General features: G+C 58.4%; 41 protein-coding genes, 2 tRNA genes and 5 pseudogenes (1 of these 48 running past the window's edge). 17 read left to right on the top strand and 31 right to left on the bottom strand.

The window, feature by feature from the left end:
- Positions 1–300: 300 nt before the first annotated feature.
- Entirely contained in the window at positions 301–2310 is a 2010-nt protein-coding gene (locus ASD95_RS22475) for an AAA family ATPase (RefSeq protein WP_056725849.1), read from the bottom strand.
- Positions 2311–2650: 340 nt separating this feature from the next.
- Between ASD95_RS22475 and ASD95_RS22470 the strand changes: the two genes are divergently transcribed.
- Both ASD95_RS22470 and ASD95_RS29245 read left to right on the top strand, forming a co-directional pair.
- Complete coding sequence (locus tag ASD95_RS22470; protein WP_056725846.1) at positions 2651–3235, top strand: hypothetical protein; 585 nt, start codon at positions 2651–2653, stop codon at positions 3233–3235.
- Positions 3232–3798: a hypothetical protein gene (locus tag ASD95_RS29245; protein WP_156385795.1), complete on the top strand. Its 567-nt coding sequence runs from the start codon at positions 3232–3234 to the stop codon at positions 3796–3798. The genes ASD95_RS22470 and ASD95_RS29245 overlap by 4 nt, the downstream gene beginning before the upstream one ends.
- 247 nt (positions 3799–4045) lie before the next feature.
- Here ASD95_RS29245 and ASD95_RS22465 read toward each other — a convergent pair whose 3' ends face one another.
- Positions 4046–4816: a nuclease-related domain-containing protein gene (locus ASD95_RS22465; RefSeq protein WP_056725845.1), complete on the bottom strand. Its 771-nt coding sequence runs from the start codon at positions 4814–4816 to the stop codon at positions 4046–4048.
- A 336-nt stretch (positions 4817–5152) separates the two neighbouring features.
- Between ASD95_RS22465 and ASD95_RS22460 the strand changes: the two genes are divergently transcribed.
- Complete coding sequence (locus ASD95_RS22460; protein WP_056725843.1) at positions 5153–5647, top strand: hypothetical protein; 495 nt, start codon at positions 5153–5155, stop codon at positions 5645–5647.
- Between the two features lie 263 nt (positions 5648–5910).
- On the opposite strand, the gene ASD95_RS22455 is transcribed toward ASD95_RS22460, so the two are convergent.
- The 7 genes from ASD95_RS22455 to ASD95_RS22425 form a co-directional block, all read right to left on the bottom strand.
- Positions 5911–5986 (bottom strand) — tRNA-Thr (locus tag ASD95_RS22455).
- A gap of 78 nt (positions 5987–6064) precedes the next feature.
- Positions 6065–6889, bottom strand: coding sequence for an FkbM family methyltransferase (locus ASD95_RS22450; protein ID WP_056725841.1), 825 nt, complete (start codon positions 6887–6889; stop codon positions 6065–6067).
- Positions 6890–7232: 343 nt separating this feature from the next.
- Complete coding sequence (locus tag ASD95_RS22445; protein ID WP_056725839.1) at positions 7233–8462, bottom strand: methyltransferase; 1230 nt, start codon at positions 8460–8462, stop codon at positions 7233–7235.
- Complete coding sequence (locus tag ASD95_RS22440) at positions 8443–9132, bottom strand: ABC transporter permease (RefSeq protein ID WP_056725836.1); 690 nt, start codon at positions 9130–9132, stop codon at positions 8443–8445. Before ASD95_RS22440 ends, ASD95_RS22445 begins: the two co-directional genes overlap by 20 nt.
- Positions 9129–9824, bottom strand: a complete 696-nt coding sequence (locus tag ASD95_RS22435) for an ABC transporter permease (RefSeq protein ID WP_056725834.1) — start codon at positions 9822–9824, stop codon at positions 9129–9131. The genes ASD95_RS22440 and ASD95_RS22435 overlap by 4 nt, the downstream gene beginning before the upstream one ends.
- A 72-nt stretch (positions 9825–9896) precedes the next feature.
- On the bottom strand, positions 9897–10646 hold the full coding sequence (locus ASD95_RS22430) for an ABC transporter substrate-binding protein (protein ID WP_015093061.1): 750 nt from the start codon (positions 10644–10646) through the stop codon (positions 9897–9899).
- Between the two features lie 13 nt (positions 10647–10659).
- Complete coding sequence (locus ASD95_RS22425; protein ID WP_007972784.1) at positions 10660–11433, bottom strand: ABC transporter ATP-binding protein; 774 nt, start codon at positions 11431–11433, stop codon at positions 10660–10662.
- Between the two features lie 564 nt (positions 11434–11997).
- Here ASD95_RS22425 and gabP point away from each other — a divergent pair.
- The gene (gabP, locus tag ASD95_RS22420) at positions 11998–13389 is read left to right on the top strand and encodes a GABA permease (protein ID WP_056725832.1); all 1392 of its coding nucleotides are present in this window, start codon (positions 11998–12000) and stop codon (positions 13387–13389) included.
- A gap of 77 nt (positions 13390–13466) precedes the next feature.
- On the opposite strand, the gene vapC is transcribed toward gabP, so the two are convergent.
- The 6 genes from vapC to ASD95_RS22390 all read right to left on the bottom strand — a co-directional run bounded on the left by vapC (position 13467) and on the right by ASD95_RS22390 (position 17046).
- Positions 13467–13874, bottom strand: a complete 408-nt coding sequence (gene vapC / locus ASD95_RS22415; RefSeq protein ID WP_056725829.1) for a type II toxin-antitoxin system tRNA(fMet)-specific endonuclease VapC — start codon at positions 13872–13874, stop codon at positions 13467–13469.
- Complete coding sequence (gene vapB / locus ASD95_RS22410; protein WP_056725827.1) at positions 13874–14104, bottom strand: type II toxin-antitoxin system VapB family antitoxin; 231 nt, start codon at positions 14102–14104, stop codon at positions 13874–13876. Before vapB ends, vapC begins: the two co-directional genes overlap by 1 nt.
- A 168-nt stretch (positions 14105–14272) precedes the next feature.
- Positions 14273–14722 (bottom strand): hypothetical protein, encoded by a 450-nt coding sequence (locus tag ASD95_RS22405; RefSeq protein WP_056725825.1) that lies wholly within the window; start codon positions 14720–14722, stop codon positions 14273–14275.
- A gap of 6 nt (positions 14723–14728) precedes the next feature.
- Positions 14729–15145 (bottom strand): hypothetical protein, encoded by a 417-nt coding sequence (locus tag ASD95_RS22400; protein WP_056725823.1) that lies wholly within the window; start codon positions 15143–15145, stop codon positions 14729–14731.
- A gap of 108 nt (positions 15146–15253) precedes the next feature.
- Positions 15254–16228: an alpha/beta hydrolase family protein gene (locus ASD95_RS22395; protein WP_056725822.1), complete on the bottom strand. Its 975-nt coding sequence runs from the start codon at positions 16226–16228 to the stop codon at positions 15254–15256.
- A 68-nt stretch (positions 16229–16296) separates the two neighbouring features.
- A complete protein-coding gene (locus ASD95_RS22390) occupies positions 16297–17046 on the bottom strand; it encodes a DUF1016 N-terminal domain-containing protein (RefSeq protein WP_056725819.1) in 750 nt (249 codons plus the stop codon).
- Positions 17047–17299: 253 nt separating this feature from the next.
- On the opposite strand from ASD95_RS22390, the gene ASD95_RS22385 reads away from it, so the two are divergent.
- Positions 17300–17725 (top strand): hypothetical protein, encoded by a 426-nt coding sequence (locus tag ASD95_RS22385; RefSeq protein ID WP_056848070.1) that lies wholly within the window; start codon positions 17300–17302, stop codon positions 17723–17725.
- 123 nt (positions 17726–17848) lie between these two features.
- On the opposite strand, the gene ASD95_RS22380 is transcribed toward ASD95_RS22385, so the two are convergent.
- Positions 17849–18640, bottom strand: a complete 792-nt coding sequence (locus ASD95_RS22380) for a TSUP family transporter (RefSeq protein ID WP_056725818.1) — start codon at positions 18638–18640, stop codon at positions 17849–17851.
- 41 nt (positions 18641–18681) lie between these two features.
- Positions 18682–19761 (bottom strand): hypothetical protein, encoded by a 1080-nt coding sequence (locus ASD95_RS22375; RefSeq protein ID WP_056725816.1) that lies wholly within the window; start codon positions 19759–19761, stop codon positions 18682–18684.
- Positions 19762–19905: 144 nt separating this feature from the next.
- On the opposite strand from ASD95_RS22375, the pseudogene ASD95_RS29240 reads away from it, so the two are divergent.
- Together ASD95_RS29240 and ASD95_RS22370 are read left to right on the top strand one after the other, a co-directional pair.
- Positions 19906–20013: pseudogene (locus tag ASD95_RS29240) on the top strand (carboxypeptidase regulatory-like domain-containing protein); the annotation flags it as partial.
- Positions 20014–20039: 26 nt separating this feature from the next.
- Positions 20040–20267, top strand: a pseudogene (locus tag ASD95_RS22370) (carboxypeptidase regulatory-like domain-containing protein); the annotation flags it as partial.
- 65 nt (positions 20268–20332) lie between these two features.
- Here the strand turns inward: ASD95_RS22370 and ASD95_RS22365 are convergent.
- From ASD95_RS22365 to ASD95_RS22325, 9 genes and pseudogenes are all read right to left on the bottom strand, one after another.
- Positions 20333–21599, bottom strand: a pseudogene (locus tag ASD95_RS22365) (beta strand repeat-containing protein); the annotation flags it as partial.
- A 31-nt stretch (positions 21600–21630) separates the two neighbouring features.
- Positions 21631–23379: pseudogene (locus ASD95_RS22360) on the bottom strand (nidogen-like domain-containing protein); the annotation flags it as partial.
- An 88-nt stretch (positions 23380–23467) separates the two neighbouring features.
- On the bottom strand, positions 23468–24109 hold the full coding sequence (locus ASD95_RS22355; protein WP_056848067.1) for a type I secretion C-terminal target domain-containing protein: 642 nt from the start codon (positions 24107–24109) through the stop codon (positions 23468–23470).
- An 8-nt stretch (positions 24110–24117) separates the two neighbouring features.
- Positions 24118–24909 (bottom strand): annotated as a pseudogene (locus ASD95_RS30435) (calcium-binding protein); the annotation flags it as partial.
- A gap of 1401 nt (positions 24910–26310) precedes the next feature.
- Positions 26311–26386 (bottom strand) — tRNA-Phe (locus tag ASD95_RS22345).
- A 103-nt stretch (positions 26387–26489) separates the two neighbouring features.
- Positions 26490–26762: an oxidative damage protection protein gene (locus ASD95_RS22340; RefSeq protein WP_007989188.1), complete on the bottom strand. Its 273-nt coding sequence runs from the start codon at positions 26760–26762 to the stop codon at positions 26490–26492.
- Complete coding sequence (gene mutY, locus ASD95_RS22335) at positions 26759–27826, bottom strand: A/G-specific adenine glycosylase (protein WP_056725809.1); 1068 nt, start codon at positions 27824–27826, stop codon at positions 26759–26761. Before mutY ends, ASD95_RS22340 begins: the two co-directional genes overlap by 4 nt.
- Positions 27823–30054, bottom strand: coding sequence for an AsmA family protein (locus tag ASD95_RS22330; protein WP_056725806.1), 2232 nt, complete (start codon positions 30052–30054; stop codon positions 27823–27825). The genes mutY and ASD95_RS22330 overlap by 4 nt, the downstream gene beginning before the upstream one ends.
- A gap of 78 nt (positions 30055–30132) precedes the next feature.
- Entirely contained in the window at positions 30133–30537 is a 405-nt protein-coding gene (locus tag ASD95_RS22325) for an acetyl-CoA sensor PanZ family protein (protein ID WP_056725804.1), read from the bottom strand.
- A gap of 231 nt (positions 30538–30768) precedes the next feature.
- On the opposite strand from ASD95_RS22325, the gene ASD95_RS22320 reads away from it, so the two are divergent.
- From ASD95_RS22320 to ASD95_RS22290, 7 genes are all read left to right on the top strand, one after another.
- Positions 30769–32433 (top strand): OFA family MFS transporter, encoded by a 1665-nt coding sequence (locus ASD95_RS22320; RefSeq protein ID WP_056725802.1) that lies wholly within the window; start codon positions 30769–30771, stop codon positions 32431–32433.
- Positions 32434–32680: 247 nt separating this feature from the next.
- Positions 32681–33274, top strand: coding sequence for an imidazoleglycerol-phosphate dehydratase HisB (gene hisB / locus ASD95_RS22315; RefSeq protein WP_003218037.1), 594 nt, complete (start codon positions 32681–32683; stop codon positions 33272–33274).
- Positions 33274–33912, top strand: coding sequence for an imidazole glycerol phosphate synthase subunit HisH (gene hisH, locus ASD95_RS22310; RefSeq protein ID WP_056725801.1), 639 nt, complete (start codon positions 33274–33276; stop codon positions 33910–33912). Before hisB ends, hisH begins: the two co-directional genes overlap by 1 nt.
- On the top strand, positions 33913–34170 hold the full coding sequence (locus ASD95_RS22305) for a DUF2164 domain-containing protein (protein WP_007989200.1): 258 nt from the start codon (positions 33913–33915) through the stop codon (positions 34168–34170).
- Between the two features lie 42 nt (positions 34171–34212).
- Positions 34213–34950: a 1-(5-phosphoribosyl)-5-[(5-phosphoribosylamino)methylideneamino]imidazole-4-carboxamide isomerase gene (gene hisA / locus ASD95_RS22300; protein WP_056725799.1), complete on the top strand. Its 738-nt coding sequence runs from the start codon at positions 34213–34215 to the stop codon at positions 34948–34950.
- A 9-nt stretch (positions 34951–34959) separates the two neighbouring features.
- Positions 34960–35730 (top strand): imidazole glycerol phosphate synthase subunit HisF, encoded by a 771-nt coding sequence (hisF, locus tag ASD95_RS22295; RefSeq protein ID WP_007972752.1) that lies wholly within the window; start codon positions 34960–34962, stop codon positions 35728–35730.
- Positions 35731–35808: 78 nt separating this feature from the next.
- On the top strand, positions 35809–36564 hold the full coding sequence (locus tag ASD95_RS22290; protein WP_056725798.1) for a substrate-binding periplasmic protein: 756 nt from the start codon (positions 35809–35811) through the stop codon (positions 36562–36564).
- 145 nt (positions 36565–36709) lie between these two features.
- On the opposite strand, the gene ASD95_RS22285 is transcribed toward ASD95_RS22290, so the two are convergent.
- From ASD95_RS22285 to gpmI, 4 genes are all read right to left on the bottom strand, one after another.
- Positions 36710–37486: a divergent polysaccharide deacetylase family protein gene (locus tag ASD95_RS22285; protein WP_056725796.1), complete on the bottom strand. Its 777-nt coding sequence runs from the start codon at positions 37484–37486 to the stop codon at positions 36710–36712.
- 1 nt (position 37487) lies between these two features.
- Positions 37488–38807 (bottom strand): S41 family peptidase, encoded by a 1320-nt coding sequence (locus tag ASD95_RS22280; protein WP_056725795.1) that lies wholly within the window; start codon positions 38805–38807, stop codon positions 37488–37490.
- A gap of 31 nt (positions 38808–38838) precedes the next feature.
- Positions 38839–40134 carry a murein hydrolase activator EnvC family protein gene (locus ASD95_RS22275; protein WP_056725794.1) on the bottom strand — a complete coding sequence of 432 codons (1296 nt, stop codon included), beginning with the start codon at positions 40132–40134 and terminating at the stop codon, positions 38839–38841.
- Positions 40135–40385: 251 nt separating this feature from the next.
- A complete protein-coding gene (gpmI, locus tag ASD95_RS22270; RefSeq protein ID WP_056725792.1) occupies positions 40386–41915 on the bottom strand; it encodes a 2,3-bisphosphoglycerate-independent phosphoglycerate mutase in 1530 nt (509 codons plus the stop codon).
- 153 nt (positions 41916–42068) lie between these two features.
- On the opposite strand from gpmI, the gene ASD95_RS22265 reads away from it, so the two are divergent.
- Genes ASD95_RS22265 through secB form a run of 3 tightly spaced genes read left to right on the top strand, consistent with a single transcriptional unit; the run spans position 42069 to position 43280 of the window.
- Positions 42069–42482, top strand: a complete 414-nt coding sequence (locus ASD95_RS22265; RefSeq protein ID WP_008047735.1) for a rhodanese-like domain-containing protein — start codon at positions 42069–42071, stop codon at positions 42480–42482.
- Position 42483: 1 nt separating this feature from the next.
- Positions 42484–42738 carry a glutaredoxin 3 gene (gene grxC, locus ASD95_RS22260; protein ID WP_008047737.1) on the top strand — a complete coding sequence of 85 codons (255 nt, stop codon included), beginning with the start codon at positions 42484–42486 and terminating at the stop codon, positions 42736–42738.
- A 56-nt stretch (positions 42739–42794) separates the two neighbouring features.
- Positions 42795–43280 (top strand): protein-export chaperone SecB, encoded by a 486-nt coding sequence (gene secB / locus ASD95_RS22255; protein WP_008047739.1) that lies wholly within the window; start codon positions 42795–42797, stop codon positions 43278–43280.
- 161 nt (positions 43281–43441) lie between these two features.
- On the opposite strand, the gene trmL is transcribed toward secB, so the two are convergent.
- Positions 43442–43797 carry the 3' portion of a tRNA (uridine(34)/cytosine(34)/5-carboxymethylaminomethyluridine(34)-2'-O)-methyltransferase TrmL gene (trmL, locus tag ASD95_RS22250; protein ID WP_056725791.1) on the bottom strand. 100 nt of this gene lie beyond the right edge of the window, so 356 of the gene's 456 nt are visible here — the last part of the coding sequence; the start codon falls outside the window, past its right edge; it ends in the stop codon at positions 43442–43444.

Below are 43797 nucleotides of genomic sequence, written 5' to 3'. Positions count from 1 at the left end.
AGGTTGAACGAGTAAAACAGCCGCTCCTGCCCACTCGATAACTGTCCCATCATGCTGCGTGCTTCCCTGCTGGCCAATGCAGAGATTTTGCCGCAGGCCAGACAGGGGAGCTACTTTTTCAACAGAATCGACCCAAGGCTGACATCTGATTTCCCTCGTTTATCGCTATGATGAGCCAAAGCTTCGCTACCGGAGTTAATGAGCTTTGGGCAACCTACTGCAAGTGACCATGGCCTGATAACTCACATGACATGAGGCCAGAACAGCAAAGTTTATGCTTTAGGTTGGCGACCAAAAAAATCAGCGCAATGCTTGGTTGATCGTCTCGAAAAGCTTCGAGAATCGCTGAATTACGTCTTTACTGATCTTCTTAGGCGGTACCGCCACATAAGCAGCAGCCACTGCAAAATGATTGTATCCAGGAGTTGGTCGAACGCTGACCTGACTGCTTATCAGCTGCTTCTCAATCCTTTGTACGATCCGATCTGCTTGCGGCAGATCCTCCAGTTTTAAGACTATTCCAGCAAGAGCTTTGGAATAGACCTCGTTGAAATGTTCGAGATACGCTTTGGGGTCTAGGAGATCCTCGAGGTCGGTGGCAACAGCGTCCGCTTCGTCCGCTCCTAGGTTTTTGAATTGTGAGAAATTAAAGACTTGTTTTTGATTTAGCAATTTCTGCTGCACCATGGCGTCGAGCTTCTGATCACTCTTGCCGCTGTAGTCATGCAGAACAGCAAATGCTAACCCATTACCTCCCAAGAGTGACACGAAGGTAGCTACGTTGCTCAAGCCCCCAACGGGGACGATTGTGATTTGGGGATCAAGTCCTACTCCTCCAGTCTCTTCAGCGGCTCTAGACATCGCTTGGAGTACAGTGAGTTCCGAAATGCCCTCGACCAGCAAGTTTCGCTCGGCGATGAATAGGTTTTGAGCAATATTCCAACCTAGGGCGGCCTGTAGTGGGAAAATTGTCTTGGAATCCGACCCGGAAAGGTTAGAAGAGATCACTGTCCCTTGGCGTGGCTTGTCTTCCACTACCCTAACTTGGTGCAGGCGATCTGAGTTCACCATGAACGGTGAGTGAGTCGTGTAGATGACCTGGTGGGTCTCAGCAAGATCGTCGATGTAACGCAAAAAATCAGACTGGGCGAGGGCATGCAGAGCCAGGGCCGGTTCGTCCAGAAGCAGCACAAGATTGTTACTGGTTGTACTGCCGACCACGCTGAGTTGCTGCTGGACGCTGTCAAACCACACCAAAAAGCTAAAGAACCAGATGAAGCCTCGGCTGCGCTGATCGAATGGGGTGGTAACACCACGATGTCTTTTGTTTTTGATCCGCAGGTAGAGGTTAGGCCCGTCGTTAAATGGGGCGGCATCTGACGCATCAGGCCGAATATCGATCTCGACTTCGAGGTCTTCGTTCTGCTTCCAGAATTCCAGAATCTGATCAGTTAGGTTGATCGATACCGATTCGATCTGTGCCTTCAGTTCTTCATAGGAGGTGCCATTCGAGAAGTCGTCCAGTTCAACTCCCGCCATGCGCAGTAGGGCGATCACTGCTTGATGCTTTGCCTCGATCTGCTTGTGGGCATTAGCCGGATCTTTGCTTGCGGCGGCTAAGCGATTCGCAAGATCTTTGAGATTGAGTTTTCCAGGCAGGAGGTCGTAGTCGCTGAAATAAAGAAAGCTAGGAATCTGCGGTGATAGCAACTGCCAAGCTTCGTAGGTACATACCGACGACCAGTCCGCATGTGCACCACTCACACGAGTTTCGAGCCCTTGGACGAATTCTGTGTCAGCCTCGTTCGTCAGGCTGATGCCTTTCAGGCCTGATAGTGCTTCTCTCAGCGAAGTGGCTTTGCTGAGGACGGCTACTGCACCTTCGCTCAGCCCTACGGTAGTTGCGAGGTTTTTGAGTACTGGCGCTTCGGGAATACTCAACCCAATTAAACTAGCATTTTTGTAGTTACGTGACACTGTGAATCTGAATCCGGCCTTTATGTCACAACCGATTTTGGCGTTGATTTCAGATGCCTCAGCGTCGTCGATTACGTAGGTTAGGGTGACGGCATTTTCAGGCGACTCCTCATGGCGTCGCTTATATGTCAGCAGGTCTTTGCGTGGATAGTCTTCGGTGATGTCGAATTTCTCTTTGTCCAGCGCATCCTTGGCTTTATGCAAAGCTCTGAGAAAGACCGTCTTTCCGGCTTCATTCATCCCCACCAAGACAGTGACCTGGGGGTCGATCTCAGTTGTCTGCTGCTCATTGATTGAGCGGAAAGGGCCAACCTTTACAGATGTCAACAGCATGTCCATTTGTCCTTGTTGATCGAACGCGAATGGGCACGAAGGTAAGCGAAAAGCCATCACGTCGTCTACGTAGACGTGGCTACTCTTAACGGCAGTCCGCTTTTGGCTGATTGTTGACTGTCACGAAGGGCTGAAAACGACCCAAACGATCGGTGGCTAGAGGCAGCAATTGGCTTTGGCCATTGGACATCTGTGATCTCAGGATCTATTAAAGCAAACGGGTGCCAACTTATGCGATTACGATGGTCGCCAATGTCTACCGCCTCTCCAATGGCGGTCAAGAGCACCGGTTTACACTAGACCTCACTACCAACTAACACTCTGGCTCAACGGAGGCACATTGGCTCGCATCGCTTCTCTTGGTTGGGGCTCCCTGATTTGGGAGCCAAAAGGTTTTCCGATTCAGGGGTGGTTCGAGGACGGCCCACTGATACCAGCTGAATTCGCCAGGCAATCGCAAGATGGGCGAATTACTCTTGTGTTAGTCGACACCGAACGGCTGGTTCCCTCCATGTGGGCCGTAATGGATTCAGTGGATCTCGCTTCTGCTGTCGAGGCTTTGCGCAGCCGCGAAAACATTCCGAGGAAAAATGTAGAAAAGCATGTTTGCAGATGGTCTGCCGGCCAGCCTTCTCCAAGGCTGATTCCAGATTTATCCGAATGGGCTAACGTCCACGACCTGGCCCACGTGGTATGGACCGGTCTGCCCCCCAAATTCAACGATGCAGAAATCACACCCACTGCCGAGCAGGTCGTGGAGTACTTGGAGAAGCTCACAGGCGAAAAGCGTGAGAAAGCCGAACGATATGTTCGCCTAGCTCCGCGGCAGATTGACACCCAGTACCGGCGCTGCATTGAAGCGTCGCTCCACTGGCATGCCTTGGGAGGTGGAACTGAGGAAAGGCAAGGAGAAGCAATCCGATGAAAAGAGCTATCTGTCCATCCTGTGAGAAAATCAATGGCGTCCAGTTGCTATGGGGAATGCCGGATACCGCTGATTTGACATTGGCCGAAAAAGGAGAAGTAGAGCTTGGCGGCTGTGTCATTACTGATATGGAAGTAGACCGCCATTGTCGTAGTTGTGCGCATCAGTGGAAATCATCAATGTTTCCCAATAATGAGCGTGAAGGAAAAAGTGACTTACAAAAAAAACACAGTAAGCGGAACAGGTCAAAACCTAACCTGTCAGCAATATCTTCGCCGACGGAAGCGGTATCACCAATTGCAGTGACCCACAAAAATCAAGGTTCAGTATCCCCAAAAAAGCCCCCACCATTCATCCCGACTGTGATCGTTTTTATTCTCGCTTGGATCGTAGCCTCGCTTTTAGCGGGATCTTTGGTTTGCGGAGATGGCTGGGCCTCTGGGTCAATTGGTAGGCAGGGAGCGTGTTCAAGCCACGGAGGGGTTAATAAACTACCTCAGACGCTTGCGTTTTTGATTAGCGCGGCCTTAGCGTTTGTTTTCCATATCCGTCGAAAGGGTTGACGTTGGCCTTCATCGGAATCGCCTACCTTTTTTCAGAGTCAGACGTGCGTCCGGGCATCACGCCTTGCATGATTAGACCGGCTGCCACCTATGCGACAGCAATTGATCCATTTCACTCAATCTAGACATTACTGTCGCCTACCAGAGCGCTTGCAGCAGCCACATCACTTCACTCAGGTCGGACGCTAGGCGGGGTGCGCTTGGGATTGTTTGCGGCCATGCCTGCCGCCCCATTCTCATGCATCCATTAGAGCCTCTGCGTCACTCGGCACTTGGGAAACGCCGAACAGCCCCAGAACCGTTTCCCCGCATTCGGGCCGGACTTCACGGTGCGAATGAGTAATGCACTGCCGCATTTTGGGCACTTGCGCTCGACTGTTGGATCATTGCGGCGCTTGAGGTTTTGCACGTGTTCACGGTGGGTGGCCAGACCTGGCGGGCGCCGGCCGCTTCGCAGAGCTTGCACAAGCGCTTCAACTTCAGCCTCAGTGAATACCGGCTGCTTGAATGACTTTATGTAACGAATGAAGCCACTACCCTGGGAGACATTGGCGGGCATCTCGGATTTGAAGGTGCTTGCGCCAACAAAAGTGACAACCGAGTGCAGATGTTCCGGTTCTACGCCGAGAGTGGTCTGCAGAGCCTTGAGATGTTTGTAGTTCTGCCGCAGTGGGTTCTGGAACGTGTATGTATTTTTATATAACTTCTGTGTCCACTGCGATTGCCTTTCGCTACCGAATATCCAGCCACTTTTGTTCTTTGTCTCCACAACGAAGATGCCGTAGGGAGACAGGAATACATGGTCAATTTGGGTGGTGCCATCGATAGTATTCAGCGTGATGTTGTGCATGCGACGGTAAGTCCGCTTGTCCAGCCGACATCTGGCAACCAGCCGTACCAAGAGCTCGCCCATGTGACCTTTGGCCCAGCGTGATTGCAGTAGACCGATTAGCAGCAAAGGCGGGATAAACCAGTGAAGAGCATCCCAAACCTGCATGAAGCTATGAGTGAAGTCCATTCCTCTGACTCAATGTGTAGCCGAATCGAGCATCAATGGACGATAGCGCGACACGAGAGTTTGTCCATTTCGAATTTACTCTCGAAATTTGTGATTCGACCCTGCATTTGTAGGTGCACGGCGTGGCTGCTTTTGGCCGATTTTCTGCCTCTCGCGATGGGCAGAAAGCAGTCTTGAGCAGACGTTCCGTGATGACTGCTTACGCCCAATTGCTGGCTCTCACGAAGGGGTGGCAGTCGTCACCAACTGCGCGGTGACGCTCTGTAATAGATTGCATGAGCCATCCTTTTGCTATCATTTGGTGATAATTGGGTACCAGAGTAGAGGCTTAGAAGTATGGCTTTACCATTAATTCCGATCATCTCCGCCCTGGCAGCAGGCGGCTCCCTTGTGCCCCATGCCGCTGGTGGCCTGATCGTCTCCAGCGCGGGCGGATACGTTGCTGGTACCTATCTGAGCTCCGCCGCTATCTCGTCGTTGCTGCTCGGATCAGGAGCTCTTTTGGGCGTTGGCGCCTTGTCTGCTTCTGGCATAGCGACAGCGATCATCGGTAGCGCCGGCTATTTTGGTACCACTGTAGGCGCTACTGGCATCACTGGTTGGTTGATGTCTGCAGGCATCATTTCTGCAATCCCGATTATGTACCCGGTTGGAGTCGGCTTGGCTGGCTTGGCTGGTGTTGCTCTAACCGGCGTTATCCTTCGTCTTCGCCACAAGTTGAAGCTGGCCAGCAAGGGGCAAGAAGTGATCTTCAATGCCATTGAGGCGAAAATCATCGAAGTGCTGCTGGTTTTCTTTGCTAAGAAAAGTGGCCTCAAACCTGAAGTTTAAATACCGGAAGCAAAGCCCTTTAGCCCTGTCTGAAGGGCTCTAACAGGCAGTTCCTCCGCCCCATCCAATCGGTTTGCCTGTGTTCAGAAGCTGTTGGAGTCGCTGCATAACCCGCGTGCGACTGACTATGGCCTTTCGAATCCATGTCTCCCGTCAGCTTCAATAAACGGAGAAGCTGTGACCAAAGCTGTGACCAAATCAGAAGCTAAACACAGAAAACAAAAAAGGCCCACCTTTCGGTGAGCCTAAGTTGTTGATCTATATGGTGCCGGCACCAGGAATCGAACCCGGGACCTACTGATTACAAGTCAGTTGCTCTACCATCTGAGCTATACCGGCGTGTCAGGGCGACGATTATAGCGATTGGCTGGCTTCTGTAAACCCCTGAATTCTGACTATTTTTGCGCGAGCTTCAGGTCAGGTGCGCAGCAGGGTTTTCTTGAGTTTCTGGATGGCTTGCCAGGCTCGACTGTTTTGCATCGCGCGCAGCTGTGCTTCGGCCTGTTCGGCGCGTTGCAGGGCGGCGGCGAGTTGGTGTTCGGCGTCGCTGACGGGGTGGCTGAAGTTGTGGCCTTTGCAGAACTGGAACTCGTCCAGGTTGCAAGGCGGGATGTCGAAGGCGGGTTTGAGGTTCAGGTGTTCTTCGGCGAGGTAGTAGGTGTTGATGCCGTCGAACAGGATGGAGTGGTAGCCGGCGTCGGTGACCAGGTTTTCCCAGGTCTGGTCGCGGGCCCAGGGGGTTTCGATGAGGATCACCCATGGCCGCCATTGGCTGAAGTCCATGCCGCGCAGGACGGTTTCTTCGTGGCCTTCGACGTCGATTTTCAGGAAGTGGATGGCGCGGCCCTGGGCGTGTTCTTCGCAGATGGAGCTCAGGGTGCGGGACTTGATCGTTTGGCTGCGCACGTCCATGCCGGCGTCTTTGTGCAATTTCGCCATGGCCGGATCGAGGGTCGAGAGGCCGGTGCCGGCGATGCCGTAGAAGGTCAGGTCGTCAGCACTTTCCCCGGCCGCGCATTGCAGGTTGGTGTCTTTGGGACGTTGCTGGCACAGGGCTTCGTAGTAGTTGGGCATCGGTTCGACGTTGATGCCGGTCCAGCCATGGTCATAGAACGCCTTGGTGACTGAGTCATGGGTGGGGTGGTTTGCCCCGACGTCGATGTAGAAGCCGTTCTCAACGGTTTTGAGGGCGCGCCACAGGCGTATGTCTTCGAAATTCTGTGCGTAGGAAATGAACGTCACTGGGGCATCCTGTCGGAGGAATGTTCTTGTTTGTGGCCGCGCTGCCGGCGCCCTTGCGTGTGTGTATATCAAGAGTAATGAAAGGGTGCAATTTCCCCTGTCTACGGTCCGGGATTAGGCGTTTATGTCGTTTTGATTAAATGCTTATGCACAATGCGATTGGCAGCGCACCGGGTTTAGGCCGAATTTGTGGATCTGTTCTCATTTGTCCGCAAATACCTGTTTTTTCGATTTTTTATTCGGGTGTACAAAAAATGAACAGTGTGGATTTAGTCCTGAAACCTGCATGGATATTGGATCCACGATAATTCCATCAACAGAGTTATCCACAGGTCGGATGCGTTTAGGCGCGTTCGGCCAGGAGCAGGAAATTACGCGGCGTGAGCGGGGTTTCGCAGAAGGTGCCGACGCGGACGCTGTAGCCCCGCTCGGCGAGGAAAAGTGCCCGATCAAGGACCAGCCAAAGCTCCAGCGGGCGTCGGAAAAGTCCGCGCAGTAGTTCAAGGTTGCGCACTTCGGCCAGTCGTTGCCAACCGGCGGCTTCGAGGGCTGGCCAATTTTGCGGGCCGATTGTGGATAACTCTTTGAGTGCGGCCAGGTGATGGCAGTAATCGGCGAAGGGTTTGTCCAGCCAGGTGCTGGGCAGGGAAGGGGTTGGCAGGTACTCGTCCAGGCCGCGCAGTTGCCGTTGCAGCAAGTCGAAGCCCAGGCGCCGGGCCATGGAGGTGTCGCGTTGACGTCGCACGCGGGTACCGGCGGTAACGGTTTCGCTCATGGGCAGCGCGAGGTCGTCGAGGGAAAGCTTTAGGCCGGAGCCATTGGCGGCCGAGGAAATCGGCGAATATTGGGCAAGACTGATTCGGTTGTAGCAGCACGGTGCAATGGCGAGCTGTTTGCAGCCTGTGGCGCTGGCGAGTTGAATCAACCGCACATGCAAATCACCACAGGCGTGAAGCGCGACGGGCGTGTGATACGCACGCAGTAGACAAGCGGCGTCTGCCGCGAGCACATCCTGTTCGATATGCAGCGCATGCAGGTGATGGCGCTGGCTGAGTGCCTGGCCGCTGGTGACCAGTGCCGGGTCGTATTCCAGGCATGTCAGTTGTTGCCCCGGTTGCAGCAGGCGGCGGCCCAGGTGTCCCTTGCCTGAGCACCAGTCCAGCCAATGCTGCGGTGCCTCGGAAAACTGCAAGCGACTGGCGAAGGCTTCGATCTGCTGCCATTTGCGCCCCGGTACATCGACGTTCAATCGATGGCCGGCCGCTTCGAGCATGCGCGCGGGCAATTCATCCACGGCACTCAAGGCAACGGACATTGTTGCCAAGAAAGCAAAGGGTTCGGGTGCATTCAGGAGGGCGGGTTGGTTGTGAGCGTTTTCCGCGTCTTCCAGCGTTCGCTCGCGTAGCCATGCGGCCAGCTCCGGGTAGGACGCTTCCCAAGGCAGCTGTAGATGAGTGAACGGCCGAGGTTTCCACAGTGCCTGATGCTCTGTCAGAAAAGCATCCAGCGCGGTGAAACGGGCGAGCAGGGCCTCGCCCGTCAACACGCCGGTATCAACGCCCTTGGCAGGCATCGACGCGCAACCAGCGCTCCAGCAGCTTGAAGCCACGCACCAGCACGTAAGCCATTACCAGGTAGAACATGCCCGCGGCGAAGAAGATCTCCACCGGCAGGTAGGTCCGGGCAATGATGGTGCGGGCCATGCCGGTCAGTTCCAGCAGGGTCACGGTGCTGGCCAGGGCGCTGGCCTTGAGCATCAGGATCACTTCGTTGCTGTAGGCCGGCAGGCCGATGCGCGCGGCGCGCGGCAGGATGATGTAGAACAGTGCCTTGGGCCTGGACATGCCCAGCGCCCGTGCCGCTTCGATCTCGCCCGGTGGAATCGCCTGGATGGCGCCCCGCAGGATTTCCGCAATGTAGGCCGCGGTGTGCAGGGTCATGGTTGCCGTGGCGCACCAGAACGGATCGCGCAGGTACGGCCACATCGAACTGTTACGGACCGCGTCGAACTGCGCCAGGCCGTAGTAGACCAGGAACAGCTGGACCAGCAACGGCGTGCCACGGAAAAAGAAAATGTAGCCGTAGGGAAATGCCCGCACCCACCACAGGCGCGACGAGCGGGCGATGCCCAGTGGGATGGCCAGCAGCAAACCGGCGATCACGGCGATGGCCACCAGTTCGAGGGTCAGGGTTGCGCCTTGGGCCAGTTTCGGCAGCCACTTGATGATGACTTCCCAGTTCATTGGGTGCTCCTCGCGAAGCCGCGAGCGGCACGTTTTTCCAGCAAGTGCATGCCGGTCATCGCCAGCACCGTCAGGCTCAGGTACATGAACGCGGCCACCATATAGAAGGTGAACGGCTGTTTGGAGACGGTCACGCCGATTTGCGCGTGACGCATGATTTCTTCCAGGCCGATCACCGACACCAGCGCGGTGTCCTTCATCAGGATCATGAACAGATTGCCCAGGCCGGGCAGGGCGATGCGCCACATCTGCGGCATGATCAGCTTGGTGAAGATGCGCCACTTCGACAGGCCTAGGGCCACGCCGGCTTCACGATGGCCTTTGGGAATGGCAAGGATCGCACCGCGAAACACTTCCGTGGCGTAGGCGCCGAAGCACAGGCCCAGCGCAATCACGCCGGCGGCGAAGGCGTTGAGTTCAAGGTCGGGGTTGCCGAAGAACTCGCCCAAGGCACGCATCAGGTTGACCGTGCCGAAGTAGATCAACAGCACCCAGAGCAATTCCGGGATGCCGCGAACCAGGGTCGAGTAAGTGCCGCCAAGCCATTGCAGCGGCTTGTACGGGGAGGTCTTGGCCAAGGCGCCGAGCAGACCGAGTACCAGCCCCAGGCACAGGGCCGAGAGTGCCAGTTTCACAGTCATCAGCGCGCCAGCGGCGAGCGCCGGGCCGAATCCGTAGAGGTCGATAATCATGGATTTCTTTTCAAATCGCGGCAGGCAAGGCCGAGAACCGGCGCCATCAGGCGCCGGTCAGGCAGGTCAGTATCAATAGATGCTGAACGGGAAGTACTTGTCGTTGATCTTCTTGTAGGTGCCGTCAGCGACGATTTCTTTGAGCGCGGTGTTCAGCTTCTCGCGGATCGGGTCCTTCTTGCGCACGGCAATACCGATCTTGTCGCTTTCTTCCACCGGGTCGCCCTTGAACTCGTAGCTACGGCCAGCGTCGCTTTTCAGCCATTCGTAGTTGACGTACTTGTCGGCCAGGATGCCGTCCAGGCGGCCGGAAGTCAGGTCGAGGTAGGCGTTTTCCTGGGTGTCGTAGAGCTTGATGGTGATGTCGTCACCATAGTTGTCTTCCAGGAAGGTGCCGGCCAGGGTCGCGCGCTGGGCGCCGATGATCTTGCCTTTGAGCGCCGCCTTGTCGGTTTTGAAGTCGATGTCTTTCTTGGCGATGAACTGCAGCTTGTTGGAGTAGTACGGGTCGGTGAAGTCCACCGCTTGCTTGCGCTCGTCGGTGATCGACATCGAGGAGATCAGGAAGTCGAACTTCTTGGCGTTCAGGGCCGGGATGATGCCGTCCCAGTCGGAGGTCACGACGGTGCACTCGACTTTCATCTTGGCGCACAGGGCGTCGCCGATCTCTTTGTCGAAGCCGACGACATTGCCACTGGCATCTTTATTGTTGAACGGCGGGTAAGCCGCTTCGATGCCCATCTTCAGGGTTTCGGCCATGGCACCGGCGCTGAACGCCAGGGTGACGGCGGCAGCCAGGAAGACCTTTTTGTAGTTCTGCATGTGGGTAGCTCCGTTAGCGGTTGCTGGACATGAATTGTTTGCAGCGCGCCGAAAGCGGGTTTTCGAACACCTGCTGTGGCGATCCTTGCTCTTCTACCAGGCCCTGGTGGAGGAACACCACTTCGCTGGAGACCTGACGGGCGAAGCCCATTTCGTGGGTTACGAGCAGCATGGTGCGGCCTTCTTCGGCCAGCGCGCGGATGACATTAAGTACTTCCTGGACCATTTCCGGGTCAAGCGCCGAGGTCGGCTCGTCGAACAGGATGACCTTGGGCTGCATGGCCAGGGTGCGGGCGATGGCCGCCCGTTGTTGCTGGCCGCCGGACAACTGCGCCGGGTACGCGTGGCGCTTGTCGGCGATACCGACCTTGGCCAGCAGGGCTTCGGCCACTTCGATGGCTTCGGCCTTGCTCTGGCCGAGTACGCGGCGCGGGGCTTCGATGATGTTGTCGAGCACGCTCATGTGCGGCCACAGATTAAAGTTTTGAAACACAAAACCGATTTCGCTGCGCAGGCGATTGATCTGCTTGCCATCGGCGGCCACCAGTTCACCGTTCTTCGCGGCCTTGAGCTTGAGTTCTTCGCCGGCGACCAGGATCTGGCCTTGGTGCGGATTTTCCAGCAGGTTGATGCACCGCAGGAACGTGGACTTGCCGGAGCCGGAGGAACCCAGGATCGAGATCACGTCGCCGTCGCGGGCGGTCAGCGAGATGCCTTTGAGCACCTCCAGCGAACCATAGCGTTTGTGCAAGTTGCGGATTTCAAGCGCGGGCGTGGCCTCAGCCATGTGCGTTCCTCATATATGTTGCGCTCCTGCTGTTGGCGGCCTTCCTGGCGAGGCGGCCAACCTAGCATAGCGTTTCAATGGCAGCCAACAGCGCTACGGACGGTAAACGGCTGGTGCGTGGCAGGTTGTCGCATCGGCGCAGCAGACTGTCGCCCCATCAACAACCGAACAGCCGTTTGAACCTTGCCTGTCGATAAAAAGCGCGGTGGCTGCCGCAAAAAAAGGCGCGATGTTGCCAGCTTTGGCAGGGTGTTGGAAGCGCTATCCGGCCAAATGCACCGCTTGTGCACTTTTAATGTGCGCGGAGCCATTTTCAGGTGTGTTTCCGGTGCGCTGATTCACCCCACAAAGTGGGTGGCAGGGTAACGTTCTGGCAAAGTGCCATTGAATTCAATGGGTTGCGATGACTGTCCGGTCGGGGTGAGATCGCCGGGTTAGAGGGTTTTGAAATATTTTGGCGCAATTATTGCGTGCAGAATCCAGAACGCCCTGTTGGCTTCTTTTTACGAGAAGGTTCGCCGAACGGGATGCACGCATTCGCTTCTCCTTACAAAGGTAGTTTTAATGAGCAGTACCCAAAGCTCTAGTGGCCTCGAACAGGGGCTCAAACCGCGCCACGTGACCATGCTGTCGATTGCCGGTGTTATCGGCGCCGGCTTGTTCGTTGGCTCGGGTCACGCCATCGCCGCTGCAGGTCCGGCTGTTCTGTTGGCTTACGCCGCCGCCGGCATGTTGGTGGTGCTGGTGATGCGCATGCTCGGCGAAATGGCCGTTGCCTCGCCGGACACCGGTTCGTTTTCGACTTACGCCGACCGTGCGATCGGTCACTGGGCCGGTTTCACCATCGGCTGGCTCTACTGGTGGTTCTGGGTGCTGGTAATTCCGCTGGAAGCCAACGCCGCTGCGACCATCCTGCATGCCTGGTTCCCTGGCGTGGACATCTGGGCCTTCGCCCTGGTCATCACGATGTTGCTGACCGTGACCAACCTGTTCAGCGTAAAGAACTACGGTGAGTTCGAGTTCTGGTTCGCCCTGATCAAAGTGCTGGCCATCATTGGTTTCATTGTTCTGGGCCTCATGGCGATCTTCGGCTTCCTGCCGGGCAGCCAGGTCAGCGGTGTTTCGCACCTGTTCGACACCCAGGGCTTCCTGCCAAACGGCATGGGCGCAGTGTTGGGTGCGATCCTGACCACCATGTTCTCCTTCATGGGCACCGAGATCGTGACCATCGCGGCCGCCGAATCGAAAGATCCGGGCAAGCAAATCTCCAAGGCCACCAACTCGGTGATCTGGCGGATCGGCTTGTTCTACCTCGTGTCGATCTTCATCGTTGTGGCCCTGGTGCCATGGAACGACCCGATCCTGGCCAGCGTTGGTTCTTACCAGACTGTGCTTGAACGCATGGGCATCCCGAACGCCAAGATGATCGTCGACATTGTGGTACTGGTTGCCGTGACCAGCTGCCTGAACTCGGCGCTCTACACGTCGTCGCGCATGATGTTTTCCCTGGGCAAGCGCGGCGATGCGCCGGCGATGTCCACGCGCACCAACAAAAGTGGCACGCCTTACTGGGCGGTGATGCTGTCCACCGGTGCCGCGTTCCTGGCAACATTCGCCAACTACGTGGCTCCGGCTGCGGTGTTCGAATTCCTGCTGGCCAGCTCCGGTGCCATCGCACTGCTGGTGTACCTGGTGATTGCGATTTCGCAACTGCGCATGCGTAAGCAGCGTATCGCGCGCGGCGAGAAAATCGCCTTCAGCATGTGGTTGTTCCCGGGCCTGACCTACGCGGTAATCGTCTTCATTGTCGCGGCCCTGACCATCATGCTGTTCCAGGATGCCCATCGCGTGGAAATTCTTGCGACCGGCTTGCTCAGTGCCCTGGTGGTAGCGACCGGCTTGCTGGTGGCTCGCCGCCGCAAGCTGGAAAAACGCGGCGCGGTAGTGCTGAACTGATCCATACCGCGTAATGCAAAACGGCCGCTGTCAGTGATGACAAGCGGCCGTTTTTGTTTCTGTTGATTGTCATGTGTTCAGTCGACATGAGCCCAGTCTTCTACGCGTAACCCTGGAACTCGCTCAAACTCCCGCAGGTTGTTGGTGACCACGATAAACCCGCGTGAGCGTGCGTGCCCCGCGATCATCTGGTCGTACGGGTCTATGGGTTTGCCTGCCTTTGCCAGCTCGGATCGAATCATTCCGGTGTGTGCTGCTGCTTCGTTGTCGAAGGGCAGGACTTCAAGTCGGGCGGCGAAGCCCTCGATGACCGCCAGGTTTTTTTCGGGCGCTGCTGATTTTTCCGCGCCGTAGATCAGCTCCATCAGCGTAACCGCACTGATGCACAGTTGGCCGTGATGACGGTTGAACGCCTCCCGTACCACCTGTGGTTTGTTCTTGATGGTGAAGATGCAGATGTTGGTATCGAGCATGTACTTGATCATCAGAACGACTCACGCTCCTGATCGGCGGGTTGCTCGCGATCGGTCATGAAGTCTGCCGTGATGCTTTCGCCATCGAACCAACTGTCCCAGGTTTCACCGGCGGGCGTGATGATTCGGCTTCGACCTACGGCGACGACGTCGACTCGTTTCACGTCGCTTGGCATGGCTACAGCTTTCGGCAGGCGAACGGCCTGGCTTCGATTGCTCATGAAAAGGGTTGTCTGTTCCATTTGGACCTCCTGCGCTTTTGCTGGTGCGATGAGTCCAAAGGATAGGTTTTGTGTTGGATATGTCAACGGGATATACGTGGTGCCTGACGGAAGGAATGCGCTCGATCAGAGCCAAAAAGGCCGCTGTCAGTGATGACAAAAGCGGCCTTTTTTGTTTGGGCGTAACCCTTACTCGGCTTTTTCTTCCGGCGCTTCCAGCGACTCGCGGTAGACATCCAGTGCAGCGCCGAAATCGGCGATGAACTGTGGCTCGCTCAGCCATGCCTGGGCGGCGTCGCGGTCCATGCCGTCGGCCCACATGCGGTAGTCGATCAGCATGTCGGCGGCCAGGTGGGTGGCGGCCATGCCTTCGTCGTCGGCGTTTTCCATGTCCAGCAGTTCTGGATGGTCGATGATGATAAAGGCGAGGTCCGTCAGCAATACCGAGAGCATTTCGCTGCGGCTGACCGCTTCGGCGTCACGCATTTTGCTGAACATCGCCAGGGTGTATTCCGGGATTGGCTCGCCGAAATCGGGCAGGTCCTGATCCACGATGGATTTTCTGCCGACCATGCGGATCTGCTTGGCTTTGGCTTTTGCGCGCTTGGCGCGTTTCTGTTGCTTGTTCAGGGAGGCCATGGGAACTCAGTTCGGTTTCTGTTGGGTTTGCGCGGCAATGGCGTCGGACGCCGCCACGTAGTCAGCCTGGAAGGCTGGTGATTCGATCCATGCCAGGGCGCCGGCTTCGTCGGTTTCAGCGGACCATTGGCGATATTCGATCAGTGCGGCGAGGATGAAGTCTGTCGCTGTTTCCTCACCTTCCTGTTCCAGTACCAGTGCGATAAGCGGATGTTCCAGAAAGGCCGCGCACATGGCCTGCTGGCTGATCTTTTGTGCGTCGATCATCTCTTTGAACATGTCGGTCAGGTCCACCGATTCGAAGTCGATGCGATCATCGTTCGGGTCCAGTTCCACCGGCGCGGCAGCCCGCTGGGTGCGGTTCTGCTTGGCCTTGGCCTTGGCGCGGGTGGCGCGTTTTTGCTGCTTGTTGGCGGAGGCCATGGGCGTCGTTCCGTATTCGTTGAAGGGGCAAAGGGCCTAGGGGGCGTTCTCAATTAGTTTTCCCGTCAGCAAACCCGGCGCGGCGTGAAAACTAATTGAGAACGCCCCCTAACTGCGTGGCACTCGCCGCCCGGGGGTATCGGGGGCCAGTTCGCCGTTTTGCAGCCAGGCCAATGCAATGGGCCATAGTGTGGCTTGGTATGCGCTACGAAAAAAGGCGAAATGTCCGACTTCTTCTTCGCCGATGTCTTCGGGATGGATGCGCAGGTGAGAGTTTGAGCTGCCGGTGAAGTAGCCAAGCAGGCGCTCGATGGCAGGGACCGTGCCGTATGGATCGTCGCTGATGCTGATGGCCAGGGTTTGCGCGGTGACGTTGGCAAAGGGCAACTGCCCGGTGGTTTTGCTGATTGTGCGGCCGCTGGCGCGTTTCTCGTAACGGGCAGTGGAGAGACTCCAGTCACGGACCACGCCAGCAGGTGTGTCTTCCAGCCAGCCAAGGCGTTTGCCCGGAAAGTAACCGTAGATCATCGTCACCAGTGGCATCAGCACATGCCACTTGCCGAACATGCGCCAGCGATGGGCCGGCGCATAGTCGCGCCAGTAGGCGAATTGCGCACCGACCGTCACCAGGCGGCGGATCAGGTGCCCGGACGCCCCCAGGCCCGCTGCACAGCCGCCAAAGCTGTGGCCGACCACATCGACAGGCTGCCCCGGGAACTCACGCTGTGCGCGCTTGAGCATCGCTTCGAAATCCAGCGCTCCCCAATCGGTCCACGAGGCTTGAAGCCCCTTGAGCGATGCCGGACGCGACTCGCCGATGCCGCGGTAGTCATAGGTGATGACATCGAAGCCGTGGGCGAACAGGTAGTCGGCAAAACGTGAGTAATGCCGGCAACGGACTGACGTGGCGGCATTGATGATCACTACCGGACGAGCGGCGTCTTGAGAGGCGTGTCGCCAGGTGAAGCCACCGAGGATGAAGCCATCCGCGGCGGTTTCCTTGAACGGCTTGCCAGGGATGGTATCCGGCCGCGACAACTCGATGCGCGTGGGGGCCAGTGGAGGCGTGTCCTGCAAATTCATCGGCGTCAGTCCTTTGCGGGTAGCTGCCAACGATAGTCTTGATGCCGTTGATGGACAATCCGTTCGATTCAACGCGGTTGTTGATTGGTCAAGCGCTCTTCAAGTGCTGCTCGCTCCCGATCCAGTGCATCACGCAGTTCCTCTTCACTCGGCAGGACAAGCTTGTACTTGCTGGCCAGCAATTGTTCGATCAGCGCTTGTTCGATCTCGCTTTCCTGAAGCTTGCCGGCATTGGGTAAACCAAGAAACTCCAGTACCACCGGATCACGGATGAAATCCCGAGGGCTGGCCTTCATGTTTTGAATGTGGGTGGCGGCCTCCTGCTTGACGCTGCCGCGATCGCGACTCGCCAACAGGCGTTCGTAGTACAGCGTATTGATCTGGCGCTCCAGCGCTCGGCTTGACCAGTTTTGGGTGGCTGATTCGTTCATGTACCAGAGACGAGCGCTGTCGTTGTCGACCCGAAGCAGGTGGCGGTAGTGGGGCCAGCTCAATTCGTGACGCAGTGCGTCACGAATTGGAAAGGCTTGATAGAACAGACGCATATACCGAAGGTTGGACGCGTCAAATCCCTTTCCGAACTCCGCAGTTAGCACTTTGGCCAAGGTTGACAGTAACTCTTTGCCATACCTGGCCCGTCGCGCGCCGTTCTGTTCGAACTCAACAATGTGCCGGCCAATCTGCCAGCAGGTTTGCACTTGCACGGTATCGGCCGCCCGAAGCACTTTCTGACGTGCCTGATGGATCAATTTACCAAGGTTGCCAAGCAGTGATGCCAGATGTGGGTCGTGAGTGTCGTTGGGGGTGGGGGTTGTCATGAGGTCTTCCGCAGCAGGTTGAACAGCGAAAGAGAATGACAAGTGTGCAACTTTCGAAGATGCCGGGGATTACTGAAAAACAGACAGGAAATACCGGGTTGTCCGGCAGGACGGGTCTGATGGCAAGCGAGGGTTGAGGAGCAAATGGCGTAGTACGTTTCGTACTCAGGCCAAATCAATCTAAACCCCTCCCTCCGGCTGGAAATCCAAAGAGTGTAACGATTGGGTTCTGCAGAACCCGGGAGTCGTCATCATGAAATACCTCCATACACTCCTGTTGCCCCTCACCGCTGTAGGCATACTGATGTATCCAGAGCCCATCGACAGCCAGGGGGTGCAGGTGCAAAGCCAGGAACAAAACGGCATCACCTACCTGTCGGGCGGTATCGGCGAGGATGAGTCCAAGGCCATCCAGCAGACCACCGGCTATAACCTGCACATGACATTCTCTGTCGGGACGGGAAATGAATACACTCCAGACGTGAATGTGGTTATTCAGAAAGCCCCGGGGCAGACCGTGTTGACGCTCAATGGCGCCGGCCCGCTGGTCTACGTGAAACTGCCGGCCGGTAAATACACGGTCATTGCGACGCATAACGGCGAAACACGGCAGGACGTTGCCGATGTTGGCAGTGGTGCAGCCCGTAATCTGGTTTTCCACTGGAATGATGCGAGTTAGCGAGAGTCTGTAAATCAAGAAGCGCAATCAGACCCTGGATCCTGTAATTCAGGGTTTCTTGTATGTGGTGTCATGAACGGCGTACAGACCCGTCTTGGGCGCCGATCATTTTCGATGTGATGATCATAACGACGCCAATGTCTGGATGAGTGCAACGCGTAAAGGGTTGGTTTCTACGCTCAGCAGTTTGATGGCCAACGCGCAGCAGACCACGATCAACATAGGTTTGATCAACCGTGGTCCAACCCGGACAGCGGCCCGTGCACCCAATTGAGCACCGACGAAGGCCGCCAAAGCCATGGCTATGGCTACCGGCCAGATAATCACACCTTTGGTGATAAAGACCGACAGAGAACCGAGATTACATGAGGCGTTGGCAAGTTTGGTAAAGCTCATGGCCCGCATCATGCCCAGGCCGCAGAGCAGTACGAATCCGACGATAAAGAAAGAGCCTACACCGGGGCCAAATATACCGTCGTAGAAGCCCAGAATCGGCGCAACGCTAAACGAAAAAAGCAGAATGCCAATTCTCTTGCGTCGATCTTCATTGGCCAGCTTTGGAGAAAGCGCAAAATAGATGGCTACCAGAATCAGCATGATAGGTACGCAAACTTCCAGGTAGCGCTTATCAATAGAGCTGACCAGCAAGGCTCCACTGGCGCCGCCAATAAATCCGCAGACAACCAGGAAGCGACCTTCGCGCCACTCGATCATTCCTTTGCGAGCAAAGGCTACCGTTGCCGAAACGGTTGCCGAAGCGGCCTGGAACTTGTTCGTGGCAATCGCACTGATGGGATCCACCCCAGCCAGAAACAGTGCAGGCAAGGTTATTAATCCTCCGCCACCTGCTATTGCATCAAAAAAGCCGGCGCAAAATGCGACGAGCGCTAATAGGCTAATTACATCCCAAGACATTCCGATTCCTCTTTTACAGTTACTGGCAAGTCATCCAAAAGTCAGCCCTGCAGCCTCAGCGGGTCTTCTGAAATAACGATAGGAGACGAAAATTTCGACAGGCCAAAAATGCGAACTAGCACCCGTCTGTTGTCTTGGATGATGTCCCGTCCGTGCAGCGCCCGAACGTTATTGATGAGCAAGGCGGACTCTTGCGACAGCGTGTATTCGATTGGCGTTGCTTCGCGCACACCCTGGCATAGGGCGGCATAGGCCGTTTTGACGAAACGTGAGGCATTGCCGTTTACCGAAAATCGGTATGAGTTGAAACGGGCCGCGAACCCGACGTTGTCATCGAATTCCAGAATTGAAACATTGTGACCATCCTCTCCCTTGCCTCTGACAAAGGAGTCACTGCGGGTGAACTGAAAGCTCCCCGTAGTCAGCGCGAGGCAGTTGGTTATGCCGATTTTTTCGAGTATGGGAGGCAGTGGAATGACTCGTGTCGGTTCCAGGCTCGGGTTCCACAAAGCTGAGAGTATCAGCGACGACGGCGAGGGTGAGTGTCCGTCTTTCGCGTTTATGGCGCACCGGTAGGGCGCCTCTGTGTGTGGGCCTAGCGCCAGGCCGGAGTGGGAGCTCAATTCTTTGATGTCCGGCTCTGCAGGGATTCTGGTCAGTCCGCCGCCCTTGAAGTTGGCCACCAGTCGAACCAGTTTTCCGTCATTGTCCATGTCGTAGGCAAAGGCCCTGTTATCTACCAGTTTCAATAGGATCTGATTGCGGGCGGCCAGGCAAAGGACGTCGCTTCGGTTTTCCAGGGAAGTCTGATCTGGTAATTCATCTGGAGGGCTGGCGTCTGAGATTTTTTGCAACCCATCAAAGATCAATACGGAAATAAGGCCATCGGAATAGGCACTCAACAGTTCGCATTGGTCTTTCGAGAACGAGAACTTCAATTCAATAGCCGCCAAAGCGGCTTTGGACTTGGCTCCCGGTGCCTGTGGCCCACCGATGGCGGCCAGTTCTTCGGCGAATGTGTGAAGCAACGTTGACTGCGGAATATCAAAGCTGAAAGTTCTGATTTCTTGTTCGGTAAAAAGCTCTGCGGTTTCGACGTCTGGTTGAGCGGCGTCAGTCATTTTCTACATCCCTGCTGTGTATCTGTTGCTGGTTATGCGGCAGCTCCTCCTTTAATTCTGCACAAACTGTTAATCGTCGTATGTCATCCATTTCCGTTAAAGCAGACGGAGCGTTCTGACAGGCCGGGGGGGCAACCAGGAATGGCCAGCCTTGAGCCCATCGACAGCCAGGGGGTGCAGGTGCAAAGCCAGGAACAAAACGGCATCACCTACCTGTCGGGCGGTATCGGCGAGGATGAGTCCAAGGCCATTATCTGCAGAACCCGGGAGTCGTCATCATGAAATACCTCCATACACTCCTGTTGCCCCTCACCGCTGTAGGCATACTGATGTATCCAGCGATGACACCTGCCCTGAGCCTTGAGCCCATCGACAGCCAGGGGGTGCAGGTGCAAAGCCAGGAACAAAACGGCATCACCTACCTGTCGGGCGGTATCGGCGAGGATGAGTCCAAGGCCATTCAGCAGACCACCGGCTATAACCTGCACATTCACTTTCCCGCGGGCATATAAAACCCTGAATCCTGCGATTCAGGGTTTCTTGGTACTTTGGTGTCAGAGACGACCCTCTATCAGGCAATCAGGTCGGCAGTTTGCAAGTTGCTCACCCCCACCAACTGAATTTCGAACTCCGCTGCCGTGTCGGCGTCGGTGCTGCCGTAGAGAATGCCGCCGGCGAACCGCAACTGCCCTGCGGCATTGCTGCTGAAGGCGCTGGAGCCGATGAAGCTGAACGCATCGTTGGCCACCGTCGCCAGGTTGGCGTCCAGGGTCGACAGGTCGATCATACAGCTTGTCCAGGCCCGTGCCGCCGATCAGCAGGTCGTTGCCGGCGCCACCGGTGAGCGTGTCGTTGCCGGCACCGCCGATGAGGGTGTTGGCGGCTGCGTTGCCGGTCAGCTTGTCGTTGTAGTTGCTGCCCGTGAGGTTTTCAAAGTTCAACAGGGTGTCTGAACCGGAACCACCGGTGGCTTGCGCGGTGGTCAATCCCAGGTTGACCGTCACCGCCGCCGTGGCATAGGCATAGGACGCGGTATCGATACCGGCGCCGCCATTTAGGATGTTGTTGCCGGCCGCTGCATCGATGACGTTATTGAGGCTGTTACCGGTGCCGTTGGCAGCGCCGGTCGCCAGCAGGCGCAGGTTCTCGACATTGTCAGTCAGAGTGTAGGCACCGAGGGAGCTATAAACGGTATCGATGCCACCGGTGCTGGCGGCAGCATTGGTTTCGCTGACGATATCGCCGGCGTTATCGACGTAGTAGAGGTCGGAGCCGTCACCGCCGATCAGGCGGTCGGCACCGGCAGCGCCGTTGAGTTGGTCGCTGCCCAGGCCACCGCTGAGGGTGTTGGCGGCCGCATTGCCGGTCAGCCTGTCGTGATAGTTGCTGCCCGTGAGGTTTTCGAAGTTCAACAGGGTGTCGGAACCGGAACCACCGGTGGCTTGCGCAGTGGTCAGTCCCAGGTTGACCGTCACCGCCGCCGTGGCATAGGCATAGGACGCGGTATCGATACCGGCGCCGCCATTGAGGATGTTGTTGCCGGCACCTGCATCGATGACGTTATTGAGGCTGTTACCGGTGCCGTTGGCAGCGCCGGTCGCCAGCAGGCGCAGGTTCTCGACATTGTCAGTCAGGGTGTAGGCACCGAGGTAGCTATAAACGGTATCGATGCCACCGGTGCTGGCGACAGCATTGGTTTCACTGACGATATCGCCAGCATTGTCGACGTAGTAGAGGTCGGAGCCGTCGCCGCCGATCAGGCGGTCGGCACCGGCAGCGCCGTTGAGTTGGTCGCTGCCCAGGCCACCGCTGAGGGTGTTGGCGGCCGCATTGCCGGTCAGCCTGTCGGCCGCCGATCAGGCGGTCGGCACCGGCAGCGCCGTTGAGTTGGTCGCTGCCCAGGCCACCGCTGAGGGTGTTGGCGGCCGCATTGCCGGTCAGCCTGTCGTGATAGTTGCTGCCCGTGAGGTTTTCGAAGTTCAACAGGGTGTCGGAACCGGAGCCACCGGTGGCTTGCGCAGTGGTCAGTCCCAGGTTGGCCGTGACCGCCGCGGTGGCGTAGGCATAGGACGCGGTATCGATACCGGCGGCGCCATTGAGGATGTTGTTGCCGGCCCCGGCGTCGATGACGTTGTTGAGGCTGTTACCGGCGCCGTGGACAGTGCCGGTCGACAACAAGCGCAGGTTCTCGACATTGGCGCCCAGGGTGTAGGTCCCGAGATAGCTGTTAACGGTATCGGTACCACCGGTGCTGGCGACAGCATTGGTCTCGCTGACGATATCGCCGACATTGTCGACGTAGTAACCGTCAGAGCCATCGCCGCCAGTCATCTGGTCGGCGCCACTGCCGCCATCGAGGGTGTCGTTGCCGGCCCCGCCATTGAGGGTGTCGTTATCTGCGCCGCCGATAAGGATATTGGCCAGGGCATTGCCGGTCAGCGTGTCGGAGTCATCGGTACCGATGATGCCTTCGATAGACACGAATGTATCGTAGCCTTGGGACGTATATTGTGAGTTGGTGTTGGACAGATCGACGCTGACGCCATAGTTGGAGTAGGCATATGAAACAAAGTCGGTGCCCGCCGCGCCATTGAATACATTGTTTGATGTGTTGCCGACAAAGGTGTTGTTCAGGGCGTTACCTGTGCCGTTGATACTGCTGCTACCAGTCAGTATCAGGTTCTCCAGGTTGTCACCGAGTGTATAGCTGATTTCTGCCTGAACGACGTCGGTACCCTGGTTGGCAAGTTCAACAAGCGTATCCAGCGCATCCACGATATAGGTGTCGTCTCCCAGGCCGCCCAAGAGCCTGTCGCTGCCCGCTGCGCCGTAGAGCACATCATTTCCGGCGAAACCATTGATGACGTCATTGCCCGATGAGCCATAGAGCGAGTCATTCCCGGCCGTTCCTTGCATGTTGTCATTGCCGGATGTGCCGCTGACGATGCTGAACTTGTAATAACCGGCTACCCCTGTGTTACCAAGGGTGGTTTCCAGCCCGAGAATGGCGGATTCATTGCCCGATTGTGGCAGTTCATACCAGGAGGAACCGTCGCCGGTCGAGTAACCGGCACGGGCAACGGTTCCTCCCAGGCCGTCGGTACCGCCACTGGCGCTACCGGTCGTCCAGTTGATGGTTTCATATCTGAAGATGACATCGAAGTTGCCGTTGCCCTTTCCAACCAGCTGGAGTTGGAAGGCATTGAGCTTATCTACCTTACTGTTGTAGTAACCGACGTCATCCCAGGTAACGGTCAGCGTGCCATTGCCTGCGGTATTGAAGTCGTAATAGACCAGATTGCTGCCCGTCGATGTGCCACCCGGCGTGGCACTGACCGTTGTGCCACGGGTATCGACGTCGGCAAAAAAGGGAGCAATCATCGGCCTGCTGGAATCTTGCATGCCGTAGGGGGTATAGGTGGAAAGACCGCCGCCGAATGTGATGTTTCCGTTGTTGTTGACGGAAATGTCGGTGTAGTTGGTGCCGAAGAAATTGAGTCCGGCAGCCCCGAAAACAGTGCTGATATCAATGTAAGAGGTGTAGCTGTCATCGTTTCGAGTCAGCTGGTTCTCCCCGAAACCCGATGTACCACCAAGTCCGTTTATCAAGCTAGCCATATCAACACCCCTGTCATTTATTTAAAACTTTCTTGTCAGTTTGTTTTCGGGACAACCATGGAACATCGGATAGGCAACGTCTGACTGATCAGGCAATCAGGTCGGTAACTTTCAGTGTGTTCACCCCCAGCAACTGAATTTCGAACTCAGCGGCCGTGTCGGCGTCGGTGCTGCCGTAGAGAATGCCGCCGGCGAACCGCAGCTGCCCTGCGGCATTGCTGCTGAAGGCGCTGGAGCCGATGAAGCTGAACGCATCGTTGGCCACCGTCGCCAGGTTGGCGTCCAGGGTCGACAGGTCGATCTTGTCGCCTTCGCTGGTCTTGAAGTCGCCAATGACATCGCGCAGGTTGAAGTCGCCAATGACAACCTGCCCTGCGGCATTGCTGCTGAAGGCGCTGGAGCCGATGAAGCTGAACGCATCGTTGGCCACCGTCGCCAGGTTGGCGTCCAGGGTCGACAGGTCGATCTTGTCGCCTTCGCTGGTCTTGAAGTCGCCAATGACATCGCGCAGGGCGGCGCCCAGGCCCATTTCACTCAAGGCATTGAAGTCGAACTTGTCGGCCCCGGTGCCACCATACAGCTTGTCCAGGCCCGTGCCGCCGATCAGCAGGTCGTTGCCGGCGCCACCGGTGAGCGTGTCGTTGCCGGCACCGCCGATGAGGGTGTTGGCGGTTGCGTTGCCGGTCAGCTTGTCGTTGTAGTTGCTGCCCGTGAGGTTTTCGAAGTTCAACAGGCATACAGCTTGTCCAGGCCCGTGCCGCCGATCAGCAGGTCGTTGCCGGCGCCACCGGTGAGCGTGTCGTTGCCGGCACCGCCGATGAGGGTGTTGGCGGTTGCGTTGCCGGTCAGCTTGTCGTTGTAGTTGCTGCCCGTGAGGTTTTCAAAGTTCAACAGGGTGTCTGAACCGGAGCCACCGGTGGCTTGCGCGGTGGTCAGCGCCAGGTTGGCCGTGACCGCCGCGGTGGCGTAGGCATAGGACGCGGTATCGATACCGGCGCCGCCATTGAGGATGTTGTTGCCGGCACCTGCGTCGATGACGTTGTTGAGGCTGTTACCGGTGCCGTTGGCAGCGCCGGTCGACAGCAGGCGCAGGTTCTCGACGTTGTCACCCAGGGTGTAGGCGCCGAGGTAGCTATACACTCTGTCGGTGCCGCCGGTACTGGCCGTGGCATTGGTTTCGCTGACGATATCGCTGGCGTTGTCGACGTAGTAGAGGTCGGAGCCGTCGCCGCCGATCAGGCGGTCGGCACCGGCAGCGCCGTTGAGCGAGTCATTGCCGGCGCCGCCGTTTAGATGATCGTTGGCGCGGCCACCTGTAAGCGTGTCGTTGCCCGCGCCGCCGTCGATGATCACGCTGCCGGCGCCGGTCCAGGTCAGGGTGTTGGCCAAGGTATCGCCTGTCAGGCTGGAAACCTTGTTGCCGTTCGCGTCAAAACGCTGGGTATAAACGTCAACTTGCCCATTGACCACAGAGGACTCCCAGGCAATCACATAACCGCCATCGGCCAATGTAGTCACCTGGGTGAACATTTGATTGCCGGTAGTGGTGGTATTGATGCGGGTTTCGCTCCCAACCTTGACGCCGCTGGCATTGAAGAGTTGGGCGAAGATGCCATTTACATCACCGGTGCCCTGGCCTGCCCAGGTCACCAGATAACCGCCCCCCGTCATGGCGGTGACATCAGGCTCTTCCTGATTGCCTGCGGTGGTGGTGTTCACCCGGGTTTCTGCGCCCACTTTTACGCCGGCGGCATTGAAAAGCTGCGCGTAGACGTCGCCAGGGGCATCGGTTTCGTCGTCGCCATCGCCATCGTCGGGAGCTGATTGCCAGGTGACGACATAGTTACCATTACTCAGAACCTTGATCATGGGGTCTGTCTGATCGTCGGCAACCCTGGTGTTGATGCGAATTTCTCCACCCGATTTGCTGCCGTCGGCCTTGAACCGCTGACCGAAAATACCGGATGTATCGCCTGTTCCGTTACCCTCCCAAACCACCATCATGCCGCCATCGGCAAGACCGGTGACCGTAGGGCCATCCTGGTCGTACTGAGTGGTGGTAGAGACGCGTGTTTCTGCACCAGTCTTTGCGCCGCTGGCGTTATAGCGCTGCAGGTAACCGCCCCAACCGCTGCCGTCCTGGCCGTACGAAGCCCAGGACACCACAAAACCGCCATCTTTTAGCGCGGTGATCTGCGCACTGTCCTGGATGCCGTTTCTGCTTGTGTTGACGATGAACTCGCTTCCAACCTTGGCGCCATTGGCGTTGTAGACCTGGGCGGCGATGTCCGACATATCGTCAAAGCTGTCCGATTGCCAGGCGACCACGTAGCCACCGTTGGCCAGTGCGGTAATGGTGGGATCTTCCTGTGCGCTGTTCGTAACGCTGTTGACGAGGGCGGGCCCGCCTGTCTTCACGCCACTGGCGTTATAGCGCTGGGTGTAGATGTAATCGGTGGAGCCTGTTCCCTGATCGCTCCACGCCACGATGTATCCACCATCTTTCAGAGCCGTGAGGGAGGGCTCGGAGTGATAGCCAGTCGTAGGGTTGACGCGAATTTCGCCCAGGGTTGGCATTGCAAATTCCTTTTATGCAAAGAGAAAGCGGAAGTGCCTGGCAGTCTACAGGGCAAAACGATGGCGTCAAACTGCCATCAGTCAGACGATCAAATCGGTAGCTCCAGGCTGTTTGCCCCTGTCAGCTGTGTTTTGAACCCGGCAACTGAGCCTGCGTCAGTGGATGCGGCTTGGGTGAGTTCTCGGCGATAGCTTCAAGCATTTCGAAAGCTATCTGTTTTTGAGAGGCGGGAGTGAGAATGGCTGGAATGACGGGTCAAGGGGAAAGTGTGAGGGACCTGGTCCGGCGGCCGTTAAATCGCAGGCAATAAAAAACCCCAAGGAATCATCTTCGCTTGGGGTTTTTCGGTATTTTGGTGCCCAGAGACGGAATCGAACCGCCGACACGGGGATTTTCAATCCCCTGCTCTACCGACTGAGCTATCTGGGCAACGGGGCGCATTAAACGGGTTTTTCAGGGGGGCGTCAAGCAAGTTTTCAAAAAAAATTTAATTATTACCGTCGCTTACGTTCCGACCCCCGATAAATCGGGGTTATTCCGACGGCGGCACGTAGCCTTCGGCCTTGGCGTAATCCTCGCCGGAGAAGTACTTGTCCATTTCGCCTTGAAGATATTTGCGATCTTCGGCGTTCATCATGTTCAGGCGTTTTTCGTTGATCAGCAGGGTCTGGTGCTTCTGCCAGTCGGCCCAGGCCTTTTGCGAGACGTGGTCAAAAATGTCCTGGCCTTTGGCGCCCGGGAAGGGAGCGCGCTCCAGGCCTGGCAATTCTTCTTTGTACTTGCGGCACATGATGGTGCGGGTCATGACGAATCTCCTGCGTTCAATACGGCGGCCGCGCGTTCGAGCAAGGTTTTGACCGGGGCGGCAAGGCCCAGGCGCGGCGGGGTGGCGAGGTTATACCAGAGCCAGTCAGCCTCGGCCACGTGATGGCCGGCCTCCTGGACCTGAACCAGCCAGGGTTCGATGGATAACTGAAAATGGCTGAAGGTGTGCACCAGGTTCGGCAATGCCTGTTGGGCGCCCAGTTCCAGCGAGTGCTGTGATGCAAGGTGCGGCAGGTCGTCGAGGTCGTCGAGCTCCGGCAGGCTCCACAAACCGCCCCACAGGCCCGTGGACGGGCGACGGTAAAGCAGGATCGCGCCTTCGTCGTTGGCAAGCATCGGCATCAATGTGCGTTTCTGCGGAATCGCCTTGCGCGGCTTGGGAATCGGGTAGCGGGTTTCCAGGCCGAGCATGTGCGCCTCGCAGCCCTTTTCCAGCGGGCACAGCAGGCAGCTCGGTTTGCTGCGGGTGCAGAGCGTGGCGCCCAGGTCCATCATCGCCTGGGTGTAGGCGTTGACCCGATCGTGCGGTGTAAAGCGCTCAGCGCTGGCCCAGAGCTGTTTGGCGACCTTTGGCTCGCCTGGGTAGCCCTCCTGCGCGGTAAAGCGCGCCAGCACCCGTTTGACGTTGCCGTCGAGGATCGGTGCGCGCAGGCCCATGCTGATGCTGGCAATGGCGCCTGCGGTGGACAGGCCGATCCCCGGCAAGTCAGTGAGTTTTTCCACGTCCCGGGGGAATTCGCCGCCGTATTGCTCGACGACGATCTTCGCGGTCTTCTGCAAATTGCGCGCGCGGGTGTAGTAACCCAGGCCCGTCCACAGGTGCAGCACTTCGTCTTCCGGCGCCGCTGCCAGGGCTTCGACCGTAGGCAATGAGGCCATGAAGCGGTCGAAGTAGTTCAGCACGGTGCTGACCTGGGTCTGCTGCAACATGATTTCCGAAACCCACACCCGATACGGGTTGATGCCTTGTTGCCAGGGTAAATCGTGACGGCCGTGGCGATCGAACCAGTCCAGCACCGCCGTTGAAAACTGTTCGGCTCTCATTGCTTGAACAGCCCCTTGAGCGCGTCTTTCAGTTTCGGGTCGACCTTGTCGCCCCATTTCTCGTCGATTTTTTCGCTGATCCTGTCGCCAGCCAGTTTGGTCGCGACCTGGCCCATGCGGTCATTATCCAGGCGGCAAGCCTTGGCGCCCAGTTCCAGCGGGCCGCGGCAGCGCAGTGGCCACTCGATGCCGACAAACTTGTCGCCGACCTGGCAGGCCGGGTCCGGCATGGCGCTGGTATCGCCTTCGACGATGATGCCGACGCGGTAGTCCATGCCCAGCACTCGCAGATCGATGTCGCCGTCACCGTTGACGGTCATTCCCGGGATACGCACTTTCAGGTCCGGATTGCTGGCCACGCCGTTACGCAAGGTCAGGTTGCCTTTGAGTTCCTGGAACGGTGTGTCCTTGCCCCGGGGTTCGCCGTTGAGGGTTTTGCGGTTGAGCGTGGCGATGCCTTTGCACAGCTGTTGCTCAAGGTTGGCGTTGAGCAGCACGCCATTGTTGATGACGAAACTGGCGTTGCCGTTGAGGGTTTCGATCAACGCTTTCTGGCTGTTACCGCTGCCGGTCAGGCTGCTGTTGAGCGTGACCAGGCCTTTGACCGGCGGGTTCTTGCCCTGGCTTTCGAGGATTTTTTCTGCCGGTACCCGGCTGATCTTCGTCTGCAGGTTCAGCGCCGGCACTGGCTGGCGTACATCGAGCGTGCCGGTGGTTTCGAAGTTGCCCTCGTACAGGTCGCCGCGCAGGTTGGCCAGTGTCAGCAGGCCGCCCTGGCCGGTGGCCTTGAGTGCTGCGTGATGGATCGGCAGTTTTTGCAGGGTCAACTGGCCGAAGTTCAGGTCGGCGTCCACATCGAGCTTGCTCAAGCGTTCCACAGGCAGCAGGCGCTCGCTGCTCCAGGCGTCCTTGGTCGGTGCGGGTGGCAACGGAGTGCTGCCGGCGCCGGCCATGGCATCGGCTTCGGTGCTGGCGACTTCGGCCTGGCGCACTTGTGTCGCGCTATTGGCCTCGGCGGATTTTGGCGGCAGGTAACGGTCGACGTTGAAGGTGTCGGCCTTGAGTACTGCGCGCAGCGATTGCCTGGCGAAGTCTTCGACGGCGATGCGGCCGCTGAAGGTGCTGTCGTCGACTTTCAGGTTGAGGTCGTCGAGCGCCAGGCTGGTGGGTGTTGCTGCCAGACGGCTGACCAGCTCGACCTTGCTCAGGCTGCCTTCGGCCATGGCCGGGAGTTTCTGGCCGATGCTTTCGACGAATTTCGCCAGGTCGAACTGGGCAATCGAGATGCCGCCGCTGACCTGTGGGGTCTTGTCGAGGTCGTTGACCTTCAGTTCACCCAGTGCCCGCAATTGGTTGGCGGAGATCTTGATGCCTGTCCACTCGGCGACATTGGCGGCCTTGTCCAGCACCAACTGCCCCTGGGCGGAGAACGACATGGTCTTGCCTTGCAACGGGTCGCCGGTCACTTCACCGGACAACTTCATGTCTTCGAGCTGATAGCGCTGCAGTGCACGTGCGATGCGCACCTCACCATTGAGCTCGGTACGCACTCGCAGTGCCGGCTGGTTGGCTGACAGGAAGGCCGTGAGCTTGAGCGGAATGTTGACGGAGTCGTGAACCGCGCCGGTGCTCAACTGGATGCTTTCGGCGCTGAAACTCTTGCCGGTTTTTTCGTCGCTGTATTCGACCCGAGCGTTGTTCACGGTCAGGCTGTCGATGTCCAGGCGGATCGGCTGCGGCGGTTTTTCGGCCGCGACGCTGGCTTCGGGCGCAGGTTCACTCGCTGCGGGCGCAGTACCGGTCGTGTCGGTGTTGGCCGCTGCCGGCACCTTGCCGACGTCTTCCCAATTGCCGTGGCCGTCCTTGTCGCGGTTCAGGCGCAGGTTCAGGCCCTCGACGCGCACGTCGCTCATCTGCACTTCACGGCGCAGCAGCGGCAGTACGCGCACCGATAGGCCGAGCATCTGCAAGTCGGCAAACGGCTCGGCCGGCTTGACCAGGGTCGCCACACTGGCGTCGTGCAGCTCCAGGCCCAGCCACGGGAACAGGCTCCAGCCGATATCGCCATTGAGCGTCAGCTCGATGTGGGCCTTGTCGCGGGCAATCTGGCGGATCTCGTCTTTGTAGTCGTTGGGATCGAAGAGGTGGGTCAGGGCAAAGCCCAGCGCCACAATGATCAGCAACAGCCCGAGAAGTACCAGACCCAGGATTTTGCCGAACGCTTTCATGGGCGAGTCCTTGTAATTAATCGAATTCAAAATTTAGCCGAGGAGTATAGCGCCCCCGAACAGGCGACCGGTCAGTGTTCACGCCGGCAATATATCCAGCGGAAGTTTCAGCTTGGCGGCCAGCGCCTGAGCCTCCAGATGCCCGGCGGGCGCCAGCAGGCGCAGGGGCATGCCCGATTGCGCGGCCATTTTCCGGGCTTCGGCGACCAGTCGCTCGGCAACACCACGGCGACGGGTAATCTTTCGCACACATATTAGGGACAAGTGCCAGGCGTCTTGGTGCCTTTGCAAGCGGGCCGCGCCCAGCAGGCGATCATTGAAGCGTCCGGCGATCAGTGTGCCGTCGCGCAGACAGTCTTCGATCAACTGCGAGGCCCCGGAAAACGGGGGGAACAGCCAGTCCGGGGCGTCGCTGTAGATCTTCTGCAGATCCTGCCGATCCTGGGCAGTGGCTTGGTTCAGCGGCTCGACAATGATCGGCATGGGGATTCCTGTGAGGTCATGAAGCGATAGAGATCAGATGACGTACAAAAGGTGATGTCAGTTTGGTTTTTCTGTCACTTGCAAATGGTAACCTTTGCCCGTTCGTCCGTCCTTCTGCGACCTGTTGTCGCACAACAAGGTGCTCCACCCAAAAAACGGTCAGGCCTGCGTGCATAGAAGCCGGGAGCGGACCGTGGCTGGCGAACCATACTGATAATTGGGGGATACACAATGACCACGAGCATCACGGCGGACGGCTTCAGCGCCGACCAGCCTGCGTTCCTGTCCAAGGAGCGGATCATCGCCAAGCCCGGTTTCAACCGTTGGCTGGTGCCACCGGCCGCGCTGGCCATCCACTTGTGCATCGGCATGGCCTACGGCTTTTCGGTGTTCTGGTTGCCGCTGTCCAAGGCGCTGGGCATCGCCGCTCCAGTGGCCTGCGCACCGGACATGAGTTTTATCGCACAAGTCTTTTCGTCCCAGTGTGACTGGCCGATCTCGATGCTTGGCTGGATCTACACCCTGTTCTTCATCTTCCTGGGTTGCTCGGCCGCCATCTGGGGTGGCTGGCTGGAACACGCCGGACCGCGCAAGGCCGGTGTCGTATCGGCACTGTGCTGGTGTGGCGGCCTGCTGATTTCGGCGCTGGGGGTGTACACCCACCAGATCTGGCTGATGTGGATCGGCTCCGGGGTCATTGGTGGTATCGGCCTGGGCCTGGGTTACATTTCGCCGGTGTCGACCCTGATCAAATGGTTCCCGGACAAGCGCGGCATGGCGACCGGCATGGCGATCATGGGCTTCGGCGGTGGCGCAATGGTCGGCGCTCCGCTGGCGGCGGCGCTGATGGGGCATTTCGCTTCGCCAACCAGCGTCGGCGTGTGGCAGAGCTTCCTGGTGATGGCCGCGATCTACTTCGTGTTCATGATCGGTGGCGCGCTGTCCTACCGCGTTCCGCCAACCGGCTGGAAGCCTGAAGGCTGGACGGCCCCGGCGAAAAAAGCCTCGAACGCGATGATCACGCATCGTCATGTTCACGTGAATGTGGCCTGGAAGACGCCGCAGTTCCGTCTGGTGTGGCTGGTGCTGTGCCTGAACGTATCGGCCGGTATCGGCATCCTCGGCATGGCGTCGCCGCTGCTGCAGGAAGTGTTCGCGGGCAAGCTGCTGGGCAATGACCTGGCCTTCGGTCAACTGGATGCCTCGCAACTGGCTTCGATTGCCGCCATCGCTGCCGGTTTCACCGGTTTGTTGAGCCTGTTCAACATCGGCGGGCGTTTCTTCTGGGCTTCGTTCTCGGATTACCTGGGCCGTAAAAACACTTACTTCGTGTTCTTCGCCTTGGGCTTTGCCTTGTACGGACTGATTCCGAACCTGGGTCATCTGGGCAGCATTGCGCTGTTCGTGGCGGCGTTCTGCATCATCCTGTCGATGTATGGCGGTGGTTTCGCGACTGTTCCTGCGTATCTGGCAGACCTCTTCGGTACGCAAATGGTCGGTGCGATTCACGGTCGTTTGCTGACCGCTTGGGCTGCTGCCGGTGTGCTCGGCCCTGTGCTGGTGAACTACCTGCGTGAATACCAGCTGAGTATCGGTGTCGAGCGTGCGGCGGCTTACGACATCACCCTGTACATCCTCGCCGGCCTGCTGGTACTGGGTTTCCTGTGCAACCTGCTGGTGCGTCCGGTGGCGGACAAATACTTCATGACCGACGCCGAACTGGCCGCCGAACAGGCGCTGGGCCATGACAAAGGCGCTGACAGCAGCACCGTGCTGGAGTGGAAAGCCGCGCCGGGTACCAAGCCGCTGGCGATTGCAGCGTGGCTGGTGGTGGGCATTCCGCTGGCGTGGGGTGTGTGGGTGACCTTGCAGAAGACGGCGGTGTTGTTCCATTAAAAACTTCTGTGCCTGACGGGTGTTGTGTCAGGCACATTTGCTCAATGCCAAAAGATCGCAGCCTTCGGCAGCTCCTACACCGACCGTAGGAGCTGCCGAAGGCTGCGATCTTTTGCTTGTATGGACATGTCTATCGCCGACACCCCCGAATTCACTCCGTCAGGGATATCACCTCTCGTGTTTCTGTTTGGCGCCCGCACGCCTATAATGGCTGCCTTTTTCGCCCAATGATTTTGCGGAGCTGGTGATGGCCGAACGTAAGGCGTCTGTCGAGCGCGACACTCTGGAAACCCAGATCAAAGCCTCGATCAACCTCGATGGCACCGGAAAGGCCCGATTCGATATCGGTGTTCCTTTTCTTGAGCACATGCTGGACCAGATAGCCCGTCACGGGCTGATCGACCTGGATATCGTCAGCAAGGGCGACTTGCATATCGATGACCACCACACGGTGGAAGACGTCGGTATCACCCTCGGCCAGGCATTTGCCAAAGCCATCGGCGACAAGAAAGGCATCCGTCGCTACGGCCATGCCTACGTGCCGCTCGATGAAGCGTTGTCGCGCGTGGTGATCGACTTCTCCGGTCGTCCAGGCCTGCAGATGCACGTGCCGTACACCCGCGCCACCGTTGGCGGCTTCGACGTTGACTTGTTCCAGGAATTCTTCCAGGGCTTCGTCAACCATGCATTGGTCAGCCTGCACATCGACAACCTGCGTGGCACCAACACCCACCACCAGATCGAAACCGTGTTCAAGGCATTCGGCCGCGCCCTGCGCATGGCTGTCGAGCTCGATGACCGCATGGCCGGGCAAATGCCTTCGACCAAGGGCGTCCTGTAATGCAGACAGTCGCGGTTATCGATTACGGCATGGGCAACCTGCACTCGGTGGCCAAGGCCCTCGAGCACGTCGGTGCCGGCAAGGTGCTGATCACCAGCGATGCCAGCGTGATTCGCGAAGCCGACCGGGTGGTTTTCCCCGGCGTCGGCGCGATTCGCGATTGCATGGCGGAGATCCGTCGCCTCGGCTTCGATTCCCTGGTGCGTGAAGTCAGTCAGGACCGTCCGTTCCTTGGCATCTGCGTGGGCATGCAAGCCTTGCTCGACACCAGCGAAGAGAACGACGGCGTCGACTGCATCGGCCTGTTCCCGGGCGCGGTGAAGTTCTTCGGCAAGGATCTGGTCGAAGATGGCGAACACCTGAAAGTCCCGCACATGGGCTGGAACGAAGTGAAGCAGAAGGTCAGTCACCCGCTGTGGCACGATATTCCGGACATGGCGCGGTTCTACTTCGTGCACAGCTACTACATCGCTGCCGCCAACGCGCGGCAGGTGGTCGGTGGCGGTCACTACGGTGTCGATTTCGCCGCGGCGCTGGCCGAAGGCTCGCGTTTCGCCGTGCAGTTCCACCCGGAGAAAAGCCATACCCATGGCCTGCAGTTGCTGCAGAACTTCGCTGCGTGGGACGGTCGCTGGTAAATGGCAGTCAAGAAGAAACCCCCGATCCTGACCCTCACTCCCGAGCAAGAGAGCGAGGCCAATCGCAAGATCAAGCGTTTCATGGAAGACCGCTTCGAACTCGACCTCGGCTCGTTCGAGGCGGCGGAGATTCTTGAGCTGTTTACCCGTGAAATTGCTCCGCACTATTACAACAGGGCGATTTTCGATGTGCAGGCGCACCTCAAAGAGAGGTTCGAAAGCATCGAAAGCGACCTGTGGGCGCTCGAGAAAAACTGATTTCCGAGCCAAGCTGAACATTCAAATTTGAAGGTTTGCCAGATGCTGATTATTCCCGCTATCGATCTTAAAGACGGTGCCTGTGTTCGTCTGCGCCAGGGCCGCATGGAAGATTCCACGGTGTTCTCCGATGACCCGGTGAGCATGGCTGCCAAGTGGGTGGAGGGCGGTTGCCGTCGTCTGCATCTGGTCGACCTGAACGGCGCGTTTGAAGGCAAGCCAGTCAACGGCGAAGTGGTCACCGCCATCGCCAAGCGCTATCCGAACCTGCCGATCCAGATCGGCGGCGGTATCCGCTCCCTGGAAACCATCGAGCACTACGTGAAAGCGGGCGTGAGCTACGTGATCATCGGCACCAAGGCCGTGAAAGATCCGGCCTTCGTTGCCGAAGCCTGCCGCGCGTTCCCGGGCAAAATCATCGTGGGTCTGGACGCCAAGGACGGTTTTGTCGCCACTGACGGCTGGGCTGAAATCAGCACCATCCAGGTGATCGACCTGGCCAGGCAATTCGAAGCCGACGGCGTGTCTTCGATCGTTTATACCGACATCGCCAAAGACGGCATGATGCAGGGCTGCAACGTACCGTTCACCGCCGCACTGGCTGCTGCAACAAAGATCCCGGTGATCGCTTCCGGCGGCATCCACAACCTGGGTGACATCAAGACCCTGCTCGACGCCAAGGCGCCAGGCATCATCGGCGCGATCACGGGCCGTGCGATCTACGAAGGCACCCTCGATGTCGCTCAAGCGCAAGCTTTCTGCGATTCGTACAAAGGCTGAGGACTGATCATGGCGCTGGCCAAACGCATCATCCCTTGCCTGGACGTGGACAACGGCCGGGTGGTCAAGGGTGTGAAATTCGAAAACATCCGCGACGCCGGTGACCCGGTGGAAATTGCCCGTCGCTACGACGAGCAGGGCGCCGACGAGATTACCTTTCTCGACATCACCGCCAGCGTCGATGGCCGCGACACCACGCTGCACACCGTCGAGCGCATGGCCAGCCAGGTGTTCATCCCGCTGACCGTGGGCGGTGGCGTGCGCACCGTGCAAGACATCCGCAACCTGCTCAATGCCGGTGCGGACAAGGTTTCGATCAACACTGCAGCAGTGTTCAACCCGGAATTCGTCGGCGAAGCCGCGCAGCATTTCGGTTCGCAATGCATAGTGGTGGCCATCGACGCGAAGAAGGTTTCCGGACCTGGCGAAACCCCGCGCTGGGAAATCTTCACCCATGGCGGTCGCAAGCCAACCGGCCTCGACGCCGTTGAGTGGGCGAAGAAGATGGAAGGCCTGGGTGCTGGCGAAATCCTGCTGACCAGCATGGACCAGGACGGCATGAAAAACGGTTTCGATCTGGGTGTTACCCGCGCCATCAGCGACGCACTGGGCATTCCGGTGATCGCCTCCGGCGGTGTCGGCAACCTGCAACACCTGGCCGACGGCATTATCGAAGGCCACGCCAGCGCGGTACTGGCGGCGAGTATTTTCCACTTCGGCGAATACACCGTGCAGGAAGCCAAGGCCTATATGGCCCATCGCGGAATCGTGATGCGTTAAACAAACCGGTACAGGCTAGTGGACACCATGGCATACCCAAGGCACTCTTGGGTACGCCATGGATTTCGGTAGCCAGACATGCTTAAACGCTTTCTTCTCGTCCTTGCCAGCGCTTCTCTGTTGTTGATCAGCGGAGCAAACGCTAAAGACAGCCCCGATACCGACCTGGTGTTGCTGACAGAGAACTTCCCGCCGTACAACATGGCGAAGAACGGCAAGAACTTCGCTCAGGACGAGAACATCAATGGCATCGCCACCGATATCGTCCGCGAGATATTCAAGCGCGCCGGCATTAGCTACAGCCTGACGTTGCGTTTCCCTTGGGAGCGGGTCTACAAACTCGCCCTGGAAAAACCCGGTTACGGCGTATTCGTCATGGCGCGCCTGCCCGATCGCGAAAAGCTATTCAAATGGGTCGGTCCGATTGGCCCGGACGACTGGATCATGCTGGCCAAGGCTGACAGCAAGATCACCCTTGAAACCTTGAATGACGCGCGCAAATACAAGATCGGCGCCTACAAGGGCGACGCCATTGCCGAGACGCTTGCCAAACAAGGCCTCCAGCCGATCGTTGTGCTGCGCGATCAAGACAACGCCAGGAAACTGGTCAACGGTCAGATCGACCTGTGGGCCACCGGTGATCCGGCCGGGCGCTATCTGGCGCGCCAGGAAGGGGTCAGCGGGTTGAAAACCGTACTGCGTTTCAACAGTGCCGAACTGTACCTGGCACTGAACAGGGGCGTGCCGGACGAGACGGTGGCCAAGCTCCAGGCGGCGCTGGACCAGATGCGCAAGGAAGGGCGGGTGGACGAGATCATGGCGCAGTATCTCTAGGATCAACACCAACCCTTTAGTCATGCCTGAGCCCCTGTGGGAGCGAGCTTGCTCGCGATAGCGATCTGTCATTCAACAATGATGTCGACTGACACGACGCCATCGCGAGCAAGCTCGCTCCCACAGGGATTTTGCGGTGTAACTGCTAGCGGTATACGCCATCCTTTCCATGTGCCGCAGTCGCCCGGTTTCCGCGCACACTGATCATCTGTCGGATATCAATCCATTCGATCCCCTGGGCCTTGAGCCTGGGTAATTCACGCTCCAGCACCGCCAGCGTCTGCGGATACGGATGACCGATCATCACCGCCGAGCCCTGCTTGCGCGCGAGGCTGATCGCGGTTTGCAGCTGGATCAGGATCGCCGCCTCAGTACGCTCATCGTCGAGAAATACATCCCGTGAAACGCTCGCCAAACCGATCTTCTGCGCTTGGGCGGCGGCCACGGTCTGGGCGCTGGTACGGCTGTCGACGAAGAACTTGTGCCGGCGCTGCAAATCCGCCATCAACCACGCCATGGCGACTGGTTGCGCGGTCATGCGGCTGCCCATGTGGTTGTTGATGCCGCTGGTATACGGAACCATTTTGAATGCGGCGTCCAGGCGCTTTTCCAGCTCTTCGACGGGCAGCTCGGGGTGCCAGGCGAACGGTCCGGTGGCCGGGTCCATGGGCATGTGCAGGATGACGATCTTGCCGGCGCGATGGGCTTCGCGGGCGAATTCGGTGGCGTGGGGTGTGTCGGGCATGATTGCCGTGGTCACGGGGCCAGGCAGGGTGAGTACGCGGCGATCCCGGGGCAGGTTCTGCCCCAGGTCATCGATGATCAGGCTCAGGTAGGCTTTGTGGGGCGTGGATCCGGCGGGCTCTGCATGAGCAACACCCGCCAGACAACACAACAGACCGATCAGCAACCGCAGAAACATCTCAACGGCCGGATGTGATGCTCAGCCCTTTGAGCAGGCTCAGGGCCTGGGCCAATTGGTAATCATCGTCCTGCGGCATCGGCTTGGCTTTGCCGCTGGAACCGGTCGGTTTGTCGGCGCCGCCGTTGCCGTTGCCCAGGTGACCCTGCAAGTCGGCTTCCTTGAAGTAGTCGCTGTCCTGTTCGCTGGTGATCTTGGCCTTGCGCACTTCGATGTCCGGCACGATGCCCTGGGCCTGGATGGAGCGGCCGTTCGGCGTGTAATACAACGCCGTGGTGATCTTCAGTGCGCGCTCGTTGTTAAGCGGCAGAACCGTCTGTACCGAGCCCTTGCCGAAACTGGTGGTGCCCATCAGCACGGCGCGTTTCTGGTCCTGCAGGGCACCGGCGACAATTTCCGAAGCCGAGGCGCTGCCGCCGTTGATCAGCACGACCATTGGCACCGCTTCGCTTTCGTCCTTGCCGGTGGCAGAGAAACGCAGCTCGGAGTTGGCGATGCGGCCCTTGGTGTAAACGATCAGGCCCTTGGTGATGAAGTGGTCGACCACTTCCACCGCCGCTTGCAACACGCCGCCCGGGTTGTTGCGCAGGTCGAGAATGATGCCCTTGAGCTTCTTGCCGTTTTCCTTGCGCAGCTTGGCCAGGGCCTTGGAAACTTCTTCGCCGGTCTTGACCTGGAACTGGGTGATGCGGATATACCCATAGCCCGATTCCAGCAACTGGCTCTTCACGCTCTTCACCTGGATGACGGCGCGGGCCAGGGTTACGTCGAACGGCGTGCCACCGTCGCGCACCAGGGTCAGGGTGATTTTCTGGCCGATCTTGCCGCGCATCTTGTCGACGGCTTCGGTCATGCTCTGGCCGCGGGTCGGCTGGCCGTTGATCTTGACGATGAAGTCGCCGGCCTGAATGCCGGCCTTGGAGGCCGGAGTGTCGTCAATGGGCGACACCACCTTGATGAAGCCGTCTTCGGCGCCGACTTCAATGCCCAGGCCGCCGAACTCACCGCTGGTGCTTTCCTGCAGCTCGGCGAAATCTTCAGGGCCCAGGTAGGCGGAATGCGGATCGAGGTTGCTGAGCATGCCCTTGATGGCGTTTTCCAGCAGGGTCTTGTCGTCCACCGGTTCGACATAAGCGGCCTTGATCCGGTCCATCACCTCGGCAAAGGTGCGCAACTCATCCAGCGGCAGTGGCGCCTTGGTGGTCGCAGCAGTGCCCGCAGGCGCAACCGCCGGCGCTGGTTGAGCGGCAAACGCCAGAGGCGCGCCGATCACCAGGGCGATCGTCAGGGCCAGCGAGGTAAGGCGGGACAAATGCAGCATGTCTAACAAACTCCTGAATTAGGTAACGCACTTATCCTTGCGCGCGGCACCATTGCGCCGGATCACTCGGGTGACCCTGCTGACGAATCGCGAAATACAATGCCGGTGTGTCTTGTCCGCCACTGCTACCCACAGTGGAGATGGACTCACCGGCTTTTACCACGTCACCCGCAGACTTGAGCAGCGTCTGGTTGTGACCATAAAGACTCAAAAAACCGTTGCCGTGGTCGAGGATCACCAGCAACCCGGCGCCTCGCAGCCAGTCGGCAAACACTACGCGACCACCATGCACCGCATGCACGGTGCTGCCGGCAGACGCGCTGATCATCACGCCATCCCACTTGGTCCGGGCATCGTCGCCGCGGCTTTCACCGTAGCGCGCCAGCAGTCGACCATCGACAGGCCAGGGAAGTTTGCCGCGGGTTGACGCAAACGGGCCGCCAAAAGTCTCGCCGGAACTGGAAACCAGAGCGCCAGGCGTTGATCTGACCGGTTTGCGTGGGGCGTCGTCGCTGGCATCTGCCTGCGCCTGGGCCTCACGTAAACGCTTTTTTTCGGCTTCCTGCTGGGCAATCAGCGCTTTTTGCCGCGCTTCTTCTGCCTCACGAGCCTGGCGCGCCAGGGTTTCTTCAATGGTTTTAAGGACTTTAGACAGGTCTGCCTGATCCTGCTCGCGTGCCGCCAGTTTCTGATCGCGAGCCTTTACGTCGTCATTGAGTTTGGCCAGGACTTGCTGGCGCTCCTTGCGGACTTTCTCGAGCTCGTCACGCTGGGTGTCGAGGCTGCTTTGCTGCACCAGCAATTGCGCCTGCTGCATGGCGATGTCTTTCTCGACATTGGACAGTTGGCGCAGGGTTTCGTTGAAATTCTTCAACTGCTCCAGGCGAGCCTGGCTCAGGTAGTCGTAATAGGTGAGGGTACGAGCGAATCTTTCCGGATTCTGCTGGTTGAGCAGCAGTTTGAGGTATTCCTGGCGACCGTTCTGGTAGGCCGCGCGGGCCTGGATGGCGATCAATCGCTGTTGTTCAATACGCGCGCTCTGGAGTTTTTTTTTCTCTGCATCGAGGCGCTGCAGCTCGGCTTCGCTTTTCTTCAGCTCTTTTTGCAGGGCATCGACCTGCTTCTCGAGCTTGCCCATTTCGGTTTCGGTACCCTTGAGCTCTTTCTGCACACCGGACTTTTCTTCCTGCAACTTGCCCAGCAGCTTCTTCAGCTCGGCAATGTCCTGACGCGTGGCGTCCAACTGTTGTTGGGTATCTGCGCGCTCGTCAGCAAAGGCCGGTTGGAGCAGGCAAGTCAGAGCTAGGGCTATCAGGACGCGGAGCATAGGGGCGGGCGGCACCAGGGAAAGGGACGGCCTAGTATGCCCGCCATGGGCGGCAAAAAAAATGCCCATTTCTGACTGTGTGATGACTGGAGCAAGCGACAGACTGAATTCCATTTCGAAAACTCCATAAACCACTGTGGGAGCGGGCTTGCTCGCGATGGCGTCCGATCATTCAACATAGATGTTGGCTGTCAGATTGCTATCGCGAGCAAGCTCGCTCCCAAAGGTTTTGTGGCGTTTTGGAGATCCAGTCAGACCAGAATCGAAGTCCCGGTCATTTCCGCCGGTTGCTCAAGGCCCAGCAACTTGAGCATGGTCGGCGCCACGTCCGCCAGAACGCCGCCTTCGCGGACCTTCAGGTCGCGCTTGCCGACATAGATGAACGGTACCGGCTCGGTGGTGTGCGCAGTGTGCGCCTGGCCGGTGGTTTCATCGGACATTTGCTCGACGTTGCCATGGTCAGCGGTGATCAAGGCTTCGCCGCCGACTTTTTCCAGGGCATCGACGATGCGACCTACGCACAGGTCCAGGCACTCAACGGCCTTGACCGCCGCTTCGAACACGCCGCTGTGGCCGACCATGTCGCCGTTGGCGTAGTTGACCACGATCACGTCGTAACGCTGGTTTTCGATGGCGTCGACGATGCGGTCGGTGACTTCCGGTGCGCTCATTTCCGGTTGCAAGTCATAGGTGGCGACTTTCGGCGAGGGGATCAGGATGCGTTCTTCGCCCGGGAACGGTTCTTCGCGGCCGCCGGAGAAGAAGAAGGTCACGTGGGCGTATTTTTCGGTTTCAGCGATGCGCAGTTGGGTCTTGCCGTTTTTCGCCAGGTAGTCGCCCAGCACGTTTTCCAGGCTGCCGGCGGCGAAAGCCGAGGGCGCGGGGATGCTGGCGGCATATTGGGTCAGCATGACGAAACCGGCCAGTTTCGGCTGGCGGGCACGCTCGAACTCACTGAAGTTGTCTTCGACGAACACGCGGGTCAGCTCGCGGGCACGGTCGGCGCGGAAGTTCATGAACACCACGGCATCGCCGTCTTCGACTTTTACCGGCTCACCGATGGAGGTGGCCTTGACGAATTCGTCGCTCTCGCCACGCTCGTAGGCCGCTTGCAGGCCTTCCTGGGCGGTGGCGGCGTTGAATTCGCCCTGGCCATCGACAATCAGGTTGTAGGCCTGGGACACGCGGTCCCAACGGTTGTCGCGGTCCATGGCGTAGTAGCGGCCGATGATGCTGGCGATCCGGCCCTTGCCCAGGGCCTGGAAGGTCGCGTCCAGCAGCTCGATCGACGACTGCGCGCTTTTCGGCGGGGTGTCGCGGCCGTCGAGGAAGGCGTGCAGGTAGATGTTTTGTGCGCCGCGCTTGAAGGCCAGTTCGGCCATGGCGACCAGGTGATCCTGGTGGCTGTGCACGCCGCCATCGGACAGCAGACCCATGAAATGCACGGCTTTGCCGGCGGCGACGGCTTTGTCCACGGCAGCGCAGATGGTCGGGTTCTCGAAGAACTCGCCGTCACGGATCGATTTGGTCACGCGAGTGAAATCCTGATACACCACGCGGCCGGCGCCCAGGTTCATGTGGCCGACTTCGGAGTTGCCCATCTGGCCATCCGGCAGGCCGACGTCCATGCCGCTGCCCGAGATCAGGCCGTTCGGCACGGTGGCCCACAGACGATCCAGTACAGGCTTCTTCGCCGCGAAAATGGCGTTGGATTCGGGATTGTCGCTGTGACCGAAGCCGTCGAGAATCATCAGGACCAAAGGTTTAGGCGTGGTAGTCATGGAATCCACTCGTGGCTGAGGTAAAAGGGGTAATGGAAAAAGGGAGTCGCAGTTTAAAGCGAAGTTCCGGCCGCGTCACCGCCGGACGGGGTTTGGCCCACCATAGTGGCTGTGTATACTGGCCGACATTTTAACGCCCTGGAACCTCCTTCGATGGTTGCTAACCTGATTCAATTTGCCACTAACCACTACATTCTCGTCGGTATCTTCGTCGTACTGCTGGCGTTGCTGATTGCCTATCAAATGCAGGGCGGCGGCCGTAGCCTGAGCACCGGCGAACTGACCGGGCTGGTCAACAAGGACGCAGGCGTGGTAATCGACATTCGTCCGACCAAGGATTTCGCCGCCGGTCACATTGTCGGCGCGCTGAACATTCCCCAGGACAAACTGACCGCCCGCGTTGGTGAGCTGGAAAAGCACAAGGCCAAGACCATCATCCTGGTCGACGCCATGGGCCAGACCGCTGGCACCCACGCCCGCGAACTGATGAAATCCGGCTTCACCGCCGCCAAGCTGTCCGGCGGTATCTCCAGCTGGAAAGCCGACAATCTGCCGCTGGTGAAGTGATATGAGCAGCGTCGTCGTCTATTCCAGCGATTACTGCCCTTACTGCTCGCGAGCCAAGTACCTGCTCGAGAACAAAGGCGTGGCCTTCGAAGAGATCAAGGTCGATGGCAAGCCGCAGGTGCGCGCTGCGATGGCCCAGAAGGCCGGGCGTACGTCCGTGCCGCAAATCTGGATCGGCAGCACACACGTGGGCGGATGTGATGATCTGTTTGCCCTGGAGCGCGCCGGCAAGCTCGACGCGCTGCTCAGGGCCTGACGGCAATATCCCAAACAAGCAAACCTAAAAGAACCCTGGATCAAGAAGGATCTGCGATGACTGACCAACAGAACACTGCTGCGAACGAAGAAGAAACTGCACCGCAATTCTCCTTGCAGCGCATTTATGTGCGTGACCTGTCCTTCGAAGCTCCGAAAAGCCCGGCGATCTTCCGCCAGCAGTGGGAGCCGAGCGTCGGTCTGGATCTGAACACCCGTCAGAAGACGCTGGAAGCTGACTTTCACGAGGTCGTGCTGACCCTGTCGGTTACCGTGAAAAACGGTGACGAAGTGGCGTTCATCGCTGAAGTGCAACAGGCCGGTATCTTCCTGATCAAGAATCTGGACGACGCCTCGATGAGCCACACCCTGGGTGCGTTCTGCCCGAACATCCTGTTCCCGTACGCTCGCGAAACCCTGGACAGCCTGGTGACCCGCGGTTCGTTCCCGGCACTGATGCTGGCTCCGGTGAACTTCGATGCGCTGTACGCGCAAGAGCTGCAACGCATGCAGGCTGCTGGCGAGACTCCGACCGTTCAGTAAAAGCTTCGTTTGCTCCATGAAAAAAGCGCCTCCGAAGGCGCTTTTTTCATGGAGCAAACGAAACCTTCGAGTAGGAGCTGCCGAAGGCTGCGATCTTTTGATCTTGAAAATCAAAATCAAAAGATCGCAGCCTTCGGCAGCTCCTACATTGGGTCATGGTGTTACTTGAAGTCGTTCTGACGCCAGGCTTCGTACACGGCCACTGCCACGGTATTGGACAGGTTCAGGCTGCGGCAGCCCTCGCGCATCGGCAGGCGCAGGCGTTGCTCGCTCGGCAGGGCGTCTAGCACCTCGGCGGGCAAGCCCCGGCTTTCCGGGCCGAACAGGAACGCGTCGCCCGGGACGAAGCTGGCATCGTGGAACGGCCGCGAACCCTTGGTGGTGAAGGCGAACAGTCGTGGATGGCCGAGGCTCTCCAGGCAGCTGGCAAGGTCCGCGTGGCGTTGCAGGGTGGCATACTCGTGGTAGTCGAGGCCGGCCCGGCGCAGGCGCTTGTCGTCCATCTCGAAACCCAGCG

This window comes from Pseudomonas sp. Root71 (assembly GCF_001429045.1).
Classification (GTDB): domain Bacteria; phylum Pseudomonadota; class Gammaproteobacteria; order Pseudomonadales; family Pseudomonadaceae; genus Aquipseudomonas; species Aquipseudomonas monachiensis.
The sequence above is the reverse complement of the archived record's forward strand: the minus strand, read 5'-3'. Positions and strand labels throughout refer to the sequence as shown.

What these genes read in the sequence shown, in the direction of transcription:
- vapC (WP_056725829.1), bottom strand. Translation starts at nt 13,874, where the DNA reads ATGATCAAGTACATGCTCGATACCAACATCTGCATCTTCACCATCAAG.
- vapB (WP_056725827.1), bottom strand. Translation starts at nt 14,104, where the DNA reads ATGGAACAGACAACCCTTTTCATGAGCAATCGAAGCCAGGCCGTTCGC.
- ASD95_RS22325 (WP_056725804.1), bottom strand. Translation starts at nt 30,537, where the DNA reads ATGCCGATCATTGTCGAGCCGCTGAACCAAGCCACTGCCCAGGATCGG.
- hisA (WP_056725799.1), top strand. Translation starts at nt 34,213, where the DNA reads ATGCTGATTATTCCCGCTATCGATCTTAAAGACGGTGCCTGTGTTCGT.
- ASD95_RS22430 (WP_015093061.1), bottom strand. Translation starts at nt 10,646, where the DNA reads ATGCAGAACTACAAAAAGGTCTTCCTGGCTGCCGCCGTCACCCTGGCG.
- ASD95_RS22475 (WP_056725849.1), bottom strand. Translation starts at nt 2,310, where the DNA reads ATGCTGTTGACATCTGTAAAGGTTGGCCCTTTCCGCTCAATCAATGAG.
- ASD95_RS22400 (WP_056725823.1), bottom strand. Translation starts at nt 15,145, where the DNA reads ATGGCCTCCGCCAACAAGCAGCAAAAACGCGCCACCCGCGCCAAGGCC.
- ASD95_RS29245 (WP_156385795.1), top strand. Translation starts at nt 3,232, where the DNA reads ATGAAAAGAGCTATCTGTCCATCCTGTGAGAAAATCAATGGCGTCCAG.
- hisF (WP_007972752.1), top strand. Translation starts at nt 34,960, where the DNA reads ATGGCGCTGGCCAAACGCATCATCCCTTGCCTGGACGTGGACAACGGC.
- ASD95_RS22460 (WP_056725843.1), top strand. Translation starts at nt 5,153, where the DNA reads ATGGCTTTACCATTAATTCCGATCATCTCCGCCCTGGCAGCAGGCGGC.
- gpmI (WP_056725792.1), bottom strand. Translation starts at nt 41,915, where the DNA reads ATGACTACCACGCCTAAACCTTTGGTCCTGATGATTCTCGACGGCTTC.
- ASD95_RS22385 (WP_056848070.1), top strand. Translation starts at nt 17,300, where the DNA reads ATGAAATACCTCCATACACTCCTGTTGCCCCTCACCGCTGTAGGCATA.
- mutY (WP_056725809.1), bottom strand. Translation starts at nt 27,826, where the DNA reads ATGAGAGCCGAACAGTTTTCAACGGCGGTGCTGGACTGGTTCGATCGC.
- secB (WP_008047739.1), top strand. Translation starts at nt 42,795, where the DNA reads ATGACTGACCAACAGAACACTGCTGCGAACGAAGAAGAAACTGCACCG.
- ASD95_RS22425 (WP_007972784.1), bottom strand. Translation starts at nt 11,433, where the DNA reads ATGGCTGAGGCCACGCCCGCGCTTGAAATCCGCAACTTGCACAAACGC.
- ASD95_RS22305 (WP_007989200.1), top strand. Translation starts at nt 33,913, where the DNA reads ATGGCAGTCAAGAAGAAACCCCCGATCCTGACCCTCACTCCCGAGCAA.
- ASD95_RS22280 (WP_056725795.1), bottom strand. Translation starts at nt 38,807, where the DNA reads ATGCTGCATTTGTCCCGCCTTACCTCGCTGGCCCTGACGATCGCCCTG.
- ASD95_RS22340 (WP_007989188.1), bottom strand. Translation starts at nt 26,762, where the DNA reads ATGACCCGCACCATCATGTGCCGCAAGTACAAAGAAGAATTGCCAGGC.
- gabP (WP_056725832.1), top strand. Translation starts at nt 11,998, where the DNA reads ATGAGCAGTACCCAAAGCTCTAGTGGCCTCGAACAGGGGCTCAAACCG.
- hisH (WP_056725801.1), top strand. Translation starts at nt 33,274, where the DNA reads ATGCAGACAGTCGCGGTTATCGATTACGGCATGGGCAACCTGCACTCG.
- ASD95_RS22375 (WP_056725816.1), bottom strand. Translation starts at nt 19,761, where the DNA reads ATGACTGACGCCGCTCAACCAGACGTCGAAACCGCAGAGCTTTTTACC.
- ASD95_RS22275 (WP_056725794.1), bottom strand. Translation starts at nt 40,134, where the DNA reads ATGCTCCGCGTCCTGATAGCCCTAGCTCTGACTTGCCTGCTCCAACCG.
- ASD95_RS22320 (WP_056725802.1), top strand. Translation starts at nt 30,769, where the DNA reads ATGACCACGAGCATCACGGCGGACGGCTTCAGCGCCGACCAGCCTGCG.
- ASD95_RS22440 (WP_056725836.1), bottom strand. Translation starts at nt 9,132, where the DNA reads ATGAACTGGGAAGTCATCATCAAGTGGCTGCCGAAACTGGCCCAAGGC.
- ASD95_RS22285 (WP_056725796.1), bottom strand. Translation starts at nt 37,486, where the DNA reads ATGTTTCTGCGGTTGCTGATCGGTCTGTTGTGTTGTCTGGCGGGTGTT.
- ASD95_RS22380 (WP_056725818.1), bottom strand. Translation starts at nt 18,640, where the DNA reads ATGTCTTGGGATGTAATTAGCCTATTAGCGCTCGTCGCATTTTGCGCC.
- ASD95_RS22390 (WP_056725819.1), bottom strand. Translation starts at nt 17,046, where the DNA reads ATGACAACCCCCACCCCCAACGACACTCACGACCCACATCTGGCATCA.
- ASD95_RS22435 (WP_056725834.1), bottom strand. Translation starts at nt 9,824, where the DNA reads ATGATTATCGACCTCTACGGATTCGGCCCGGCGCTCGCCGCTGGCGCG.
- ASD95_RS22445 (WP_056725839.1), bottom strand. Translation starts at nt 8,462, where the DNA reads ATGCCTGCCAAGGGCGTTGATACCGGCGTGTTGACGGGCGAGGCCCTG.
- ASD95_RS22465 (WP_056725845.1), bottom strand. Translation starts at nt 4,816, where the DNA reads ATGGACTTCACTCATAGCTTCATGCAGGTTTGGGATGCTCTTCACTGG.
- ASD95_RS22290 (WP_056725798.1), top strand. Translation starts at nt 35,809, where the DNA reads ATGCTTAAACGCTTTCTTCTCGTCCTTGCCAGCGCTTCTCTGTTGTTG.
- ASD95_RS22395 (WP_056725822.1), bottom strand. Translation starts at nt 16,228, where the DNA reads ATGAATTTGCAGGACACGCCTCCACTGGCCCCCACGCGCATCGAGTTG.
- ASD95_RS22265 (WP_008047735.1), top strand. Translation starts at nt 42,069, where the DNA reads ATGGTTGCTAACCTGATTCAATTTGCCACTAACCACTACATTCTCGTC.
- grxC (WP_008047737.1), top strand. Translation starts at nt 42,484, where the DNA reads ATGAGCAGCGTCGTCGTCTATTCCAGCGATTACTGCCCTTACTGCTCG.
- ASD95_RS22330 (WP_056725806.1), bottom strand. Translation starts at nt 30,054, where the DNA reads ATGAAAGCGTTCGGCAAAATCCTGGGTCTGGTACTTCTCGGGCTGTTG.
- hisB (WP_003218037.1), top strand. Translation starts at nt 32,681, where the DNA reads ATGGCCGAACGTAAGGCGTCTGTCGAGCGCGACACTCTGGAAACCCAG.
- ASD95_RS22405 (WP_056725825.1), bottom strand. Translation starts at nt 14,722, where the DNA reads ATGGCCTCCCTGAACAAGCAACAGAAACGCGCCAAGCGCGCAAAAGCC.